52 protein-coding genes are annotated in these 57671 nt (G+C 41.6%); 28 read left to right on the top strand and 24 right to left on the bottom strand.

Annotated features, from left to right (window positions below; genetic code table 11):
* Positions 1-134: 134 nt before the first annotated feature.
* From ACFSYC_RS09865 to ACFSYC_RS09880, 4 genes are all read right to left on the bottom strand, one after another.
* Positions 135-677: a hypothetical protein gene (locus ACFSYC_RS09865; protein WP_377126490.1), complete on the bottom strand. Its 543-nt coding sequence runs from the start codon at positions 675-677 to the stop codon at positions 135-137.
* A 409-nt stretch (positions 678-1086) separates the two neighbouring features.
* Positions 1087-4254, bottom strand: a complete 3168-nt coding sequence (locus tag ACFSYC_RS09870; protein WP_377126493.1) for an efflux RND transporter permease subunit — start codon at positions 4252-4254, stop codon at positions 1087-1089.
* Positions 4255-4285: 31 nt separating this feature from the next.
* The gene (locus ACFSYC_RS09875) at positions 4286-5440 is read right to left on the bottom strand and encodes an efflux RND transporter periplasmic adaptor subunit (RefSeq protein ID WP_377126496.1); all 1155 of its coding nucleotides are present in this window, start codon (positions 5438-5440) and stop codon (positions 4286-4288) included.
* 21 nt (positions 5441-5461) lie between these two features.
* On the bottom strand, positions 5462-6802 hold the full coding sequence (locus ACFSYC_RS09880) for a TolC family protein (protein WP_377126499.1): 1341 nt from the start codon (positions 6800-6802) through the stop codon (positions 5462-5464).
* 357 nt (positions 6803-7159) lie between these two features.
* Here ACFSYC_RS09880 and spt point away from each other — a divergent pair, with 357 nt between their 5' ends.
* The 12 genes from spt to ACFSYC_RS09940 all read left to right on the top strand — a co-directional run bounded on the left by spt (position 7160) and on the right by ACFSYC_RS09940 (position 19629).
* Entirely contained in the window at positions 7160-8368 is a 1209-nt protein-coding gene (gene spt / locus ACFSYC_RS09885) for a serine palmitoyltransferase (RefSeq protein ID WP_377126502.1), read from the top strand.
* Between the two features lie 82 nt (positions 8369-8450).
* A complete protein-coding gene (locus ACFSYC_RS09890) occupies positions 8451-9569 on the top strand; it encodes a hypothetical protein (RefSeq protein ID WP_377126505.1) in 1119 nt (372 codons plus the stop codon).
* A complete protein-coding gene (locus ACFSYC_RS09895; protein WP_377126508.1) occupies positions 9566-10549 on the top strand; it encodes an NAD-dependent epimerase/dehydratase family protein in 984 nt (327 codons plus the stop codon). Before ACFSYC_RS09890 ends, ACFSYC_RS09895 begins: the two co-directional genes overlap by 4 nt.
* Before the next feature lie 34 nt (positions 10550-10583).
* Complete coding sequence (locus ACFSYC_RS09900; RefSeq protein WP_377126511.1) at positions 10584-11906, top strand: inositol-3-phosphate synthase; 1323 nt, start codon at positions 10584-10586, stop codon at positions 11904-11906.
* Positions 11907-11912: 6 nt separating this feature from the next.
* Positions 11913-12371 carry a phosphatidylglycerophosphatase A family protein gene (locus ACFSYC_RS09905; RefSeq protein WP_377126513.1) on the top strand — a complete coding sequence of 153 codons (459 nt, stop codon included), beginning with the start codon at positions 11913-11915 and terminating at the stop codon, positions 12369-12371.
* Positions 12372-12586: 215 nt separating this feature from the next.
* Positions 12587-15145, top strand: a complete 2559-nt coding sequence (locus ACFSYC_RS09910) for a DUF5686 family protein (protein ID WP_377126516.1) — start codon at positions 12587-12589, stop codon at positions 15143-15145.
* Positions 15146-15162: 17 nt separating this feature from the next.
* Positions 15163-15879: a CDP-alcohol phosphatidyltransferase family protein gene (locus ACFSYC_RS09915; protein WP_377126518.1), complete on the top strand. Its 717-nt coding sequence runs from the start codon at positions 15163-15165 to the stop codon at positions 15877-15879.
* A 12-nt stretch (positions 15880-15891) separates the two neighbouring features.
* Entirely contained in the window at positions 15892-16443 is a 552-nt protein-coding gene (locus tag ACFSYC_RS09920; protein WP_377126521.1) for a DUF4833 domain-containing protein, read from the top strand.
* A gap of 10 nt (positions 16444-16453) precedes the next feature.
* On the top strand, positions 16454-17074 hold the full coding sequence (locus ACFSYC_RS09925) for a sterol desaturase family protein (protein ID WP_377126524.1): 621 nt from the start codon (positions 16454-16456) through the stop codon (positions 17072-17074).
* A 1-nt stretch (position 17075) separates the two neighbouring features.
* Complete coding sequence (locus ACFSYC_RS09930; protein ID WP_377126527.1) at positions 17076-18014, top strand: phosphatase PAP2 family protein; 939 nt, start codon at positions 17076-17078, stop codon at positions 18012-18014.
* Positions 18015-18171: 157 nt separating this feature from the next.
* Entirely contained in the window at positions 18172-18948 is a 777-nt protein-coding gene (locus tag ACFSYC_RS09935; RefSeq protein ID WP_377126530.1) for a hypothetical protein, read from the top strand.
* 120 nt (positions 18949-19068) lie between these two features.
* Entirely contained in the window at positions 19069-19629 is a 561-nt protein-coding gene (locus ACFSYC_RS09940) for a CAP domain-containing protein (protein ID WP_377126533.1), read from the top strand.
* On the opposite strand, the gene ACFSYC_RS09945 is transcribed toward ACFSYC_RS09940, so the two are convergent.
* The 7 genes from ACFSYC_RS09945 to ACFSYC_RS09975 form a co-directional block, all read right to left on the bottom strand.
* Positions 19630-19851 carry a DUF1456 family protein gene (locus ACFSYC_RS09945; RefSeq protein ID WP_377126535.1) on the bottom strand — a complete coding sequence of 74 codons (222 nt, stop codon included), beginning with the start codon at positions 19849-19851 and terminating at the stop codon, positions 19630-19632.
* A gap of 7 nt (positions 19852-19858) precedes the next feature.
* Complete coding sequence (locus ACFSYC_RS09950; protein ID WP_377126543.1) at positions 19859-21160, bottom strand: DEAD/DEAH box helicase; 1302 nt, start codon at positions 21158-21160, stop codon at positions 19859-19861.
* 53 nt (positions 21161-21213) lie between these two features.
* On the bottom strand, positions 21214-22563 hold the full coding sequence (locus ACFSYC_RS09955) for a PhoH family protein (protein WP_377126546.1): 1350 nt from the start codon (positions 22561-22563) through the stop codon (positions 21214-21216).
* A gap of 36 nt (positions 22564-22599) precedes the next feature.
* Positions 22600-23613, bottom strand: a complete 1014-nt coding sequence (locus ACFSYC_RS09960; protein ID WP_377126548.1) for an LLM class flavin-dependent oxidoreductase — start codon at positions 23611-23613, stop codon at positions 22600-22602.
* A 161-nt stretch (positions 23614-23774) separates the two neighbouring features.
* The gene (locus ACFSYC_RS09965; protein WP_377126551.1) at positions 23775-26564 is read right to left on the bottom strand and encodes an outer membrane beta-barrel protein; all 2790 of its coding nucleotides are present in this window, start codon (positions 26562-26564) and stop codon (positions 23775-23777) included.
* Between the two features lie 918 nt (positions 26565-27482).
* Positions 27483-28241, bottom strand: coding sequence for a TIGR03915 family putative DNA repair protein (locus tag ACFSYC_RS09970; protein WP_377126554.1), 759 nt, complete (start codon positions 28239-28241; stop codon positions 27483-27485).
* Positions 28242-28250: 9 nt separating this feature from the next.
* Positions 28251-29507, bottom strand: coding sequence for a putative DNA modification/repair radical SAM protein (locus ACFSYC_RS09975; RefSeq protein WP_377126557.1), 1257 nt, complete (start codon positions 29505-29507; stop codon positions 28251-28253).
* Positions 29508-29638: 131 nt separating this feature from the next.
* Here ACFSYC_RS09975 and ACFSYC_RS09980 point away from each other — a divergent pair, with 131 nt between their 5' ends.
* Positions 29639-30052: an organic hydroperoxide resistance protein gene (locus ACFSYC_RS09980; RefSeq protein ID WP_377126560.1), complete on the top strand. Its 414-nt coding sequence runs from the start codon at positions 29639-29641 to the stop codon at positions 30050-30052.
* Positions 30053-30136: 84 nt separating this feature from the next.
* Positions 30137-30817, top strand: a complete 681-nt coding sequence (locus ACFSYC_RS09985) for a diiron oxygenase (protein ID WP_377126563.1) — start codon at positions 30137-30139, stop codon at positions 30815-30817.
* Positions 30818-30874: 57 nt separating this feature from the next.
* Here ACFSYC_RS09985 and ACFSYC_RS09990 read toward each other — a convergent pair whose 3' ends face one another.
* The 9 genes from ACFSYC_RS09990 to argS all read right to left on the bottom strand — a co-directional run bounded on the left by ACFSYC_RS09990 (position 30875) and on the right by argS (position 38328).
* Positions 30875-32248 (bottom strand): putative oxidoreductase C-terminal domain-containing protein, encoded by a 1374-nt coding sequence (locus tag ACFSYC_RS09990; RefSeq protein ID WP_377126566.1) that lies wholly within the window; start codon positions 32246-32248, stop codon positions 30875-30877.
* A 75-nt stretch (positions 32249-32323) separates the two neighbouring features.
* On the bottom strand, positions 32324-32602 hold the full coding sequence (locus ACFSYC_RS09995) for a hypothetical protein (RefSeq protein WP_377126569.1): 279 nt from the start codon (positions 32600-32602) through the stop codon (positions 32324-32326).
* A gap of 32 nt (positions 32603-32634) precedes the next feature.
* Positions 32635-33318, bottom strand: a complete 684-nt coding sequence (locus tag ACFSYC_RS10000; RefSeq protein ID WP_377126885.1) for a pseudouridine synthase — start codon at positions 33316-33318, stop codon at positions 32635-32637.
* A 3-nt stretch (positions 33319-33321) separates the two neighbouring features.
* Complete coding sequence (locus tag ACFSYC_RS10005; RefSeq protein WP_377126572.1) at positions 33322-33792, bottom strand: pyrophosphohydrolase domain-containing protein; 471 nt, start codon at positions 33790-33792, stop codon at positions 33322-33324.
* A 92-nt stretch (positions 33793-33884) separates the two neighbouring features.
* Complete coding sequence (locus tag ACFSYC_RS10010; RefSeq protein ID WP_377126575.1) at positions 33885-34127, bottom strand: hypothetical protein; 243 nt, start codon at positions 34125-34127, stop codon at positions 33885-33887.
* Positions 34128-34358: 231 nt separating this feature from the next.
* Entirely contained in the window at positions 34359-35144 is a 786-nt protein-coding gene (locus tag ACFSYC_RS10015) for a 3-keto-disaccharide hydrolase (protein WP_377126578.1), read from the bottom strand.
* Positions 35145-35252: 108 nt separating this feature from the next.
* Positions 35253-35477 (bottom strand): hypothetical protein, encoded by a 225-nt coding sequence (locus tag ACFSYC_RS10020; RefSeq protein WP_377126581.1) that lies wholly within the window; start codon positions 35475-35477, stop codon positions 35253-35255.
* Positions 35478-35573: 96 nt separating this feature from the next.
* Positions 35574-36422: an SDR family oxidoreductase gene (locus ACFSYC_RS10025; RefSeq protein WP_377126584.1), complete on the bottom strand. Its 849-nt coding sequence runs from the start codon at positions 36420-36422 to the stop codon at positions 35574-35576.
* A gap of 142 nt (positions 36423-36564) precedes the next feature.
* Positions 36565-38328: an arginine--tRNA ligase gene (gene argS / locus ACFSYC_RS10030; protein WP_377126587.1), complete on the bottom strand. Its 1764-nt coding sequence runs from the start codon at positions 38326-38328 to the stop codon at positions 36565-36567.
* A 139-nt stretch (positions 38329-38467) separates the two neighbouring features.
* On the opposite strand from argS, the gene ACFSYC_RS10035 reads away from it, so the two are divergent.
* From ACFSYC_RS10035 to ACFSYC_RS10070, 8 genes are all read left to right on the top strand, one after another.
* Positions 38468-39919 (top strand): arginine deiminase family protein, encoded by a 1452-nt coding sequence (locus tag ACFSYC_RS10035; RefSeq protein ID WP_377126590.1) that lies wholly within the window; start codon positions 38468-38470, stop codon positions 39917-39919.
* Positions 39920-39930: 11 nt separating this feature from the next.
* Positions 39931-40854, top strand: a complete 924-nt coding sequence (gene ctlX / locus ACFSYC_RS10040; RefSeq protein ID WP_377126593.1) for a citrulline utilization hydrolase CtlX — start codon at positions 39931-39933, stop codon at positions 40852-40854.
* Between the two features lie 150 nt (positions 40855-41004).
* A complete protein-coding gene (locus tag ACFSYC_RS10045) occupies positions 41005-42399 on the top strand; it encodes an arginine decarboxylase (protein ID WP_377126596.1) in 1395 nt (464 codons plus the stop codon).
* 598 nt (positions 42400-42997) lie between these two features.
* Positions 42998-44209, top strand: a complete 1212-nt coding sequence (locus tag ACFSYC_RS10050; protein WP_377126599.1) for a PKD domain-containing protein — start codon at positions 42998-43000, stop codon at positions 44207-44209.
* 86 nt (positions 44210-44295) lie between these two features.
* On the top strand, positions 44296-45369 hold the full coding sequence (locus ACFSYC_RS10055; RefSeq protein ID WP_377126602.1) for a beta-propeller domain-containing protein: 1074 nt from the start codon (positions 44296-44298) through the stop codon (positions 45367-45369).
* Positions 45370-45391: 22 nt separating this feature from the next.
* Positions 45392-46861 (top strand): glycoside hydrolase family 28 protein, encoded by a 1470-nt coding sequence (locus ACFSYC_RS10060; protein WP_377126605.1) that lies wholly within the window; start codon positions 45392-45394, stop codon positions 46859-46861.
* Between the two features lie 192 nt (positions 46862-47053).
* Positions 47054-47905 (top strand): 3-keto-disaccharide hydrolase, encoded by an 852-nt coding sequence (locus ACFSYC_RS10065; RefSeq protein ID WP_377126608.1) that lies wholly within the window; start codon positions 47054-47056, stop codon positions 47903-47905.
* Positions 47906-48170: 265 nt separating this feature from the next.
* Positions 48171-48518 carry a hypothetical protein gene (locus ACFSYC_RS10070; protein ID WP_377126611.1) on the top strand — a complete coding sequence of 116 codons (348 nt, stop codon included), beginning with the start codon at positions 48171-48173 and terminating at the stop codon, positions 48516-48518.
* Positions 48519-48529: 11 nt separating this feature from the next.
* Here ACFSYC_RS10070 and ACFSYC_RS10075 read toward each other — a convergent pair whose 3' ends face one another.
* Complete coding sequence (locus ACFSYC_RS10075; RefSeq protein WP_377126614.1) at positions 48530-48673, bottom strand: hypothetical protein; 144 nt, start codon at positions 48671-48673, stop codon at positions 48530-48532.
* Positions 48674-48953: 280 nt separating this feature from the next.
* Between ACFSYC_RS10075 and ACFSYC_RS10080 the strand changes: the two genes are divergently transcribed.
* Entirely contained in the window at positions 48954-50609 is a 1656-nt protein-coding gene (locus tag ACFSYC_RS10080; protein WP_377126616.1) for a hypothetical protein, read from the top strand.
* 47 nt (positions 50610-50656) lie between these two features.
* On the opposite strand, the gene ACFSYC_RS10085 is transcribed toward ACFSYC_RS10080, so the two are convergent.
* Entirely contained in the window at positions 50657-51667 is a 1011-nt protein-coding gene (locus tag ACFSYC_RS10085; RefSeq protein WP_377126619.1) for a cellulase family glycosylhydrolase, read from the bottom strand.
* 117 nt (positions 51668-51784) lie between these two features.
* On the opposite strand from ACFSYC_RS10085, the gene ACFSYC_RS10090 reads away from it, so the two are divergent.
* The 5 genes from ACFSYC_RS10090 (at position 51785) to ACFSYC_RS10110 (ending at position 56717) form a co-directional block, all read left to right on the top strand.
* Positions 51785-52492 (top strand): 3'-5' exonuclease, encoded by a 708-nt coding sequence (locus ACFSYC_RS10090; RefSeq protein ID WP_377126622.1) that lies wholly within the window; start codon positions 51785-51787, stop codon positions 52490-52492.
* A gap of 143 nt (positions 52493-52635) precedes the next feature.
* Positions 52636-54774 (top strand): ribonuclease R, encoded by a 2139-nt coding sequence (gene rnr, locus ACFSYC_RS10095; RefSeq protein WP_377126625.1) that lies wholly within the window; start codon positions 52636-52638, stop codon positions 54772-54774.
* 23 nt (positions 54775-54797) lie between these two features.
* Entirely contained in the window at positions 54798-55772 is a 975-nt protein-coding gene (locus ACFSYC_RS10100) for a polyprenyl synthetase family protein (protein ID WP_377126628.1), read from the top strand.
* A gap of 14 nt (positions 55773-55786) precedes the next feature.
* On the top strand, positions 55787-56245 hold the full coding sequence (locus tag ACFSYC_RS10105) for an energy transducer TonB (protein WP_377126631.1): 459 nt from the start codon (positions 55787-55789) through the stop codon (positions 56243-56245).
* Between the two features lie 64 nt (positions 56246-56309).
* On the top strand, positions 56310-56717 hold the full coding sequence (locus ACFSYC_RS10110; protein WP_377126634.1) for an energy transducer TonB: 408 nt from the start codon (positions 56310-56312) through the stop codon (positions 56715-56717).
* A 100-nt stretch (positions 56718-56817) separates the two neighbouring features.
* Here the strand turns inward: ACFSYC_RS10110 and rpmA are convergent, their stop codons facing one another.
* Positions 56818-57276, bottom strand: coding sequence for a 50S ribosomal protein L27 (gene rpmA, locus ACFSYC_RS10115; RefSeq protein WP_377126637.1), 459 nt, complete (start codon positions 57274-57276; stop codon positions 56818-56820).
* Between the two features lie 49 nt (positions 57277-57325).
* Positions 57326-57634, bottom strand: a complete 309-nt coding sequence (rplU, locus tag ACFSYC_RS10120; protein ID WP_377126640.1) for a 50S ribosomal protein L21 — start codon at positions 57632-57634, stop codon at positions 57326-57328.
* Positions 57635-57671: the final 37 nt, after the last annotated feature.

The raw sequence follows: 57671 nt of genomic DNA on the forward strand, positions 1-57671 counted from the left end.
TAGTATCTTTCTTTTGACACTTTAAGATACAAAAAAGGCGTAGAAAAATTTCTTCTTCTACGCCTTTTTTCACTATTGGACTTTTTCAGTGCCCTCGCAAATGCAACGGGGATTTTTTTGTGTGTTATGAATGATTACAATTCAAATCCATAAGCCAAACGCAAACCTACTAAACCGTAATTACTGCCTTGACCAGAGAAATCTTCGTAACGTACGCCAACATCCCATTTTTGATTAGCCCAACCTAAACCTGGTGCTAAAATTAATTTAGTGTTTTTAGCGCCTTTAGTTTCAAAACCTGCACCAGCTTCTGCAGAAAAGTACAAGTTGTCCGTAAAAAATGCTTTCATACCCGCTTTTAAAGGGACAACGCCAAAGCTTGTTGCATCATATTTTGTTGTACCCACAGTGTAATCCTTACCGAAGAAATTATAATAACCTGACGTAAGCATTAACGCAAATTTTTCTCCAACGCCATATTGTAACCGTGCTGTACCGCCTAATTCGAAATTTGATCCACCAAGTCCATTATGTATAGCGCCTGTTGGAGCACCAGCTTCAAGACCTACACCAAAACGTAATTTACTTTTAGGGGTAGTTTGAGCATTTGCAGTAGTTCCGATAAAAAGCGCAATACCTGCTAAAGTTGTTGCTGCTAATTTTGTTAAATTTTTCATTGTTGTGTTCTTGTTAGTAAATAAGTTAGATACATATTAATACTGGCCACTTAACAAATACTTTGCCACCGATGCCAATTTAAACAAGCATTTTATAATAATGACAATACTTGGACATGCCATATTAGTTCGTTATTAACAATTGTTAATAGCTTTATAAGCTGATTATGAGCGTTAAAAGTTGTTGTGGTTTGGGATGGAAAAAAGCAAGAAATGCTAATTAACAACGATGGTTGTATGCTAAAAAACACGTTTGGATCGGCGCAACATAACAATTGCTATGATCATCTAAATAGCCCAATTGTAGAAAAAACGTCTACTAAAATAGACAAAACGTGGTTTTAGCATTATAAAAAAGCCCCACTGCGGTTAACAGCAGAGGGGCACATTGGTATTTGTTAGATGTTATTTAATGTAAAACATCTTCATCTTCTTTATAATTTTTAGCCATCTCGGCCAGCTTTTTCTCACCATAAGCAAACTTGGTGATCAGGTAATACAGCACGGGCACGATAAATATAGCCAATGATGTAGCGGCTATCATACCACCAAACACTGTCCAACCAATAGTTTTACGCGCCTCGGCACCGGCACCCGATGCAAACAGCAATGGCGCAACACCCAGAATAAATGCCAGCGAGGTCATTATAATGGGGCGCAAACGCAGTTTAACAGCTTCCAGCGTAGCTTTTTCAAGGTCCATACCCTTGTCAACCCGCTCTTTAGCAAACTCAACAATCAGGATAGCGTTCTTAGCCGCTAAACCTATAAGTGTTATCAAACCAATTTGCGCATAGATATTATCGACCAAAGTTTTTTGGAACGTCAAGAATAGTATTGCGCCAAAGGCACCCAGAGGCACTGCCAATAATACCGAAAATGGTACCGACCAGCTCTCGTACAAAGCAGCCAGGAATAAGAATACGAAACCAATAGATAACGCAAAGATGTAGATCGTTTTATCTCCGGACAGCTTTTCCTCGCGGCTCAGGCCAGAAAACTCATAGCCAAAACCTTGCGGCAGCGTCTCGGCAGCAACTTCTTCTAAGGCCTTTAAAGCGTCGCCGCTACTGTAGCCAGGTGCAGGGTTACCATTAATTTCAGCCGACCTAAACAGGTTAAAGTGAGATATTAATGGCGCGTTCTCGATCATTTTATAAGATGTAAGCGTGCTTAACGGCACCATTGTACCTACTGAGTTACGTACAAAGTACTGACCAAGGTTATCTAAATTGGTACGGTAGTTTGTGTCGGCTTGTGCTACTACTCTAAAGTTACGGCCGTATAGGGTAAAGTCGTTAATGTAAGCGCTACCCATATAAGTTTGCAGCGCGTTGTTAACATCTGTCAATGACACACCTAAACGTTTAGCCTTCTCGCGGTCAATAGTTAACTGGTACGCCGGTGTTCGGGCGGTGAAGAATGAGAATGCTTTACCAATTTCTTTCCTTTTAGATAACGCAGCGGTAAAACTTCTGAGCACCGTTTCAAAGTTTTTGATATCACCACCTGCTTGCCTTTCCTCTAATATAAAAGTAAACCCTGCCGTAGTACCCAGACCCGGAATAGGCGGCGGCGGAATAACTACCACCGTAGCTTCTTTAAAAGTTTTGGTAAGTTTTGCCTGTAACATCCCTACCAACTGTAAAGAGGTTAGCTTACGCTCGTCCCACTTTTTAAGCTGGACGAAGATGGTGGCACTGTTTGATTTCGTAGCGAAACTTACTACGTTTAAACCACCTAAAGCGGCATAATGATCTATCTCCGGCACTTTGTCCAAAGTATCCATCATTTGGTGCAATGTGGCCACTGTGCGCTCTGTCGATGATGCTTCGGGTAGATCATAAGTTATAAATATCCTACCCTCATCCTCTATTGGGATAAAGCCGGTTGGCTTAGCTTTAAATAATAAAAACGTACCAACTACAATGGCCAGCAATACGGTGACAACAAATTTTGGATGCTGAATCCCCTTATCAACGCCATTACGGTATTTAAGGGTGATTTTTTCGAACCACGTATTAAACTTATAGAAAAATTTATCTAACCCGCCCGACTTCTCGTCTATCTTATGTGGTTTTAATAACAACACACAAAGCGCCGGTGTAAGTGATAAAGCCACGAAAGCCGAGATCAATACCGATATAGCAATGGTTATAGCAAACTGCTGATACAACCTGCCCACTATACCCGGAATAAACCCAACCGGTACAAACACCGCGGCCAATATCAAGGCTATGGCAATTACCGGGGCTGATATATCCCGCATGGCGTGTAGGGTGGCTTCTTTAGGGTTCATCCCCTTTTCGTCCATGTAATGCTGTACAGACTCTACTACCACAATGGCGTCATCCACCACAATACCAATAGCCAGTACGAAACCGAACAGTGTTAAAGTATTAATAGTAAAGTGCAGCGGTATAAAGAATATAAAAGTACCAATAATAGATACCGGGATAGCCAATACGGGTATAAGCGTTGTACGCCAGCTTTGAAGAAACAGAAATACTACGATGATTACCAGCACCAGGGCAATAATCAAAGTCTCGATAACCTCACGCACCGATACCTTTACCACAGTAATAGACTCAAAAGGCACCACATAATCAACACCACCCGGAAAAGACTTTTTAAGTTCTTTCATGGTAGCATACACACCTTCGGCGGTCTCGATAGCGTTACTGTTGGGTGCCTGGTAAACCAATAGGTATGATGCACGCTTGCCATCAACAAACGAGTTACCTGCATAGTTAAATTTGCCCAGTTCTATACGTGCTACATCCTTTAAATGCACCACCGCGCCGGTCCCCGGCTGCGTGCGGACGATTACATTGCCAAACTCCTCTGGCTTAGCCAAACGGCCTTTTACCAGCACAGAGTATTCAAATGTTTGTCCTTTTTGAGCAGGTGTGGCGCCTATAGTACCGGCGGCCACCTGGGCATTTTGCTCGGTAAGCGCTTGGGTAACATCAGCCGGGATCATGCCTAAAGCCGCTAACTTATCGGGTTTTAACCAGATCCGCATACTAAAGTCATCTGCCCTTGATACCACATCACCCACCCCTTTTGTACGGAGCAACGCGTCTTTGATAAAAACATTAGAGAAGTTATCAAGGAAAGTAACATTATGACTGTTATTTGGCGAAAATATTGCCACCAGCATCAATATACTTGGGTTTCTTTTACGTACCGTTAAGCCCAACCGCTGCACCTCTTGAGGCAAGGTTGGGGTGGCAATACCAACCCGGTTCTGCACATCAAGCGCAGCTATGTTTATATCAGTACCAACCTCAAAATTAACGGTCATACTTAGCGCCCCGTTGTTGGTGCTATTACTTTGCAGATAGGTCATGCCCGGGGTGCCGTTTACCTGCGTTTCTATAGGGGTAGCTACCGTTTGCTCCACCGTTTGGGCGTCGGCGCCAACGTAGTTACCTGTAACGGTTACTGTTGGTGGCGTTATCTCGGGGTACTGCCCTACCGGCAAGCTGCTGATTGCTAAAATACCTACTATAACAATTACAATAGATATTACAATTGCGGTAACAGGTCTTTTTATAAAAGTTTCTGCGATCATTCTCTAAAATTCTATTTATAAATAACCCTGACTATTTCTTTACCGGCGCCATTGGCGCTACACCAATAGCAACCTTACCGCTATCGCGCAGGCGCTGAAAACCTTCGGTGATAACCATATCGCCTGAGTTGATACCATTCATGATAACTACTTTGTCTGTAAGGCGTGGGCCCAGCGTTACTTTACGTTGCAATGCAATGGTATCGCGTTTTGAAACTCCGCCCTTGTTAAACGTGCTGTCTTTAACCACAAATACAAAAAATTCGCCCATTTGCTCAGTTACAGATTTATAGGGGATAATTACCCGGTTGCCCGATCTATCATTCAAGACTTTCAAAGCAGCGCTCATACCATCTTTCAATATATTTTTATCATTAGCAAACTGTAACCTTACTTTTATAGAGCCGGTTTGGTTATTAACGCCTCTATCAATGGCTAATATCTTTCCTATTCGGTTGTAAATGGTAGCATCAGGCAGTTGTAGTCTAAAAGTTGAATCAGTGCTTTTTCTTTGCAGATCATAAAAACGGTTAATCTCTTGCTCGTTTACCACAAAGTCAACGCCCATAGGGTTTTCGCTTGATACATTATTTAATAGCGTTGTACCTGCCCCTACCTGCGACCCTAATCTTACCTGCGATATACCAATACGCCCTGTTACCGGCGCAGTAATAGTAGCATATGAAAGATCTGTTCTTGCTGATGTTACGGCTGCTTTAGCTACTTCAACCTGGCCTTTGTTGGTCTCGTAAACTGCGTTGGCCTGATCTACCGTTTGGCGTGCTACCGCATCATTTTTCAACAACATATTGTAGCGATCAATATCTTTTTGTGCTTTCACCAGGTTGGCGTTGGCACTTGACAAATTAGCCTGGGCCTGTATTAAAGCAGCCTGGTATTTACGTTTGTCAATCTCATATAACGCCTGTCCTTTTGAAACAACTTCGCCCTCTTTAAAGAAAATACCGGTTATAAATCCAGATACCTGGGCGCGCAGCTCAACGTTATTCAATGATACTACTGTACCCTGGTATTGGTCATAGTATAAAGCGTCGCCCAGCGTGGCCTCAACGGTGTTAACCGGGGTTGCTGCCGGGGCAGCGTTTTGTGCCGATTTATTGTCTTTACATGATGCCCACGCCAGCATGGCAACCGGGGCTAAATAAAGAATGTACTTGCTTTTCATTAGTATAGTAGGGTAAGTATGTTAGTTGTTGGTTGGTTCGATAGTAAGTGTGCCAAGTGCTCTCTTCAAATCTATTTTACTTGACAGGAGCTGGAAAAGCGCGTTATAATAATTAAGCTCTGAAGTACGCAGGTCTGATTGTGAAACGATAACATCCAGGTAGGTTTTGATACCCTCGCGATATTGCAGGCTCACTACATTATATACATCTCGTGCCAGCTCCACATTTTGCTTTAGCGTTTGCCAGGTAACGTAATTACTTTTATAACTGGCCAGCGCCTGTATGTACTGGGTGTTGATAGTGTTTTGTGTATTTACAATATCCTGATCAGTACGCTGCACCTGCAATTTGGCCTTGCTTAGGTTTTGCAAACGCCTTGTACCTTGAAAGATAGGCAAGTTCATAGACAAACCAACATACCCAACCGGTATGGCATTCTTATATAAATCCTTAAACTGATTATTAAAGTAGTTAAAGTTATAGTTACCTACGGCAGATAGCGACGGTAAAAATCCCCATTTATAATAGTCAACATTAAGGTTCCTTAAATTCTTTTGAGTTTGCAGCAATTGAAATTCTACCCGGTTATTTACATTAACTACCTGATTGGTATCTATCAAAGCGTCACGTTCGTAGCTGGTAGAATCATAAGACAAAGAAACCTCAGTCCGGGGGTTAACGCCCATTATTTGCTTTAGATAGGCCAACTTGCCGTTAATAGACTCTTGTGTAGTTTTGCGGGTAGCCAGCTCGTTATTTAAGGCGATGGTGGCTTGCTTTGAATCGATTTTATCAACAACGCCGGCCTGGTATCTGCTGGTAGCGTCTTTTAAGCTGCGTTGTAAACGGGTAATATTTTGACTGATAATGTTTAATTGCTTTTGGGATAAAAGCACGCTAAAAAATGCCTTACTTACATCAGATACGACATTAATTTGGGTGCTCACCGTATTTTGCTGGTAGTATAAACGCGAGTAGTTAGCAGTCTTTGATGCCAAAAAGACATCATTATTATAAATAGTTTGGCTGGCTTGAAAACTTAAACTTGAAAATTCGTCAATGGTTGAAAACACTCCCGGCGTTGTAGCCGGCACCGGGCTACCTTTTATATAATGGTTGTAAGAACCCACCGAACCCAACTGCGGTAACCAGCCCGATAAGCCGATGCGTATATCTTTTTCATTGATCTGTTGATCAATAGCAGCCTGTTTAACGGCAGGTTGATTACGCAAGGCGTATTCAATACTTTGCTTTAATGTAATAGCGCCCGAGATAGTATCGTTACCGGTTTGGGCAAAAACACTGTTAGAAGTTAAAATTGCGACCAGGTAAATTATCAACAATCGATTGTTATTTTTCATATAGTAGTAATGATCGGCAGATCGTGTCTGAAAAATCAGGGAAGGGGATTCCTGTTTTTCTGTGCTAAAAATATAGAGCTGCAAAGGTGAGGTTATTAAAAGTAATTTTAAATATGCCACAGGAATTTTACTTAAATCCTACACTATTGGTCAGTTCGGCTTACCAAAATCAGCTGTGTTTTGAAAAAAATGCAAAATAAAGACGTCATATAAACAAAAAATTTAATTAATTTGCTTGTTGAGAATTGCACTCCGTTTAGGGAAGAAAACGTGAATGTTAAAAAAAATTTACAATCCGGATATAGGTTATAAACTTATTGATGGTATTTTTACAAAAAATTTAAGCAGGGTTAATACATGGTTAAAAAACTACATGAGAAGATTGCGCAGTTCAAAGATGCGGCAATGATCAGGGAGAAAGGACTGTATCCTTATTTCAGACCTATTGAGTCTGGACAGGATACAGAAGTAATTATTGATGGCGAACGTGTATTAATGTTTGGTTCTAACTCATACCTCGGCCTTACCAATCACCCTAAGATCAAAGAAGCATCGAAGAAAGCAATTGACAAATATGGTTCGGGATGTGCAGGTTCAAGATTTTTAAATGGCACGCTTGATATACATGTTGAATTAGAAAAAAGATTAGCAGCGTACGTAGGTAAAGAAGATGCTGTTTTATTTAGTACAGGTTTCCAGGTTAATCTTGGTGTGCTGTCATGCGTAACGGGCCGTAACGATTATTTGATATTAGACGAGTATGACCATGCGTCGTTGATTGATGGCAGCCGTCTTTCGTTTTCAAAGGTTATTAAATATGCACACAACAACATGGCTGATTTAGAGCGTAAGCTGGCGATGTTGCCCGAAGAGGCTGTAAAGGTTATTGCGGTTGATGGTATATTCAGCATGGAAGGTGACATTGTTAAATTACCAGAGATTGTTGAGCTTGCTAATAAATATGGTGTAAACATTATGGTTGATGACGCGCATAGCTTGGGTGTTATTGGTCATAAAGGCGCAGGTACGGCGTCGCACTTTGGTTTAACAGATGAGGTTGACCTTATTATGGGTACATTCAGTAAATCATTAGCATCGCTGGGTGGCTTTATTGCCGCAGACCATGCTACTATTGATTACATGAAGCACCGTGCACGCTCATTGATGTTTAGTGCAAGTATGACCCCTGGCTCTGTGGCCAGCGTTATAGCTGCTTTAGATATTATTGAGTCTGAACCAGAGCGAATTGAAAAACTTTGGGCTAATACCAACTATGCAATGAAACTATTGTTAGACGAAGGTTTTGACCTTGGCCCAACAGAAAGCCCTATCCTACCTATTTATGTTAGAGATAACGACAAAACTTTCCTGGTAACTAAACACTTGCAATCATCGGGGGTATTTGTTAACCCGGTTGTGTCGCCTGCGGTACCGTCTGACGCTTCATTACTGCGTTTCTCGTTGATGGCTACGCACACTTTTGCGCAAATTGAAGAAGCTGTAGAGAAAATCACTAAAGCGTTTAAAGACGTTGGCGTGGAACTACATGTTAAAGAGAAAATATAACCAAGCATAATACAAAATGCGGCCATTCAAAAAATGGCCGCATTTTTTGTACACCACTATCCATAAAATTCTTTCATCTACCATGAAAACGATAGTACCCGTAAATTCAAAGCAGGAGCTTGCCGCCTTTATTGATTTTCCGCATGATTTGTATAAGGCCGACGCTAACTATGTGCCCGAACTATTTATAGGCCAGCGCGACCTGCTAACCAAGCATCCTTTTCATAAACATAATACTGTACAACCGTTTTTAGCTTACGATGGCGATAAAATTGTTGGCCGCATTGCAGGTATCCTTAATAACACCCATAACGAATACAATAAAGCCAACGATGGTTTTTTTGGATTTTTTGACTGTATAGATGATAAAAGCGTTGCCACCTTGCTTTTTGAAACGGTTACTACATGGTTAAAAGAGAAACAGGTGACCGGTAAGTTGCTTGGCCCGGTAAATTTTTCAACCAACGAGCCTTGTGGTTTATTGGTAGAGGGGTTTGACAGCCCACCTGTGTTAATGCAAACCTACAACGCCCCCTATTACGCACCGCTGATAGAAAGTTTTGGTTTTGAAAAAGATGTTGACCTGATTGCCTGGCATTGGGATGGCAATAACTACGATGATAAATCTGTACGCTTACTGGATGCATTAACAGAGCGCTTAAAGCGTAATAACATTGTTATCCGTAAGGTAAACCTTAAAAACTTTAAAGAAGAAACCATAAAGCTGCGCGAGGTTTACAACTCTGCCTGGGATCAAAACACAGGTTTTGTGCCACTTAATGATGAAGAGTTTGAATATTTAGCAAAAGACCTAAAGTTGATTCTTGACCCCGATTTTGCTTTGCTTGCAGAGCAGGACGGTAAAGTTGTTGCTTTTGGTTTGGCCTTACCCAACTATAACGAGATTTTTAAAACCATTAAAAAAGGCCGTTTACTCCCTACCGGGATATTTAAACTATTGTTCGGTAAAAAGAACATAAAAAGTATACGTATCTACGCCTTAGGTGTGGTTGATGGTTACCGTAAAATGGGCATTGAGGCTGTTCTTTATGGCACGATTATCAAAAATTACACGGCCAGGGGCTTTAAATGGGCCGAAGCCGGTTGGACATTAGAGAACAACACCTTGATCAACGAAGCTATATTGGCCATCAAAGGTGACCCTTATAAAAAATATCGCTTGTACCAAAAGCAAATATGAAAGAGAAGGTTTTAATAACCGGTGCCAGCGGCTTTGTTGGCTATCATTTGCTGGTTGAAGCGTTACAAAATAACCTCGAAGTGTATGCTGCCGTACGTAAAAATAGCAAGGTTGAACATTTGCAAGGTTTGGATATTAAGTACACCTATCTAGACTATTCGGACATTGATGCGCTGACCAAAGAGATCCAGGAAAAGCAGTACGATTACATTATACATGGCGCCGGTGTAACGCGTGCGATATCAGAAGTAGAGTATGATCTGATAAACGCCAGTTATTCAGAAAACTTAGGTAAGGCAGCAGCGCAAGTAGCTTCCGTGAAAAAGTTTGTATTAGTGAGTAGCCTGGCGGCCATTGGCCCGCTTAACGATTTAAACGGCATAATAACTGAGGGCACCCGCCCTAATCCCATCACCGCTTATGGCAGAAGTAAGCTATTAGCCGAACAAAAAATTAAAGCTCTCTTCAATTTACCTTATACTATACTGAGACCAACGGCTGTTTACGGCCCGCGCGATACCGGGATTTTTATTTTCTTTAAACAGGTAAGTAAACGCTTTGAGGGTTACATAGGCCGTGGCCAGCAAAAACTGAGCTTTATATATGTGGTTGACTTAGCTAAAGCTTGTATGCAGGCATTGCATCATGGGCAACAAACAGCATACAACTTAAGCGATGGTGAATTTTACGATAAATACCAGCTGGGATATTTCACCAGAACGATTCTGGCTGTAAAAACCCTTCAGCTTCATCTTCCTGTAAATTTTGTGCGACTGATTGCAGGGATATCAGAAAAAATTAGTTCTTTTAGACGCACTGCTCCAATTTTAAATTTGGAAAAACTAGAGGAGCTGACGGCAGCTAACTGGTTTTGCAGCACAGCCTTAGCTAAACGCGACCTTGGATTCAATCCGCACTACCTGCTTGAAGATGGTTTGCGCGAAACATTGAATTGGTATCGTCAAAACAAATGGCTGTAAATTACATTATCTACTATATTTTAATTAATCATCAATGAAAAACACCATCAAGCCTGCCGAGGGCAAACTTGGCATACTGTTGCCGGGCCTTGGCGCCGTAGCAACAACCCTTATTGCTGGGGTTGAATCTGTAAAAAAAGGATTATCACAACCAATAGGTTCGCACACTCAAATGGGTACCATCCGTTTAGGGAAACGTACTGAAAACCGTCGCCCCAAAATTAAAGACTTTGTGCCATTGGCAAATCTTAATGACATTGTATGGGGTGGCTGGGACGTTTATACCGACAATGTATATGAGTCGGCCATGAATGCTAAAGTACTTGAAGCCGGTTTACTTTACACTGTAAAAGAAGAGTTGGAAAAAATTAAGCCAATGACGGCTGCTTTTGACCAAAATTATGCTAAAAACTTAACTGCCACTCACGTAAAAACAGGTACCCGTTATGAGCTTGCTCAACAGGTTATGGAGGATATCCGCAACTTTAAAGAGCAAAACGGCCTTGACCGTGTTGTTTTGGTATGGTGCGGATCTACAGAGATATATTACGAAGCATCAGACGTGCATAGCACTTTAGATAAGTTTGAAGCCGGTTTAAAAGCTGACGATCATTTGATCGCGCCAAGCATGATTTACGCGTACGCCGCCTTAAAAATGGGTATTCCATTCTCTAACGGCGCGCCTAACCTAACTGTTGATATTCCTGCTTTAATTGAATTAGCTAAGATCACTGAAACGCCGATCGCTGGTAAAGATTTTAAAACCGGTCAAACATTAATGAAAACCATTTTGGCACCGGGCCTTGCTGCGCGTTCATTAGGTGTTAGCGGTTGGTTTTCAACAAATATTTTAGGTAATCGCGACGGTTTGGTATTGGACGATCCGGATAACTTTAAAACTAAAGAGGTTTCAAAATTAGGTGTGTTAGAAGACATATTTAAACCAGAAGATAACCCTGAGCTTTACGGAGATATCTTCCATAAGATCCGTATTAACTACTACCCTCCGCATGGCGACAACAAAGAAAGCTGGGACAACATTGACATTTTTGGCTGGTTAGGCTACAAAATGCAGATCAAAATCAACTTCCTTTGCCGCGACTCTATTTTAGCAGCGCCTATCGCCTTGGATTTGGCTTTGTTTAGTGATTTTGCTAAACGCGCCGGCATGAGCGGTGTGCAAGAGTGGTTATCTTTCTACTTAAAATCGCCACAAACCGCACCAGGTTTACCTGCAGAGAACGATATTTTCAAACAGTTAATTAAACTTGAAAATACTTTGCGTTACCTAATGGGTGAAGATTTGATTACGCACTTAGGTTTAGATTATTACGAAGAATTGATTGAAGCAAAATAATATTTAATGCTGTTTCATAAACTGGCCGCTACTGTTTTTGGCATTGGTTACTTAGGTAAAGGTGTCGGAACGATGGCGGCCTTTTTTGGCTGTATTTGTTGGTACTTGATCTTCCCGGGTCAGGTTGTGCCATCGCCCATTATTGCTATATTATTAACACTGGCAGTTACTGCGCTGGGTGTGTGGAGCGGCAACAAAGTTGAGCCACTTTGGGGTAAAGATCATAGTCGTGTGGTTATCGACGAATTGGCCGGTATGTTTATAAGCCTGCTTTTTGTGCCGGTTACCATCCCCTATCTTATTGCCGGGTTTGTGTTGTTTCGCTTTTTTGACATTGTCAAGCCGTTATATATCCGAAGGCTTGAGGCACTCCCGGGTGGATGGGGTGTTATGGCCGATGACGTACTTGCAGGCGTTTACGCTAGCCTAATATTGCAGATAATTATATGCTTAGGATTGTTTTAATGTCAGAATTTAGTAAAACCAATTAGAAATTAATTACCACACCCTTTATTTGACTTTTTGACCACAGAAGTCTATACTATTTACTTACCTTTGTGCCCTGATTTATAGCGCTAACAGCAGCTTTTTAACATCATTAAACAAGGCTAATCTAAGTGCTTAAAATAAGCGTAAGTAAATATATTAAGGCGTACAAACGTTGTTTGTAGTATAGATAAATGGATTTTAGAAAAACATACCGAAAGCTGATATTGCTGGCTTTCATCCTAATTAACACCACAACTTTATTTGCGCAGGCAACCCGCGTTACCGGCGTTGTTACTGATGGCGCAACCAAAAATGGCGAACCAATGCCATTTGTTACAGTGGGTTTTGCCAATACAACCGTTGCCGGCCCTACTGACAATGATGGGCGCTATTCGCTTTCATCAAGCAAACCGTACACCCAAATAAAGGCCAGCTTTATTGGTTACAAAGACATTATCGTTAATATCGTTCCAGGTAAGTCACAGGTGGTTAATATCAGACTGATTCCATCACAAAGCGAGCTGACGGAGGTCGAGATTAAAGCCGGTAAGAAGCCGCGTTACCGTAACAAGGGCAACCCTGCTGTCGAGCTAATACAACAGGTTATAAAACACCGGGATTTAAATAGACCTGAGCGTTATAATTTCGTTGAATACAAAGAGTACGACAAAATGCAGTTCTCGCTGGCTAACGTATCTACTAAAATTGGCGAGAAGAAATTTTTCAGAAAGTACAAATTCGTTTTAGATAACCGCGACAGCACTACTGTTCCTGGCAAATCTTTGCTGCCGGTATATTTAAACGAAAAGGTATCAGAATATTATTACCGTAAAGACCCTGAAAAAGAAAGAACCAAAGTAATTGGTAAACGCACCGTTGATTATGGTGGTGCGCTTGATCAGGAAGGTATGGGCGACTTTTTTAAGTACATGTATAACAAGGTTGATATTTATGACAACAGCGTTAATATCATGACCAACAACTTTTTAAGCCCTATAGCTAATGGCGCGCCATTTTTGTATAAATACTTTATATCAGACACTGTAACTACTGAAACCAACGACAAGCTGGTTGAGCTAAGCTTTACCCCGCGCAATACGCAGGATCTGCTTTTTGAGGGTAAAATATATGTAACGCTTGATAGTAATTATGCTGTGCAAAAAGCGCAGTTAGGTATTAACAAAAACATCAACTTAAACTTTGTTAAGTCGATGACCGTTAACCTTGATTTTGAGAAAAATCCTGACGGCCGTTACCACTTGAGCAGAAGCAATACCCTTGCCGATTTCGGTCTTAATAAAAAGAAAACGGGCGGGCTATTCGGTATCCGTACCATCACCTACAAAAACTACGTAATCAACAAGTCTCGTTTAGATACTACGTATGCGGTACGAGCCGATGAGGAAGAATTATCTGACGAGATATCAAGCCGCAACGAGCAGTTTTGGCAACAAAACCGTTTGGATACCTTGACAACAGCCGAATCGAAGGTGTATGCTAACATTGATAGCTTAGGTCGCATGAAATCTTTCAAGCGTACCGTAGATATTGCTACTCTATTATTGGCAGGTTATAAAACATTTAATGGGTTTGAGATTGGCCCGTCAAACACTTTTTACAGCTTTAACCCGGTTGAGGGTTTAAAACTACGTTTGGGTGGCCGTACGACGCCAGAGTTAAGTAAGCGCTATTACTTTGAAACTTACCTGGCCTATGGTTTTAAAGACGAGAAATGGAAAGGTTTTTTAAGCGCCACTTACTCGCTTAGTAACAGAACAATTTACAAATTTCCACAGAATTATATCAGGGCTAGTTTTCAGCGCGATACCAGGATACCCGGTGCATTGTTGCAGTTTGTACAACAGGACAACTTTTTGCTGTCATTTAAGCGTGGTGTTAACGACAAGTACCTGTATAACGACTTTTACAAGTTTGAATATATGCATGAGTACGAGAGTCATTTCTCTTACCAAATGATACTCAAAAAGTGGACACAGACGCCCGCCGGATCATTATACTTTATCAACAATACCGGTAAGATCAATGATTTGACCACTGCCGAAGCTACCTTGTTGCTACGTTACGCGCCTAACGAGAAGTTTTTCCAGGGCAAGATCTATCGTCGACCGATACCAGGCCCGAATCCTATTTTTACCTTGGATTACACGAAGGGCTTTAAAAACATTGTTGGCGGTACTTATGATTATCATAACCTGCACGGCCGTATTGATAAACGTACTTATTTGTCGCAATTTGGTTACCTGGATGGTTTTGTTGAGGGTGGCAAAATTTTTGGGAAAGTGCCTTACCCGTTGCTGACTATCTTCCGCGCGAATCAGAGTTATAATTATGACCTGTACTCATATAACTTAATGAACTTTTTAGAGTTTGTGAGTGATCAGTATGTGTCTGTAAATTTAGACCAGCATTTTGTAGGTTTCTTCTTTAACAAAATACCGTTGTTAAAGGCCTTGAAGCTGCGCGAGGTTGCCTCTTTTAAAGCTATTTACGGGCGTTTGAGCGACAGGAATAACCCATCTATCCACCCTGATCTGTATCAATTCCCTGTATCGGGCGATGGTAAGCCTATCACCTACTCGTTAGGTAATACGCCGTATCTTGAGGGTAGTGTTGGTGTTGAAAATATTTTTAAATTTATACGTGTTGACGCCGTAAAGAGATTTAACTATCTCGACAACCCAAATGTGGCTGCATTTGGCATACGCGTCAGAGCTAAGTTTGATTTTTAAGCAACGGTAAATTAATAATGGAACAACAACAATCGTTACGCACAAGCCTGCAATTGGGTATTTATAAGATTATTGATCCCTTTGTAAAGGTTTTAATAAAGTTGGGACTTACGCCTAATGCGGTAACTTCTATCGGTTTTGTATTAAACATAGGTGTCGCTGCTATATTTATTTTAGGCGGCGAAGAAGGCAATCGCGGCGATTTGAGTTACGTTGGCTGGGCAGGCGGTATGATATTGTTTGCCGGCTTGTTTGATATGCTTGACGGACAGGTTGCACGTCTGGGAAATATGAAATCTACCTTCGGCGCCTTGTATGACTCTGTTTTGGACAGGTATAGTGAGCTGATCATGTTTTTCGGTATTTGCTATTACCTCGTAGCCCAGCATTATTTTTTAAGCTCAATATTTGCCTTTATGGCCTTGATAGGTTCTATGATGGTGAGCTATGTACGCGCCCGTGCCGAAGGTTTGGGTGTTGAGTGCAAAGGGGGCTTAATGCAAAGGCCTGAACGTGTAATAACCATTGGCCTGTGCGCAATTATTTGCGGTGTCGCGTCGTTACATATTGGTGGTAACTACAAGTTATACATACCGGGTGTTAAATATCACGTGTTCGAAACGATGTCGATATTAACTATCCCTATTACGTTGTTAGCTGTATTGACAAACATAACCGCATTTAACAGACTAACAGATGCAAAAAAATCACTGGATAAGCAAGAGAAGAATTAACGCTGCGGATTGATGAAATTATCATTTTTACTATTACTTACTGCCTTAAACTGGTATACGCCGTCGCCGAAGACAATGGCGCAAAAGCCTGTACTTACTGAAGATAAATATCCGGTACCGCCGCCAAGCAGCAATCGTTTATTTTACTTGCAACGTTCGTCAAATATCAACACCATTATTTATGATGTAAATATTGAAGATGGTCAAATTGACGATGCTGAACCGCTTAAAGTTTATTGGATAAGATATAACGAAAAAGGCCAAAAAGAGGATCTGAGTTATATCCAACGCAAATTTGCCTACGGCTTGACTGCCAAAAAACTGGCCGATGACAAGTTTGATGTCAGGTTTGTATCATACAAAAAATTTCCGATGGTGTTGATGAAAGCAAAAGACGGAAAATATCATATCTTCGCAACGGTTGCGCAAAAGCAAATAATACTGGAGAAATTATTTGTTAAAATTGAAGGTGGCTCGTTCTGGCTACCCAATGTTGTGTATGTAGAATTTAAGGGGAGAGATCAAAATACAGGCAAAGAAATTATAGAACGTTTTAAACCCTGATCATTTTTTTATGGCAAAGCTTTTTATATCAAATTCACAGGAATCAGTAAGAATGTTTAAAAGCGACCTTTTGGAAGCTTTATCAAAGGTTCATTACCTGGTACCCGTATTTATTTTTATACCGGTTATTTCAGTAAGCACATACTTCGCACTTTTTGTAAAGGATTTGAGCTTGCTTACCTATATCGAATTTTTCTTTATCGGTCTTTTTGTTTGGACCTTTGTAGAATACATCATGCATCGTTTTGTGTTTCATTACGTACCTAAAAATAAATTAGGTTTACGCCTGCACTTTATTTTCCATGGTGTGCATCATGATTATCCAAGCGATGCTAAGCGTTTGGTACTACCGCCATCAATGAGCATCCCGCTGTCAACAGGTTTTTACTTTTTGTTTGATGCTATCTTGCCGGCTGATCATGCCCTGGCTCTTTTCCCGGGCTTTATTTTAGGATACCTGTTTTATGATATATCGCACTACGCCATACATCACTTTAATTTTAAGGGTAACATCTGGAAAAGGATAAAACAACACCACATGCTGCACCATTATCAAGATCCGGACAAAGGCTATGGTGTAAGCTCGCCTTTGTGGGATAAAATCTTCCGTTCAGACTTTATAAAGCGGTAGAATGAACGGTATTGCTTCTCATACCCCTGCAATTACCGCCAGATCTATCATAACGGTTACACTTCTTTCAATCGCTTATTTACTACTATCATCATGGGTAGTAGGCTTTAAATCAGACCAGGTAGTATTGGTGGTGATATTTAACACCACATTTTACGCATCGGCAATAACGCGCAAGTTTATTTTAGGCTTCAGCGTGTTTATAGTCTATTGGATGATTTTTGACTACATGAAGGCCTTTCCTAACTACCTGGTAAGCCACGTTCATATTGCCGATCTGTATAACTTTGAGAAACACCTTTTCGGTATAAACTACAACGGACAAATACTCACCCCAAACGAATACTGGAAGATCAACTCATTAACCAGCCTTGACATCATCGCAGGCTTATTCTATATCTGCTGGATACCGGTACCGCTAGGCTTCGCAGCTTTTATGTTCTTTAAAAACAGGCGCCAGTTCCTTGGCTTTGCAATAACATTTTTATTGGTAAACCTATTGGGATTTGTTATCTACTATTCTTTTCCTGCCGCACCACCATGGTACATACAAACGCACGGCTTTGTGTTTCATCCGCATACGCCGGGCAACACTGGGGGTTTATCACGTTTCGACGATTATTTTAACGTGCACGTTTTTCAGTCGATATATCAAAAAGGCTCCAATGTTTTTGCCGCTATGCCTTCATTACATTCGGCCTACCCCATCATTGTGGTTTACTATGCTTTTAAAAACAGGCTTGGCTTTGCTAAATATATTCTGGCTATGGTAATGGTTGGGATATGGCTTACTGCCGTTTACACCAGTCACCATTATATCCTGGATGTATTGGTAGGCATCCTGACCGCCATTGCAGGTATAAACCTTTTTAACCTGCTATTTACCAAAGTGCCCGCACTTGTAAAATTTTTAGACCGCTACGAAGCCTATATAAGCTAACGCACTGTGTACTAATTTGTATACTTAAATTTCATTCCCGGGTTTATTGTAAGTACATTTAATTTCCCTTTCGCAACAGGAAACTCTTTATAGCAGCTAAATTTAAAACAGGCATGCTATTTGAATACTGCATAGTAGCTGTAGAGGCGGATTTTATATGAAGAGACTTTCCATACTTATCACCATTCTATTAATCGGATTTAAATCATCCGCTTCCGTCTTCTATACAGATAGCGTACGCGTAAAAGCTGTGAGAACTACCGGCGAGATATTAGATAGCTTAAGGACCCAATTAGATACCACTACTAACGATACCGTTAAGGCATCACTTTACAACCAAATGGTATCAAGGTATTTAGACTACGACAAACTGGATTTAAAGACAAAAAAATATTATCAATCGCAAGCTTTAAGCTATACCTACCTGGCGTTGCATTTATATTCGGGTTTGGCCGACACCGTTGGTTTACGCGATTGTTTCAATAGCTTATCTAAGGTATATCGCTCTCAAAAAAAATACCCGCAGGCCAAATGGTTTATTTTACAGTCTAATAGCCTTTCAAGGGCAAAAAAAGACACCACCAACATCATGGCTTCGCTTTTGATACTGGCAAACATAAAAATGGAAATAAAGGACTACAGCCTGGCCATGCGCGATTTGAACGAAGTTTATAAAATTTCGCAACGCATTAAATCGCCAAAAGATGAGTCAAACGTACAACAAAGCTACGTGCTGCTTTATACTCACATGAAGAATTATAAAAAAGCTGACATAGCTGCCAAGCGACATGACTTTATAGAAGACAGTTTGCTTAACGTAGAAAAAATAGCTTTAGTTAAAACGCAAGACACGTTGCAAGTCAAAAAAAAAGCATTACCTATCAACAAAAAACTTACAAAAGCCAGCTTAAACAAAAAGATAGCCTCATTGTAATGTTGATTTGCGCCGTTGGCGTGTTATGTATAGCGGTGTTCGTTTATTTTGTATTTAAACGTAAGAAACGCAAAAAATAGCCGTTAAACTTTGTGACCAAATCATGGTCAAACTAAGTATATGAAGTATTACATTTTAGGATTGTTTTTATTCTTTACGCTGAGCCAAAATACCTTTTCTCAATCGGTTGGCAGCGGCAAATTCAAAGCAGAGTTTTTAGAACAGATAAATAAATTGCGTCAAAAGGGATGTAACTGTGGAACTACAAAAATGCCGCCTGTTGCTCCCCTAAAATGGAATGATGACCTTGAAAAGGCCGCCAAAGGACATGCTCAAGAAATGGCTAAAAAGAAATATTTTAGCCATAGCAGTAAAGATGGCCGCTCGGCAATGACCCGCGCCGAGGATGCCGGTTATACACATAAAGGTTTTAGAAGCTTTACCGTTGGCGAAAATATAGCGCAAGGACAACCAACAATTGATGAGGTAATGGACGGTTGGTTTAAAAGCCCAAGCCATTGTATGAACCTGATGAACCCGGATTTTAAAGAAGTTGGTGTATGGCTGCACAATACCTATTGGGTGCAGGATTTCGGTGGACGCGAAGAATTTTCGTCCCAGCTGAAAGAAATGCTAAAAAGCGGCAAGGCTAGGATCCTCCCCCAGCCCGTTAAAAACTAGCTATGCCCTTGGGCCGCGTTGGTGAATGATCAGTCCGTTTAAAAAGTTGCGAAGTATTTGATCGCCACAGGGCTTAAAATTGGGGTGATCGTCTGCACGAAAAATTGCCCCCAGCTCCGTCTTTGTTATCCTGAAATCCACTAACGCCAATACTTTTACAATATCGTCGTCGGTAAACTTCATAGCTACCCTTAGCTTTTTCATAATATCATTATTGCTCATATACTGCTTATTTTGATACTTCGATCTTTACTTTTTTATTCTTTATCTTTTCGCCTTTAAGGCGGCTTACCACTTTGTCAATGTGCTTGCGTTTAACTGCCGCGTACGATGTGTTATCTAACACCTCAATTAGGCCCAAATCCTCTTTGGCCAGACCTCCCTTTTGAAGCAATAAACCAACAACATCTACTTTGTTGATCTTATCTTTTTTGCCGGCAGCGATGTATAATGTAGCCCAGGGAGTAATTTCGGGCAAGGTTAGGTTTTCCGGTAACTCTTCCACCTCTTGTTTGCCCTTCAAATAATCAAGCTTTTCACCCTCGCTTAAAATTAAATAGGCAGTACCTTTGGCGTGCATACGGGCGGTACGGCCGTTACGGTGCGTATAAGCCTCTTCATTATGGGGTAACTGGTAATGTACAATATATTCAATCTCTGGTATATCCAGCCCGCGCGAGGCGAGGTCTGTGGTTATTAATAACTGGTGGGTCCCGTTCCTGAATTTAAGTAAAGCGCGTTCCCTGTCTTCCTGCTCCATACCGCCATGGAAAACATCGTGAATAATGCCGCGGTTCCATAGTAGCTCACCTATCCTGTCAACCGCTTCACGGTGGTTACAAAAAACTAAGGTTGCTTTATTGCCTATTTTGCATATAAGCGAAAACAGGGTGTCAAGCTTGTCGGCAGCTGGCGAGTTAACAATTTTGAGTTTGATATCGGGCGTACTGCTCACATTTTTCAGAAAATCTAGCGTGATCGGATCTTTTACCCCGGTAAAACCGGGGATCTCGTTCATCCGCGTAGCCGACGTTAAAATTCGGCGGGCAAGGTTTTCTAACTGGCGAATGATGATGGACATATCCGTTTGGAAACCAAACTCAAGCGACTTATCAAATTCATCTAATACCAGGGTATGTACCGCGTCTATACTAAAGTTTTCTTCGCGAACGTGATGAGCTATCCGGCCCGGGGTACCTATTAATACCGCCGGAGGTTGTGATAAGTTGTTTTTTTCTATTTTGGTTGAGTGGCCGCCATAACAGCAATTAACTTTAAAACCGCTACCAATAGCACGAAACACCTGCTCAATCTGTAAAGCCAATTCGCGCGAGGGAACCAAAATTACTACCTGAACCAAATTAATATCAGCATGTAAAGATTTCAATATCGGCAATAAAAAGCCCAGCGTTTTGCCAGAACCGGTTGGCGAAAGCAGGATAAGATCTCGTTTTGTATCTGCGGCAATAGCCGCATTTTGCATTTCATTTAATGCAGTTATTTTGAGATTATCCAGCGCTTTATGTATCATGGCGCAAAGATACAGCTAATAAGCACATTGTTACTCATAACTATTAATTTGGCTTACAACAGATCTGTAGCCAAATTAGCCAACTCACTACGCTCCCCTTTTTGCAGGGTGATATGAGCGTAAAGCGGATGCCCTTTCGCCCTGTCTATCAAATATGATAATCCATTACTTTCAGCATCAAGGTAGGGTGTATCTATCTGGTAAATATCGCCGGTGAAAACAAACTTACTATTCTCGCCAGCACGGGATATGATCGTTTTCACTTCATGTGGTGTAAGGTTTTGGGCCTCATCAACAATGAAGAAAATTTTGCTCAATGTACGGCCGCGAATAAATGCCAAAGGCGCTATAGATATTTTGTCGTTAGCAACCAACTCGTCAAGCTTAGCCTGCATTTTGGGGTCATCTGCAAACTGATCTCTTATAAATTTAAGATTGTCCCAAATGGGTGCCATGTAAGGGTCTATTTTCGCCTTTGCGTCGCCGGGTAAAAAGCCGATATCTTTATTACTCAAAGGCACAACGGGCCGCGTAACAAATATCTGGCGGTAGTATTTCCGCTGCTCTATGGCGCCGGCTAAAGCAAGCAAAGTTTTACCGGTGCCGGCATTACCTTGTATGGTTACCAACTTAATATCAGGGTTCAACAAAGCGTGTATGGCAAAAGCCTGCTCTAAGTTTCTGGGTTGGATATTGGATATAGGCTGCTCGGTTACGCGCTCTAACTTTCCTGTTTGATTATTATAAAAAGCCGAGGCGTTTAGTTTTTTACCGTTAAGAATGTAGAACTGGTTGTTAGTCCCTATGTTTAATTCTGATTCTTCTGCGGATAACGATTGCTTTTTATTAAGCTGATTAATTTGTTTATCAGCAACTTCCAGTACGCTTTTGCCGCTATACAGCTCCTCAAGGTTTTTAACCTTGCCCGTCTCATAATCTTCAGCATTTAGACTTAAGGCTTTAGCTTTTAAGCGCAGGCAAATATCTTTTGATACCAACACTACGCTTTTATCCGGATACTGCTGCTTAAGGCCCAGCGCGGCGTTTAATATGCGGTGGTCTACCTTGTCTGACCCGAATATAGCCTCGGCATCAGTACCGGTTGTTTTAATATCAATAACTACCTTGAAGTTTCCCTTGTCTTTGCCGGCTAGCGGGTGCCAATCATTCACCAGGTTTTTGCGGGAGATGTCGTCAATTAAGCGAATAAAGCTGCGGGCCTCAAAGTTGCGGGTATCGTTGCCGCTCTTCATGTTATCAAGCTCCTCTAACACCTGTATAGGTATAGCTACGTCGTGTTCCTGAAAATTTTCAAAAGCATTGTGATCGTACAAAATCACAGAGGTGTCTAAAACAAAGATCTTTCTATTCCCAACCGGCTTGCTTTTATCATCCTTTTGCATAATGCCTAATTTAGATAATATAACTGTAGCGCAAAACTATTTGTTTACCAATGGCGCAACCTTTGTGCCTAATAACGTTATGGCATTAAGTAGCTGAGCGTGCGACAAGCCGGCATTATCCATCTGAAAAGTTATGCGCGACAGGCCTCCCAGAGCCTCACTGTGGTGCAAGATTTTCTCAGCTATTTCTTGGGGTCCACCCACCAGATAAGCCCCTGTTTTACCGTTCTGTGAATCAAAGTGCGGCTGGGTAACGGGTGCCCAGCCACGCTCTCTGCCTATGCGGGTGAATGTTTCGGCATAGCCAGGATAAAACTCTTCTACCGCTTTCTCTGTAGTTTCGGCAATATAACCTAGCGAGTGTAACCCAACCTTAAGTTTATCAGGTGCATGCCCCGCCTTTTCCCCGGCTTCGCGATACAAATCAACTAAGGGACGGAAACGATGGGTCTCACCGCCAATAACGGCAACCATTAAAGGTAAACCAAGCGTGCCGGCGCGGGCGAATGAAGCCGGCGTACCACCAACACCAAGCCACACCGGCAATTGCGGCTGCAAAGGGCGCGGATAAATAGCCTGATTATTCAAAGCCGCCCTAAATTTACCCGACCAGGTTACGGTTTCATTATCGCGAATATGAAGCAAGAGGTCTAATTTTTCAGTAAATAGTTCATCGTAGTGATGCAGGTTATGGCCGAAAAGTGGGAAAGCCTCGGTAAATGAGCCACGTCCTACTACCATTTCAGCACGGCCCTTTGAAATCAAATCCAACGTAGCAAAGTTTTGAAATATCCGTACCGGATCTGCAGCGCTTAACACTGTCACCGCGCTGGTTAAAATAATGCGCTTGGTTCTTGAGGCTGCAGCAGCCAATATCATAGCCGGTGCAGAATCTAAAAACTCTTTACGGTGATGCTCACCGATACCAAAAACATCCAGGCCAACTTTGTCTGCATGTTCTATGCGGTCTAATAACTGTATCAGCGCATCGCTATAATTGATGGTGTTTTTTACGTTTGCCGCCGCAAAGCTGTCTATGCCTATCTCCATGGTGTTTTCGTGTACGCCAATAATCAGCAAAGTTTAGGTCGTTGGCAAGCCTTTGGGAAAATATTACATTTTGATTGTAAGGGCGCGCACCCAATAAAACCCTGAAAATCGTTGGTTTTACTATGCTTCCGCTGGGGACTTACCGGGGTTTTACATTGGTTTTAGTCGGCATCTACCCTGAAATTTTTGCCTCCAAACTGTGATAAATTGTAACCGACGTTGATTGAAAAAACCCGCGTTGGCTGTACATTGCGGCTGTCGATAATAGTGTTTCCTGACACCATACGCGAGATATTGTTACCTTGTCCAAGCAAATCATTGCCCCTGATACTTACGTTCAGAGCCTTATCCTTCATAAAGGTTTTCCCCAATCCCATATTAATAAGCAGCGGACTGGGAGTTGCCAGGGCATAACCATAATTAACCCGTTTAGTAACGCCAAAATCAGCAAAATAAGTCTTCAGGACGGTTACTTGGCCACCCAAGTTCATACTTAGATCACTGTTGTTTTGAACAACAAGTTCAGCGGCGGCATCATTATGGCTGGTACTGTACATTATACTGGCATTAAGTCTCAACTTTTCTAATCTTAAATTACTCTGCACAGATGCGGCAATACTTGTTGTCCTAAAAAAGGTCGGGGCACTAATTTGGCCAATTCCAATCGGTTGATATCCAAAAGATCCCAACCGAGAGCCCGAACTGTTATTATTTGTAATCGAATAACTGAATTGAGTATTTACAGTAACCTTTTTAAACGTTAAATTACCCGCAACCTGTTGATATAAATTAAAACCTTTTCCAGAGGTTTTATTGTGATTAAATAGTATTGCTCGGTTTGAAAATCCTAACCGCCCCATGTAGCTTAACGAATATTTATTTTGTTTAATAGGAACGTGCACCTGGTAATTACTACTAACCTGGTAATTACCATTGATATTTTCATACCGGGTTATTTGCTTTAAGCTATTCAATGTATCGGGCAGTAAAATCACATCATCTACAATCTCGTTTTGTGTTACCGAAGCATTGGCACCAACTTGCAAGGAACGGCCAGACTTATGAGCGTAATTAAAGTTAACGCCAAGGCTGTGGCTAAATGCCACCTTTAAATCAGGGTTACCCACTACAATATTCTGCAAACTTTGCGCGTTTTTTACCGGTTGTAACTGATTGATGGTGGGGCTACGGGTGCTGCCTTGATAATTCACTGAAAGTATTTTGCCTAAAGCAAGCGTCCGGCTCAAGTTAAAGCTGGGCGAGTAGTTAATGGCATTGTTAACGTTGGTTTGTTTAAGTTTTAAATCATGGTTATTAATCATGTTGGCATTAACGTTAAATCCCAGATTATAGCGCGCTTTACGCGAATTGTAATTATAATTCATGGCTAAAGACTGATTAAACGAAACCGTATTAAAAGAGGTGCTAAGAGAGTCGATGACAGAAGTTTTATTACTCACGTTATCAAAAACCACCGTGGTGACATCGTTCTTAGACGAGCCGATTGAGCCATTGTACCCAAAATTAAGGCTTTGTCGGGCGAGTGTGTCTTTTGGCTTTTTTAAACCGACACTATAATTTAAACCGAAACCCAATTGTTGGTCGTTCAATTTGCTATTTACATCTCTGTTTAAAAGCGAATCTTTTAGAAGGGCCTCTGTATCTTTATTGTAGTATAGCGTATTGGTCTTTATGTGCTGACCATTGCTACTGCTGTTGAGGGAGAAAGACGCAGTGGCTGAAAGTACGTCTTTTAGGTTTTTAGACTTTTTAGACAGGGATAAATTGCCGTTAACTGATGGAGAAGTGCTTACGAGGCTGTTATCATTATTTAGATCCTGACGGATAATGCCGTATTGACGAATCAGCGATGTACTTTGATTATTTGATTTATTGTAGCCACCGTTTATACCTAGCTGCAGAAAAAACTTGTCGTTACTGTGATTCAGATTCAACCTTATGGTATTATTGGATCCTTTATTATATCCATCGCTTTTGTTTTTAGTAATAAAATTCCCCTGGGGGTTTAGCGACTCGGTGACTTGTTCCCGGTTAAAGGCTGCATTATTTTGTCCCGTATTATAGCCAAACCCACCAGTGCTATTTGGTCCCAGCTTGTCTCTATGATTCAATCCAATATTTAACTGCTGGCTACGCCCTGCACCATTGTTAGCTGTATTTACATTAATATTTGCTGAGCTTTGCCGGCTATCATTCCACAAATTTACTTGGGCATTGCCGCCAATCATATCATTGGTTCCGCCACTTCCCGAAATATTTCCAAACGCGCCTTTATTTCTACCCGGCTTTGTAACTATGTTCAACATTTTCACCGGCTCGCCTGCTTTTATTCCGGTAAAATTTGCAAGATCACCAAAGTCGTCAATAACTTGAATCTTGGATACTATGCCCGCCGGTAGCCTCGCGATAAAATCCTTGACATTATTAGTAAAAAAGTCTTTACCATTTACACGAAGCTTGGTCATTGGCTGGTCCCCTACTTTGACATCGTACCCTTCGTTAACCTCCATCCCGGGAAACTGTTTAAGCAAATCTGCTACGTTGTCACCATCTTGTACCCTAAAGGCTCGGACGTCATATTCAACAGTATCCTGCATAAACCTGATTGGGACAGGCTTAGCTCTTACAACAACCTCTTTAAGCATTTGCGCTGATATTTTTAACCGGATGGCGTCCAGTCGCATATGCTTTTCTTTTTCCGAAAAAGTATAGTTTGACTTAAAATTTTCTAAACCAGCATCAATTACCTGTAATGAAAATTGAGTAATACTGATATTCGAGTATCGAAAATTTCCATTATCGTCTGTGAGTAGAGACAAGGTATCTTTCCCCGCTACTAATATTACTTTAATACCAGGCAAACCAACATCTGTAGTATCAGTTATTCTGCCTGAAATTCTCCGATTGGTTTGTGCTGATGATACGAACACACTACAAAAAACTAAGAAAAGAGTTACGATAAATACTTTTGCTGAACATGAAAGCCATAACTGTGTATATATCATATGCCTTGGTACATTAATAATTGTACCTGCACTGAAACAGTTGCCCAGTATCTATTACTTTGTGATCTTATTTTCACGGTTTAGGTTGTCCTGCTTAAACATCTACAGGGGAGCTAAAATAATTTTTTTTTGCGAGTTTTTTTGCGTGAAATGATAAAGCCGGGAAACTTGCAAATTAAATTTTAACCGAGGTCTATTGTAGGCGCGGATATACCGAAAGTTTGCCCCCTGCCTTATTAGGATTTTTGTTTTGAGGACCTGATTACAAAGTTTTATAAAACAAAAACGGGAGCCGCCTCTTTCGATTTGATCTCCCGTTTTCAACTCTATCTCGTTCCGTAGACCGCTATAAAGCATCAAGTTTTGTGTATGTTGACCGATTTGTTTAGCTCCCATCCGCCTTGCGGCTTTCGTTTGCTTCAAAATCATTATTTTCTGCTACTTATCTCCGTAAAAACTTGCAGTTTCTAATAACACCCCGTTTAATTACCACCGCGTTTCTGTTGCTTGCGCTGTTTCTGTATGGTATAATTCAGGCTTTCCCTTGATCTTTAGCTTGTCCGAAAACTCCCCCGATTCAATTTCTGTTATTCCTGTAAGGCTGTCAAAGTACGTCGTTCTTGATGATTTCAATATCGGGAGATAATCATCATTTGCCAAATATTTATTATATAACTTTTAAACAGATTACTAACAGGAAAAGGGAGTTATTAACATACATAAATGCTTAATAAACAATGATTTGTCAGGTCTTTTCAAACTTACTTAACATTTATATTATTCACATGTGCCACCAAAAATTCAGGATTTTGGTTTTTTTAAAAAGCGTGAAATTCAATATTCTTATATTTTTTCCGTCAAATGTTTCCAATAGCGTTTGGGAATATGGCGTACATGTAGCCTGGTATTTTTTCTGGCTGCAATGTTCACACTTTGAAAATAGTTTTTCCATAAGTGCTGATAAATAGCTTCTTCTTCGGTATAGGCAGCTATCGTATCGGTGGGTTTGGCTACATTAGAAAAATCAAGATTAATAAACTCCGTATCGTGCAGATCATAGTAAATACCATAATTACGTTTTATATCATAAATAATAAATTTTTGATCGGTATACCTGTTTCTGAAATGCTTGATTAATAACGGTAATACGTTAAAATCAGGCTCAATCACGGCATAATAAGTTTCGTCTTGCAATTTTTGAAAACGGATAAAAGCCTCCATTCTATGCCGCTCACGCCACATCATTCTTATTACTTCAGATAACCTTATTACGTAACGATTGCCATAATCGTCTTCAATATTCTCGGTATTATCAAACACGTATCTGATGTAACCTACAATATTATTGTCCTCGTTAACCATTTCGGCCATGTGCGCTATGTAAATACGCTGAACGCTATTAGGAGACAGCTTTTTACGCAAGCCCTTCAATACGCGCGATGCATAATCCGGGCTGGTAGTTACTTTGAGAGTATCTTCAAACATACCGGCAGTCTGCACATCTCCTTTCTGCACATTCACCAACCCAAGTTTTCTATCGTAAATTTCAAAAACAGCGGTTAGCAGCCCCTCAAATGTCCCATCGTAAAACAGGTTAGTCATAAATCAATGCTAAAATAGATTGAGCTGATTGGGTTTGTTTTTTAGGTACTTACTTTGCGACTCGGCCAGTATAAACTGCTTGATGTTATTGCCGGTCAAATCGCGGCGCTCAAATTCATTACTGTTGCAGATTATGAAATACCTGGCACGATTTACCGAGATGCCAATTTTCTTTAACTGATCCCAATTAAGTTTGCCGTGTTTACGTGCGCTAACAATTTTTTGTGCCGACATAACGCCAATGCCGGGAACACGCAGTATCACTTGCAAATCGGCTTTATTAATATCTATCGGGAAAGCCTGCATATTACGTATGGCCCAGCTTAGTTTGGGGTCGATATCCAAATCAAGCAAGGGTTGACCATCATTAACAATCTCATTAACATGAAAACCGTAAAAGCGCATCAACCAATCGGCTTGATATAAACGGTTCTCCCGCACCATAGGGACTGTTGTATTTAAAGCAGGCAAACGTTTATCTGCTAAAACAGGCACATAGCCTGAGTAGTAAACCCGCTTTAAATTAAAGTTTTTGTAAAAATGGTTAGCTGATTGTAATACCTGCTGATCTGTCTCCGGAGTTGCGCCAATAATCACTTGGGTGCTCTGTCCGGCGGGGGCAAACATTGGCGCTTTTTTAAACAATTTCTTCTCTTCCTTGCGTAATATTATTTCGTTCTTTAAAAACCGCATTGGGTCAATCATATCCTGGCGGTTTTTATCCGGGGCCAACAATTTCAAACCTGCTTCAGTAGGCATTTCTAAATTAACGCTTAGCCGGTCGGCATACAGCCCCGCCTCGCGCATCAATTCGTCACTGGCACCAGGGATAGATTTAAGGTGTATATAGCCGTTAAACTTATGTTCGGTACGTAGTTTCTTTGCCACACGCACCAACCGCGCCATGGTAAAATCAGCGTCTTTAAAAATACCCGAGCTTAAAAATAGGCCTTCGATATAATTTCGGCGATAAAAATTGATGGTAAGATCAACCACCTCTTGTACAGTAAAGGCCGCACGTTGTATGTCATTGTTTTTGCGCGACACACAATAAGCACAATCAAAAATGCAGTGATTGGTCAGCAATATTTTTAATAGCGATACGCAACGCCCATCCTCTGTATAACTATGACATATGCCATTACTGGCATTACCCAAGCCCTTATTATCGTTTTTACGTTTGCTACCGCTCGATGAGCAGGAGACATCGTACTTGGCGGCGTCAGCCAAAATATTCAACTTCTCTGTAATCCGTTCTGCATTCATATCAAAAGCTAAATTACTAATACTTTTAGTATTTCATACTTGTAAACAAAGAAAAAGCTATTCCTTATAAGACTAAAAATGACTCTTTAGTCATCACCAAAACTTTATGCTAACCCACAGGTTATTCAACTATGGAAAAACTATATACTGCCATAGTAACCGCAAAGGGCGGTCGCGATGGCCACATTAAATCGTCTGACGGGGTAATCGATCTTGACTTAAAAGCGCCAAAAGCTATGGGCGGCGAGGATGGCTACGCTAATCCTGAATTACTTTTTGCAGGTGCCTGGGGCTCTTGTTACCTTGGTGCACTTGGTTCTGTGGGTAAACGCGACGGGGTTGATGTTAGCGAAGCGACGGTTGATGTACACATCAGCTTTAACCAGGAAGGCGCAACCAGCTATGCCTTATCGGCAGAACTGCATGTGCATGTGCCGGGCATTAATGTAGCACAGGCGCAAAAACTGGCGGACGCAGCACACAAGGGTTGCCCGTACTCTAAAGCTACCCGTAACAACATAGATGTTAAAGTAATAGCTGAGTAAAATATTATACAGTAGAGACGCAAAACTCGCGTCTCTATATTTTCTTAGACAACGCGATACCGGTTTAGCACGTATATTTATTTAATGGATGTTAAAGAAATAGAGCGATTAATAAAAATCAGCCGCGAGCGCCCTTTAATGCCGGACGCCTACATCCCCTGGCAACTGGAGCCTGAACCGGATGATATTTTTCTGCCCGAAGTTTTAACATCATTACAAGGGCTTGATATTTATGAGGGCTTAACCGCTACTCAAAAATTAGAATTAGGCCGCCATGAACTGGTTCAGGTAATTGCATCATACGCTTGGGGCGAATGTCTGTTTTGTGTTTTTATGACACGGCATCTTATTACGCTCCAGCCTGATAGTGTAGAACATCAGTTTTTGATACGCGAACTGATAGAAGAGTTTCGCCATCAGGAGATGTTTGATCTGCACAATATTGAAGAGAGTCGACATATTTTATTTACCAAAGCTTTACTTAAAAATTATTCTTCTAAGGCAGGATATATTAAGCGCACGCTGTATAGCTATGTAATTTTATTCAACATACTGTTTGTACGTACTATGTATGTTAAGCGCGAAATATACCAACGTATTGGGATGCCTAATCCGGACCACGCGTATAAGCTGGCCTCAATAAATTTCAAACAAAAATTTGCTACAATATGCCTTGATGATATTATTGATTTTGTTGATAGTTGGAAAGGCTTTAATACCCTCACACGCTTTGCCTGGCGATGGGTGCTAGGAGCAAAAGTATGAGCATAATAAAGAGCCATATAGAATTTTTACCTGGCTCTTTATATAGTTGGTGGTATCTTATTTACTTTTTATAGCCAGTGCTAAGGCAGTAGTGGTGGTGTAATACTTAGCAATCATATTTGGCACCTCCCACTTAGGGATATTGCCGTTACGCAAGTAGCCCAGGTATTTCTCTGTAACACGGCCAAAATGTGCTTCGTGGCCATCTTTATATTTTTCGGGAACTATGACCTCCCAACCTCCTGCATCTTTCTTAAGCTCGACACCCGTATATTTCGCTTGTATGATTTTTAGTTTCTTCATCAGCAATTTCTCATAAGCAGCGTCATTTTTTAATGGCTTTATATACAGTGCCGGTTGATACTTTTCTTCAACACCTTGATGAATTACTAAATCAGCTTTGGTACCATGAAGCAACGAGTAATGGCTATCGGCACTACCAGGAGGCGCAGAATAAGCCCATTTAGCTGTAAGTTTCATGTTTACACCGAACAATTTGTAATTAACTGTACCGTTAGCATAAACCTGTAGTATAGTATCTTTAATAACGTTCTTTCTTAAAAACTCGGGGAAACCGTCTAATTTAGTAATTGCTTTAAATTGGCTCTGCGTAATTTCTGATGGCCATCTTTTTGCATTATTAAATTTTATGTCCGTTTTATAATTGATGGTTCGATTAGGAAAGCATTGCCATTGTGCCAGATCAACTAAATGCACGCCGACATCCTGCAAACCCTCACCTTGTTGCTTTACATCAAAAAACCAGGCGGGGCGGCTCAAAACCGCTCCGGATACATACTTATAAAAATAATGCACACTTTCCATTTCTACCGCCGGATTCTGCACCGTACCTTTTTTTAGTTGACCAAACACCTCTGTGATCATAGCAAATTCGCGCTGCAGGTTATTTGTTATTTCATAACGCTCGGTCATTATATCGTACAATACCAACTTTTTTTGTGCAGCGTTTGCAAAAGCGCTTTTCAACATCTCAAAATGTTGATTGTCAATCGCCATAGGCTTATCGCCCAGAACGTTGAAGCCCGCATCTATTGATCGCTTTACGTATTCCGTTTTCTTTAGATTATTGCCGGCCATCACAACAACATTGCCTTTCTTTTCGGCAATCATTTTGTTAAAAAAATCGGTTCCGGTATAAACTACTTCGTTCCAGTTGGTTGCATCCTGACCGCGCTTGTTATAGCCGTTGATCTTATCTAAATGCGATTGCAGATCAGGCCCGGCAGGTGCATAGACCTGTACACGAGCATCAACACCCTTCAGCATCGTTTTTTGCACCAGCGCCGCATGAAAATGCCCCGGATCAAGCGTGATCAATTTTATCTTATCGCCGTTTTTAACTTGTGCTAGCACGGTTAAACTTAATAGCGATGCCGCTAACACGGCGCCGTTAGATATAATTTTTTTCATTCATGTATAGCAATTGATTGTGGTAAAGGTAAAACTAGAAACGCTTAACTGCAATAGTGCGGCGCTTAAATGAGGTTATAGCGCCACGTTTTGGGCTGTAATATGATTAACCTGTATAAAACCGGCTATTTCGGCCGCATCTGTATGGTTAAGGTAACTCCCTACACCAGTGTGCTCCCATTGCCGCATCTCATCATCAAAAACAATATCTCCCATACCTACCTCGCCTTCCATTAATTTATAAACTCCGGTAATGTACATAACGTCTCCGGGACGGCGTTGAATTTCCGGCGTTATCGTAATTACATGTTCTTCGTCGTCTTTAAAAATTGTGTAGTTTAATGGCTGTGTCATAGTAACAACTACAAACCCGATAGGAGTTTGTTTTATAATTCCCAATCCATCAATTCCATCGAACGGCTAAATTCGGAGTTTGCGGGAGCATGTATCACAACATCCTGACCGCTAACCGGTTGAATAAATGATAACGTTGCCGCATGAAGCATCAAAGTATTCATTTCCCAACGCTCGCGAAAGAGTTTATTTTGCTTATTACAGCCGTGGGTGGTATCGCCTATAATAGGGTGATTCACATGGCTCAAGTGCTTCCTGATCTGATGCATGCGCCCAGTTGTCGGTTTTACCTCTATCAGCGAATATCGGGATGTGGCATGCTTGCCAAATGGTATGGGCAACTCAGCACGCCTCAATGTAGCGTAATGAGTAAAAGCTTCCTGCAAGGTGCCGTTTTCTTTTCGCAGGGGATAATCAATGTCTTCAGTGTCTGGTGCGTAGCCACGCACAATGGCCAGATAGCTTTTTTTGATCAGATCATCGGCGAACTGCTTTTGCATAGCTATCTCGATGTCTTTGCTCAACGCAAACAATAGCACACCCCCGGTAGCCCTGTCTAAGCGATGAACAGGATTAACTTTTTGGCCTATCTGATCTCGTAACAACTGCAAAGCAAACACCTCAGCATCAGCTGCAATCGTTGAGCGATGCACCAATAAACCATGTGGTTTATTAATAGCTATTAAATACTCGTCGCGATAAACGATATCGAGTATCAATTAACCCAAAATTTTACCTAAGTCGGCAGGCGAGTAATTAATGGATTTTAGCGTCTTATCGTCCATTGTACGATAAACTAAGAACAAGCCATCAATTTCTTTGTGGTATGAATCTGTACCGTGTTTACCTTTATAGTGACTTATAGTGCTTTCGGCTTCTTCGATCGTTTTACACGCCTTACTCATGTTTGAGCGGTGGACCTCATCAAATAACTCCTTAAATTTTTCGCCAAGTCCAAATTCCAAGATCGCGCCGGAGAGTACATATTGCAGATCGCAAAGCGCGTCGGCAATTTCAACGATATCTTTATCATCGATTGCCTGCTGTAGTTCCCTAAGCTCTTCGGCTAAGAGTTCAACGCGTAATTTGCAACGTTCTGGCGACGGGATAACAGGCGCGGTTAATATTGGATGCTTAAAAGTAGCATGAAACTCTGCAACCTGATTTAATGACTTAGTATCTTTAATCATAAAGGATTATTAAATTTAGCGACCTATCGGATGTTATACCGCAGGACGTCGCTAAGTTATAAATAACCTAAAACCTGACAATATAAAGATTGTTAATTCGAAGGGACGTACACGTCACCTTTTTTGATCGCGTTGTTTGAGTTAGCTTTTACCGTGAAATATTTATCATCCGCATCTATCAGGGTATATACTGAGAATTGCGTATTCCATTTTCCAACAGCATAAACATGGTAAGGTTGCTGGTATTGATTAAAAGTGCTTACATTGTTCACCAGCTGTTTTTCTGTAGCGCAGGCGCAAAATAGCAAGCAAAAAACTAGGGGAAGTCTTTTCATTTTGATTGGGTTTAAATAGTAGTTTAATTAACGCCATAAATATAATATTATTTATCGCAAGTAAGGCAGTGTTGTTTACAACTATTTTACTAAACTGAACCTAACGCTACAATTTATATCATACTAAAGTGGGATTAATTATTAATATCGTAACATTTCTTTAACTTATAATATAAAAAGCGCGAATTATCACAATATTGATAACCCACGCTTATTTATATTATACTTGAACTATTTAATTTCTCTTACCCAAATATTGCGGAAACTTAAAGGTTCACTTGGATCTCCATGCGACTGTAGCTTAATCGGGGCGGCGCCAAATTTGGCATTTTTGTATGATGCCTGGCCAATATATTGCGTAGGGCCCAATAATGTAATGTTATTTTGCACTAAAACTCCGTTATGTATAACGGTAACTCTGGCAGGAGTTTTCACATCGCCGTTTTCTTCAAATGTCGGGGCTGTCCAAATCACATCGTAAGTCTGCCATTCGCCAGGTGCTTTGGTAGCATTGGCTAAGGGGATAAATTGCTTATAAATACTGCTTGCCTGTCCGTTAACGTACGTTGGGTTATTATAGGAGTCAAGTACCTGTAACTCGTAACCAGCATCTCCTTTACCTAATGACGCTAAAAATATACCGCTATTACCACGTGCCTGGCCTTTACCTGTAATATTCGCTGGTACGCGCCATTCAATGTGTAACTGATAATTACCAAAAGATTTTATGGTTTCTATATTCCCACTACGCTTATTCACGGTGAGTGCGCCGTCAGCAACGGTCCAGGCTGCGGCCGTACCACGGTTGTTTGTCATTGTCCATTGATCCAGATTTTTTCCGTCGAATAATATAATAGCATCTGACGGAGCATCTGCACTTGTTTTCCCCGGGGTAACAACAGGCGGTACAGGCTGGTAAAATTCGGTGTCCTCTGGTTTGGGTTTATTTTGCGCATTCGCAAACATCGCACTGCCTACAAGTAAAGCAGGCAGCAAAAAGGTATATTTTCTGTTCATATTTTAAAGAATGTTGTTTACCAAACATAGCAAAAAAATCCTCCTTCAATAGTAACAAATTACAGGATAATTGAGATTTTACCTTACAATACCCTAAAAATAGGTGACTTACTTGGTTTGGGGCGTGTCGATTTTGGTACCGCCGGCGCCACTATTATCTACATTGGGTACGCTGCCTGTTGTGGTAGTAGTTTTAGAAGTGTCTACACTTTTAACAGTATCAACTACATTCCCATTTGTGTCAGGCGGATTTTTTGCGGTATGGTTGCCGGTACAACTGCCTAATACGGTTATGAAGCTTATTGCTACAACTATAAAAACTTTGCTTTTCATGTTTTTCATTTTGAGAACAACAACGTTTGGTTTGACTGGTTTTTAAATATTTTAATGAGGGATAAGAAACTTCCATGTATGTAAACCATAAACAATTTAGCCGTTCACAACCTCGCCACCGTTTACATGTATAACTTGCCCGGTGATAAATGACGCATCATCGGAAGCAAGGAAAACATACGCGGGCCCAAGCTCTGAAGGCTGCCCTGCCCTACCCATGGCAGTTTCTGAGCCAAATTTCTTTATTTTTTCTTCATCGAAAGTTGACACTATAAGTGGAGTCCATACCGGCCCGGGAGCTACGGCGTTTACACGAATTTTTTTTTCAACAAGGTTTGTAGCCAACGATCGTGTAAATGACGTAATAGCCCCTTTAGTTGAAGAATAATCTATCAAATGGGGAGATGAGCGATAGGCTGTCACTGAAGTTGTGTTTATGATAGAATCCCCCTCCTGCAGATGCTTCAATGCTTCATCAACAAAATAAAAATAGGCGAAGATATTGGTGCGGAAGGTCTCCTCCATCTGCTTCTCATCAACGTCTTTAGCATCCTTCTCAGGGATTTGCATGGCCGCATTGTTAACCAGTATATTGAGATTACCCAATTCTTTTACCGTTTGTATTACAGCCTTTTTACAAAATGAGCTTTTTTTCACGTCCCCTTTTATTAGCAGGCATTTTTGTCCATAAGATTGTATGATCTCTTGGGTTTCTTGAGCATCTATATCCTCGTCCAGATAAACAATTGCAATGTCTGCTCCCTCTCGGGCATAATGCACGCTTACTGCCCGGCCAATGCCGCTGTCACCACCAGTTACGAGGGCAACCTTTCCTGCTAGTTTGCCCGACGCTTTATAGGTTGATTTTATGTACTCCGGTCTTGGGTCCATTTCGGCCTCTATGCCGGGTTGTTTATTTTGTTTTTTGGGTGTCTTTTTTGCCATAGCTTATTTCCATTGTCTATTTTACAACCCATAGTTTTTACGGAATGTTTTTGATAATTTAAATAAGCAGGATCCGGAAACGAAAGAGACGCGAAGTATCGCGTCTCTACATCAATAAAATTACCACCTTCAGAGTTAGGCTTTACATTCTTTCAGGCACTTCAATACCAAGCAGGTTCATACCTTTGGCTATAACCTTAGCAGCACCAGCTGATAATTGTAGCCTAAATTGTTTAACCAATTCTTCGTCGGCTTGTAGTATAGAGTGCTCATGGTAAAACTTGTTATAAGCTTTTGCCACATCATAAACATAATTAGCGACAGCTGCAGGGTTATGGCCCGCAGCAGCTTGCTGAATAACCGTAGGGAACTGGCTCAACACCACAATCAAATCACGCTCCTCTGCCGCAATTTCGGTTGGCAGGCTATCTTGATGGTTAACATTGCTACGTCCCAATACCGATTTAATACGAGCGTGGGTATATTGTATAAACGGCCCCGTATGACCTTGAAAATCTACCGACTCGTTAGGGTCAAACAATAAGCGTTTTTTAGGATCAACTTTTAGCAGGAAGTATTTCAGTGCACCCATACCGATAGTATGATATAATGCTTGCTTTTCATCATCGCCGAAATCATTAATCTTGCCCAGCTCTTCGGTAACCTGTTTGGCAGTACTTTCCATTTCTGCTATAAGGTCGTCGGCATCAACCACCGTACCTTCGCGGGATTTCATTTTGCCTGATGGCAGATCAACCATCCCATAAGATAAATGGTATAAGCCCTTTGCCCAAGTTTTGCCCAACTTTTCAAGGATCAGGAACAGCACCTTAAAGTGATAATCCTGCTCATTGCCCACAACGTAAATAGATTCATCCATTCCGTAGTCATCAAACTTTAGCTGTGCAGTGCCCATATCCTGGGTAATATATACCGATGTACCGTCTGACCGTAAAACCAATTTCTGGTCAAGGCCATCTGCGGTCAAGTCTATCCATACAGAACCATCATCCTTTTTAAAGAAAACGCCACTTGCCAAACCTTCTTCAACAATGTCTTTGCCTAACAGGTAGGTGTTGCTCTCGTAATAGTATTTATCAAAGGCTACACCCAATTTGTGATAGGTTTTTCCAAAACCCTCATAAACCCAACCATTCATTTTTTGCCAAAGGTCAATAACCGCATCTTCGCCGGCTTCCCATTGTAAAAGCATCTCCTGCGCTTCTTTAATTAGCGTCGCGCTCTTTTTAGCCTCTTCTTCGGTTTGGCCCGCTAGCTTTAGCTCTTCTATTTGTTTCTTATATTCCTTATCAAAAATCACATAGTATTTACCCACTAAATGATCGCCCTTTTCTCCTGTTGTTTCAGGCGTTTCGCCAATGCCCCATTTTTGCCAGGCCAGCATTGATTTACAGATGTGTATCCCGCGGTCATTTACTAGGTTGGTTTTAACCACATCATACCCGGCAGTAGCTAATATCTGCGCTACAGCATAACCCAATAGGTTGTTACGCACGTGGCCTAAGTGCAATGGTTTATTAGTATTTGGTGATGAATATTCAACCATCACTTTTTTGCCGTTTGGCTTCGCGATTGCAAAATCATCAGCACTGATAACCGTTTTCAGTTGCTCAACCCAGTAAGCGTTGGAGATAGAGATATTTAAAAATCCTTTTATTACGTTAAATGCCGATACCTCGTTTAATTCGCTTTTTAAATACTCGCCTATATCGGCGCCGGTTTGCTCCGGCGATTTACGCGAAAACCGCGTAAACGGAAAAGTAACTATGGTAACCTGGCCCTCAAACTCCTTCCGGGTTTCTTGCCAACTCACATCAGCACCTGTTATGTCTGTTTGATATAGATGTTTAACGGCCTTTATGGTGGCATCAATAATAAAATTCATGAGGCAAAATTAGTAAAAATGTTGACAGCAGCTAAACACTCGGCAAGGAAGTTAGGCAGCTTGAAATCAAAGGCTGTTAACAATTGTTTAATACTGTAAACAAATATTTCTGAATAGCTTTACAGCCTGCAAAACACGTATGAAACTAGCTGATATTAAGTTTGAGTTAAACGTAAGCTCTGAGATTGGCGACCTGAAAGCCGTACTGATACACAGCCCCGATAGTGGGCTCGGTCGTGTGGTGCCTTCAAAAGCGCAAGACTGGCTTTTTGAGGACATTGTGCATTTGGACAGTTTGCGCAAAAACGAGTATGATTATTATATCAAACTACTATTGTATTTCCTTGATCCCGCCAAGATAAAAGGTAGGCTTAAAGAAATTGATGCCAAAGAAAATAAACGCAACTTTTATAAGCCGGACCATCAAGAGTTTTATGCATCGGACAAAGTAATTGAAATACAAAGTTTGTTGGCCGATATTTTGGGAGATGAAGGCATTCGAAATAAACTCACAGCGTCTGTTTGCGCTATTGAAAGCTGCAATTATCGTGTGCAGCAATCGCTGATAGAAACCAGTCCGGTTGAGTTAGCTAAAATATTGATATCGGGCTCGTTAGATAACAACGACATGATCTTTGCCCCCATCCCTAACCTGATATTTTCAAGGGATATCGGCATTGCTATTAATAATCATATACTGCTTAACAAACCGGCTAAAAAAGCCCGCTCGCGCGAAACTTTATTAGCAAGGTATATTTTCTTTAATCACCCCATGTTTGCCCGCTATAGGGGTAATATTTTGGAAATACCAGACACGGTGCAGCACTTTCTGCGCCCCGGCGAAGATCAGGACGAAAAAACTACGCTGGAAGGCGGTGATGTCATGATTATCAGTCCGGAGCATTTGATCATTGGCTGCAGCGAGCGCACATCGGCTAGCGGGGCTAATGAAGCGATCAAACTACTTCTCAGTAACGACGTAGTGCAGAAGATCACTATCGTTAAAATACCGCAGCGCCGCGACTACATGCATATTGACACCGTGTTTACTCAAGTTAAACGCAATGTGTGGGTGCTACTGCAAACATTAGGAGCTAAGCAGACATCTAATCAAGACAACGAACCTATTGCCTGGTTTACAGACAAAAAGGTAAAAGATAAAGACCGCACCGAGATTATACAATTTGAAAAGGGCCGCAAAAAGCCACGTACTTTTGCTTGCCTGGAGGATTTACTGACAGATATTAGCATAAACGACTTGAAAAGCACCGAGCCTATAAAGTTCATTTACTCGGGTAATGGCGATTTCCCCTACGACGCGCGCGAACAGTGGACGGATTCGTGTAACCTTTTGGCTTTGAAGGAAGGTGTGGTAGTTGGGTATGATCGGAATGATAAAACCATTGCAGCTTTTAAAAAACAAGGTTTTAGCACCATTAGAGTAAAAGACCTGCTTAAAAAATTCGAGAACGATGAGCTAAATCCGCAGGCGGTGAACGACACCCTGATACTGATGCCGTCGGCCGAACTTTCAAGGGCGCGGGGTGGTTTTCATTGTATGAGTATGCCGCTGCGACGAGACATTATTTAACCAGTGAATTCATGAGTCAATCAACTTCAAACCTGTTAATGATACGCCCGGTAAACTTTGGGTTTAATGACCAAACTGTCCAAAGCAATGCTTTTCAGACCCGTAGCGATAACCAGCATAAAGTGCAAAACAAAGCGCTGGCCGAATTTGACGGGTTGGTAAAAGTTTTGAGGGATAATAAGGTTAATGTGACCGTTATCGAAGATACTGCGCAACCCTATACCCCCGACTCTATCTTCCCTAATAATTGGGTATCATTTCACGCTAACGGCGATGTGTTTTTATACCCCATGCAGGCAACCAATCGCCGCTTGGAGCGCCGCGAGGATATCATCCACAAACTGCGGGACAACTTCAAGGTAAGCAAAGTAATAGATCTGAGCAGGTTTGAGCTTGAAAGTAAGTTTCTGGAAGGTACAGGTAGTATGGTGCTTGATAGAAATAACAAGATAGCTTATGCGTGTCTGTCGCCCCGTACAAATGAAACGGTATTAGCTACTTTCTGCAAGCAGGCCGGCTATAGCCCTGTCAGCTTTAATGCGATAGACGAACGAGGCATCGCTATCTATCATACCAATGTGTTGATGGCTTTAGGCAGTTCTTTTGCCGTTATATGTTTAGATAGCATCTGTGATAACGCTGAAAAAGAACGGATTGTTGAATCACTGGTAAACACCCACAAACAGATCATCGATATATCATTTAACCAGATAACCCACTTTGCAGGCAATATGCTTGAAGTTAAAAATACTGATGGCGAGACACTAATCGTCATGTCGCAGAGCGCTTATGATGTTTTGAAAGAAGCGCAACAAGATTTGTTATCATCTTTCGGCAAATTTATTTATGCGGACATTAATACTATCGAAACCACCGGTGGCGGCAGTGTAAGGTGTATGATTGCAGAAGTGCATTTGCCTTTAGTTGATAGTTAATAGCTCATGGTTCATAGTTATTGCAAGCTTATTGTCTACGAACTATGAGCTATTATCAAACAAAATAAATTACATTCACACTATAAAAATTTACTATAACATTTGGCCATTAATAATGTTAAAAAATTACATTTGCCAAAATTTTAATAAATGCAGAGTTACCAGGAATTTCTTGACTTAAGCGTTGGCTTCCCGCAGGATGGCTTCCAGATCATTGATGATGAATTATATTTTCATGATCTGAATTTAATGGAAATGATTGAAACGTACGGTACTCCCCTGCGCTTCACTTACTTGCCTATGGTTACCAAGAAGATACAGCAGGCAAAGCTTTTGTTTCAACAAGCTATTATTAAAAACAACTATCGCGGTAGCTATAAGTACTGCTATTGCACTAAAAGCTCACACTTTAAGCATATTGTAGAAGAAGCTTTAAAAAATGAGATCCACCTGGAGACTTCATCAGCTTTCGACATGCCGATGATTGACGCCTTGGAAAAGAAAGGGGTTATCACCAAGGATATGACCGTTATCTGTAACGGTTTTAAAACTTTTCAATACAAGCAGTACATTATTGATATGCTGCACGACGGTTTCAAAAACATCATCCCTGTTTTAGATAATAAAGAGGAGTTTAACCTTTACGACGACGAGATCGAAATGTCAAGCCCATGCAACCTGGGTATCCGCATAGCGGCGGAAGAGCAGCCCGACTCGCAATTCTATACCTCGCGGTTGGGTATCCGTATGGAGGATATTATCGATTTCTACTACAACAAGATAGAGAATAACCCTAACTTCCAGGTTAAGCTGTTGCACTTCTTCATCAACTCGGGTATCTCTGACACGCCTTATTACTGGAACGAGCTTGAGAAGTACGTAACCTTATACTGCAAGTTCAAGAAGATCAACCCTGCTTTAGACACCCTGGACATTGGCGGCGGTATGCCGTTCAAAGACTCGTTGGTGTTTGATTTTGATTATGAGTACATGATCAATGAGATTGTTAAGCGTATAAAAGAGATCTGTGCCGAAAACGATACTGTTGAACCCGATATCATTACCGAGTTTGGCAAGTATACCTGTGCGGAAGCTTCCGGCATCCTTTACAAAGTTCTGGGCCGCAAGCAACAGAATGACCGCGAACGCTGGTTAATGCTCGACGGATCTTTCATTACCAACCTGCCAGATGTTTGGGCACTGAATCAAAAGTACATCCTGTTGCCTATAAACAATTGGGATAGCGAATATGAGCGTGTCAACCTTGGGGGCATTACCTGCGATGGTCAGGATTACTATAACCAGGAAGCGCATATGAACAGTGTGTTTATGCCTAAGACGCGTAAAGTACAATACCTGGGCTTTTTCAACACCGGCGCCTATCAAGAGGTACTGAGCGGCTACGGCGGTATCCACCACTGTTTGCTACCATCACCCAAACACGTACTCATTCGCCGCAATCGCGATGAGACCTTTAACTTCGAGGTGTTTGGTGAGGAGCAAAACAGCAAGCAAGTGTTAAAGATATTAGGTTATACTACCTAAGGTTCGATAACCTCGATATTGCAAAGCCTTCCGGTTTCCGGGAGGCTTTTTTGTTTGTGCTGTTTCAATAAAAATATGAAACAGTGTTTTATGTTAATAACCTTATTACTAACCTATTATGTATTGAAGTGAAACAGTTTGAAACAGTATCAATACTTTAATAAAATCGCTTTATATATTTGATTATTAACTACTTAAACGTTTTTTATAGATTTAATAAAAATCAAGTGAATCAGTCAAGGTGAATCACCTTATTGGTGACCCTTGAAGAAATTATTTACAAATGCCGCACGATGTCTTATGCGCCAACGCCATCGACCACTCCCCTTTTCGGTTTCTCCTTTTAAGGCCCACCTGTCGGCAACGTTTGCGGTTAAAATCGGTAACGATTGCGTGAATTTTCCCGGCCATTTGTATCGTGAAGCTCTCAAAGATTAGTAATATAGACTACCAATTAAGCCAGAAAGGCATTTTATTAATCTTTAATCAACCATGAGAATGAGTAAAACAACCCTGTTGCCTGACATTTAACACCCTGCGGTTACGCCGCAGCATTTGCAAAGCCTTTTAAATACCCCTTAAACATGCCCGTAATGCCATGCATAGCATTCTATTGCCCGTTTTTGGCCATAGTGCCGCATGCTTTGATACCTATAACCCTACAACTTTTGCTACAAATGGCGCTAACTGCGCTGCCAAAATAAAAACCAAAACCATGAAAAATCAAATTGTAAACCTAAAACAATGGCTAAAACCAATGACCCTATTAGCTTGTATGAGCGTAATGATATCATGTAAAAAATTGGCCGAAGAAACTACGGTAGACCTACCAGTCATCAACCCAATTTCGAACTTTGAATTTAAGGCTGACTCGCTTAATGCCTTCAAATTTCATTTTAAAGATCGCTCATCAAAATACAAAAAGATAGAGTGGCGTTTCGGCGACGACTCTTTATCTACCCAGGTTAGTCCAACGCACACATTTGCTACTACCGGTAAATTTTTGGTGGAGCTTAAAACAGTTTCAAACACCGGAAACACGTCAAAAAAAGTGATCGAAATTTTTATCAACCCGGATAGCGTGATAAAAATCGGCATAGAAAAAACCGGCATACCTAATGAGGTTAAGTACAGCATAAAGGCTAAAGCAAATATTGCCTCTATTTTATGGACCTTTGCAGAGGTTACACCTGCCGCCACCAGCAATTTGTTAGCCCCTGTCAGAACTTATGTTCCCGGATCTTTCAATACTGTTTCGGCCAAAATAACTACTAACGATGGCTCAACTGCAACAGTATCTCGCAATACCGCGACAACCGAAGGTTTTCTGCTAGACATAACTCAGGCCCGGGATAGTTACACTGTCTCTGCTGACAACGCTCTTAATATTGCCGAAAGCTCAAAAAACCTGTTGGATAACAATGTAGAAACCAAATTCACTATGGGCGGTAAAGACGGCAGGCTCTTTACCTATCCCTTAATGACTACTTTAATTTATCGTGATAAACAAGCAGTTAAAACTTATGCTGTTAGTAACTCAAATGACCTGCCGGCCCGCGACCCAAAATCATGGAATCTCCAGGGATCTGATGATGGGGTAACATGGGAAATTTTGGACACCCGGGTTATGACTAAAAATTTTTATGACCAAATGACCGCGCTTGGCGCAACTACTGATTTACAACGCTTTAAAAAGCTGTTTTACTACGCCATAGCCAACCCAAAACCATTTAAAATGTACCGGTGGGCAATAACTTCAAATTGGGGCGACGCTGCACTACAAACCAACGATTTTAGATTATATAAATAATGCTTGCTAGATAAGATCCTGATATTGCAATATAAGGATTGCTACATACTATTTGCTAAATTTACAAACCATATAAAAACTAGATAATGAAAGCCACTAAAATTACTATTGCCGCTGCGCTATTGTTAACAGCGTCTGCCACCTATGTATCGGCCCAGAAAAAAAGCGCAACACCTTGCATGGATGTGCTTAACCTATTTACAGCCGCAAACGTGCCCGCTATGGCACCGCAGGAAGAGCCATCGGCAATGATAACACCCGGTGAAGAGCAGCCGGCAAACCTCCCCGGAAAGGGCCTGGCGCAACACACTATGTTGTATGTGGGCGAAAACAATACCCGTATGTCCTTAATAAACGACGGTAAAGTGATATGGACCTACCAAACCGGCAAGGGTTATGAATATGATGATGTATGGATGATATCAAACGGTAACATCCTATTTACCCGCATGAAATACGTTGCCGTTATGACGCCCGACAAAAAAGTACTGTGGAAAATGGACTTTAAAGAAACCGGCCCTGAGCATGCCGAAGTACACGCCTGCCAGCCCATTGGCCTGGATAGGATAATGTTTGTGGTAAACGCTGACACCCCAAAGTTTTACATAGTAAACTATAAAACCGGCAAAATTGAAGTTGAACGGGATATACCGTTTAACTACACAGATCGCGGCGTGCATGGACAGTTTAGACGTGCCCGGGTTACTGCTCAAGGCACTTACCTGATATCATACATGGGTAAAGGCAAGGTGGTTGAATTTGACAAAGATTTTAAAGAGATATGGAGCTATACCACGCCGCAGCCATGGGCAGCCATAAGACTAAAAAATGGCAACACACTAATAACCGACGAAAGAGAATGGCGCACGTTTGAAGTTAATGCCAAAAAAGACATTCTTTGGGAGTTTAACTGCAAAACAGATTTGCCTGCGCAATACCAATTTGCATCGGCACCGCAAACCTGCACAAGGCTGGCAAACGGCAACACCATCTTTACATCGCGCGGTCAAAATGGCAAGGGTCCGCAAATGATCGAAGTCACCAAAGATAAAAAAGTTGTTTGGGTACTGCACGACTGGAAAACCGTTGGCGATGGCACCGCAGTACAGGTGTTGGATGATCCGGGCGTGCCAGAGATACCGGGACAATCTGAGCACTAATTTATATACATTCAACATACACATGATCAAATCTATAACACAATCGTTCATTATATGGCTTACAGCTATTTTCTTAACGATAAATTCGCTTACTGCAACAGCTAAAGACTATCCGGCAGCATATTTTGGTATTAAGGCCGATGGTATAAGCCTTAACACACGGTCAATACAATACGGTATTGACCACATCAGTCAAAACGGCGGTGGGGTTTTGATATTTCCCGCAGGTAAATACCTTACCGGCTGCATTCATATCAAATCTGGCGTAACTTTACATCTCGAAGAAGGCACTGTGTTACTGGGATCAGTAAATCCGCTCGACTATGATCGGCAAAACACAGCATTTGATCATAATTTTAACACATCGCTGGCTTTAATATTAGGGCTTAATCAAAAGGATGTAGCTATTACGGGCAAAGGCATTATAGACGGGCAGGGAAAAGAGCTTGCAGCAAATGTGGGCGAAATGCTAAAAAAGGGCTTGGTTAAGGGGGGCTCAGTTAATCGCCCTAACGAGGATAACCGCCCTATGATCATTAACTTGTTTGGTTGCGAAAACGTGACGGTGAAAAACATAACCTTGAAAAATTCGGCCTGCTGGACAGAGTGCTACAACCAATGCAAAAACGTGGTGATTGACAGCATTAAGGTAGAGAGCCGGGCGTTTTGGAATAACGATGGGATTGATATAGTCGACTGTACCAATTTCAAACTAAGCAACTCCTATTTCAATAGCAGCGACGATGGCATCTGTTTAAAATCATTACAACCTGATGTACTAAACCAGGATATCTTGATCCAAAACAACACTATGACTACCGATGCCAGCGGCATTAAATTTGGCACAGCGTCATTAGGTGGTTTTAAGAACATCCGTATTATTAATAATAGGGTATTCGATACTAACCGGTCGGCCATTGCTTTAGAAGCTGTAGACGGCGCAGTGATTGAAAATATAGTAGTTGACGGCTTACAGGGAGTAAATATAGGTAATGCCATATTTTTAAGAGCCGGCGCCCGCAAGGGTACGCGCAAGGGTAAGGTACATAATATTCAGATCCAAAACGTCGATGTGGAAATAAGGACCGAGAAAAATCCGCTTAAAGCCCTGCCGGGGATTGTAATTGCAGGAATGCCAGATCAAATAATCAACAATATCAGGCTTAAAAACATCAGCATTAAACAAGCGGGGGGTGCAGAGAAAGCTTTGGCAAAGATATCTATTGATAATATGGCCGGCATACCCGAAAAGCCGGATAGCTATCCAGAGTATTCTATGTTTGGCGAACTACCGGCATGGGGTGCCTACATCCGCCACGCACAGGACCTGCAGATAATAGGACTGAAAATAACTACCGCCAAAGCCGACTTTAGGACGGCCATCGCTTTAGACGATGTCCACCAAATTACTTTTAAAACGCTAACGGTAAAAGAACCAAAAAGCAAAAATAAAATATTCAGCATCAACTCTTCGCAAATTAAAACTAATTAAGCGGACGCCCCCAGCATTCGCTACCTGCGGGTCGGTTATGAGGAAACAAGCCGGATGTGTTGCAAAGTACATCTGGCTTGTCTGCTTTTAGCGCAAAGGTTTAATGTCACCATCACTCATAGTTCATCAGGTGCACATAACACTTGGTAAGATTAATTTTATATATTAGTTTAACCAATTTCTGCTCATGTTATGAAACCCACCTACGTTTTTTTATTACTGGCCTGTAGCTTGTTTTTTTGTTTTGTCAACCCTGCTCCCAAAAGCAAATGGCAGGTAATATTCAACGGCAAAAACCTGAAAGGCTGGGATACCTACCTTGGCCGCGAGACTGATGAAAACGGCAGGGCCGCTAACAATACACCGGTAGGTTTCAACATCGATCCGCGAGGAGTTTATACCGTTGTCAAAGAAGATGGCAAACCCGCCATCCGGATCTCGGGCGAAACCTGGGGTGCGCTGATTACTAAACAACAGTTTCAGAACTATCACTTGCGCCTGCAATTTAAATGGGGCAAAGTTTTATGGGGCCAAAAAAAGAAAGCCAACGTTAGGGGCAGCGGTGTGCTGTACCACTCGGTAGGTGCACTTGGGGCCGATGCTGGTTTTTGGATGCGATCGCAGGAGTTTCAGGTTGAAGAAGGCCGTTGCGGCGACTATTGGGGCTGTGCCGGCGGATCTGCCGAGATCCCCGTGGTAAAAAAAGATGGTAACAATTACTTTTACAGTCCGCAAGGTAATATGACCGCTTTTAGCGACGGTAATGCCCAGGGCCGTCATTGTAAAAAACAAGGCACCGGCAACGAAAAACCGGTTGGCGAGTGGAACACGCTCGACCTATATTGCCACGGGGATACCAGTATACACGTGGTAAATGGCAAGGTAGCCATGGTGTTATACCATAATAGTCAAAGTGATAAAGGTGAATTTACACCGTTGATTAAAGGTAAAATACAATTAGAAAGTGAAGGCGCCGAGTTGTTTTACAGGGAGATAATGGTGCAGGGAATTGAAGGTTTGCCTGCGGCTTTGTTAAAGGAGTAGAGGAACCATTACGTTAGTCATGAAAACATACCTCATACGTTATAGCAACCGTGCTAACAGTTGTAGTTATTTATGGTGATGTATGTACAATACCAAGTTATACTTTTAACTGATTAGCTGGCTATGCCAAACACATTTATGAGTATCTATTCAAGCGAGACGCTTGCGGTAGCGGGGCGGGGGTAAACCGTAGAAAATAAATGAATGGAATAAAATGCAGGAAGCTAAGCCAGCTGGTCCTTTCCAGAGAAAAAAAATAACGATAATGAGAAAGACGATCTATGTAGCACTTAACCTAATCTTTCAGCTGGTTGTGTTCTTTTGCTTAATGTATGCAAACACTTATATAAATAACAATGCTGTGCCAGAAAGTCTCTTGTGGAAAGGTAATCAGCCAAGGACAGATTTTCACGGAATGTTAGATTTTGCCGCCATCAAAACGCTATTGTTGATCATAGAAGGTAGTTTCTTTGTGGGGGCTGTATATTTAATTAATCGATCAACTTTAAACAGTCAAAGCATGGTGAAGCGTACCTTGACAGTCCATATTACTTTGACAACATGCTTTATCGCGATATTGATTTGGGGAAGTTTTAAGGGTTATCTCTGGTAGAAGATTACATTTTAATAATTATTAATACCTAAAGCACAAGCCCAACCACGCAGTTGGGCTTTGCTATTCTTAGCCTTCGCGTCTCTGAACAGAGCATCTATAACAGCGTAGAATTGCTTCAAATCACCATCGGACAGGTTGGCAATCTCTTTCATACGGTTAAGCAGGTCGCTATCACTCCTCGCCTTTGTTGGTGTTCGACACGCCGCAGTTGTTGTGTCTTATGACCAACAACTGAATGGCTTAGCGAGAAACGTATTGCGCCAGCCCTGGCGAATAGACTATAGTTAGCCCGCATTCTTTAATTTTAAACAAAACCACATACATATAACTGTTTGTATTGTATCCAATTTTTACATACCTTAATCAATAAGATGTCGGTTAAGCGGCGGTCTTAATACCAAATTTTTCAGTTAATGATATTAAACCCATCCCATGATAAAATACATACTGCTAACGTTCCTGCTCTTAAACTGTGTATCACTAACGCAGGCACAGAACAGCACGCTGCTTGAAAATAATGTAGTGTTTACATCACTGGATAAGGAAACACGGGTACATGATAATGGTAAGGGGGAACTACAAGTTAACATATCGACAAAGGATGTTCTAAAGTTTAAAGCCGCAAGATCGGTTTATTACAGCGATTTCGGCGCCAAAGGAGATGTTAAAACCGATGATATAGATGCTATTGCTGCAACCCACGCTTTTGCCAATATGCACGGTCTCACCGTGAAAGCCAACCCCACGGCAACGTATTATATTGGGGGAAAGAGGCGCACAGTAATCATCCGGACGGACACTGACTTTGGCACCGCGGCCTTTATTATTGATGATACCGATGTAGAAAATCGCAATGCAGATGTCTTCATGGTCAGTTCAAACCAAAAACCGTTTAAACTGACAAGCATTTCGTCAGTTAAAAGGAACCAACGAAAAATCGAGCTTACACAAGGGCCCTGTTTGGTTACGGTCACAAATTCAAACGTAAAACAATATATTAGGTTAGGGCTAAATCAAAACAATGGTTCTTCGCAGACCGATATTTTTGTTGTCGATAAAAACGGGAACGTGGATATGGATGCACCCATCATCTGGGATTTTGAACAAATCACGAATATTACCGCGCTGCCGATTGATCAGGACCTGCTAAAAATCACTGGAGGGCGTTTTACCACGATTGCCAATAAAGCCGAATCAAACTATACCTATTATAGCCGGGGCATAGCTGTTAGGCGGTCGCATGTGCTTATTGAAGGCCTGCGACACGACATCAAGGATGAAGGAGACCACGGGGCGCCTTATGGAGGCTTTATCAATATTGGTGAGTGCGCCTACGTAACCGTAAGGAACACCATCCTGACCGGACATCAGACTTACAGTACTATTGGCGCGGCGGGCAAGCCGGTTACAATGGGCACCTATGACCTTTCTGTAAATCATGCGGTTAATGTATCCTTTATAAATTGCAGCCAGACAAATAATATCGACGACACCCGCTACTGGGGTATTTTAGGATCAAACTTTTGCAAAAACCTTCTTTATGATAGCTGCACCCTATCGCGATTTGATGCCCATCAAGGTGTCGCCAACGCTACCATACGCAATTCGACCCTTGGACACATGGGGATCAACGCAATTGGTAGTGGTCTCTTGAAAATCGAAAATTCCACCGTTCGGGCAAAAAGCTTTGTTAACCTGCGTTCCGACTATGGCAGCACCTGGCAGGGCGAGGTATTGATCCGCAACTGTGTATTTATACCCGCAGGTGGTAAGCCTATCGGCAGCGCCGCGCTAATCAGCGGATCAAATTCAGGTCAGCACAATTTCGGTTACACGTGTTATATGCCTGAACGGATCACCATTGAAAAGCTCCGAATTGACGATTCCAAACATCAGAACAATTACAATGGGCCTGCAATTTTCAGTAATTTCAATCCGGAGATGAAAGACGAAACCTACCAGGAAAAATTCCCCTATGTGTTAACGAACAAGGTTATGCTCAGAGGCGTTACCACTGCAAGTGGAAAAGCCCTGAGGATTAGTGACAATCGCTTCATGTTTAAAAATGTGAAGGTCGAAGTTAACTAACCAGGTTACTTTACCAACCTAGCCAATATGATTATTCGCAAGGCGGATTAATGCAACTCTTTCGCTATAGTCTTAATAGCCAGCAACTCTTCCGCATCAAGCTGATCAAACAAGCGCTTTTGGCTCAGATCAAATGAACGGGCTGGTTGATGTGCCGCATCCCCTCGTTGATCGCCGTTATGGAAGCACCAGCCTGCCGCGCCGGCTTGCTTAGCGCCAAAAAGGTCTGCTATATAGTCTTTGGTAAGCGGTTGCCAATCTGTATATCCCCGCCTAAACGGTTCTTGATAATGTATCGGTACCCGCTTACCTATAACAGCCATTTGGGTAAGATATTCTGTTGTCTTTCCGGCAGTTTGCATAGCCGATTTCGCCGTTCGTGGCCGGTGTGGGCTCACAAAATCAACCTTTACCTGGGTAAGATACTCTTTCAAATCATCCGGGCTAATATCATTACCGGCAGATGCCGTGATAAGCAAACCCGGATAGATCTGTTTAGCGACGTCGCGCATCATTGCTAAATCTTTAAAACTTACAAACCGGGCATCGCCAACATCGCGCTCATTTGCCAGGTCAAGGTACCAGTTTTTGTAGCCCTTTAGCGCTGTGACAATAGAACGCAATGCCCGCTCATGTCCCTCAATTGTTTTTAACGACCGGCCATTGGTGTTGTTACTGTGCGCAAGGCTTACATCAACAACAATCCCTAATTTATCGCATTGCTGTACCAGCCATTTTAGTTTATTCATGTAGGCGGCTACAGCATTGCCGTTATCGTCTACGGCGCTAATGTCTGTAGTTTGCCCCGGCCAGTTTGCCCATATCCTGATCCAGTTTAATTTATACTTTTTAATATCGGCAAGGTCCTTTTTTATAAACCCTTCGGGCGCTCCCAATGCACCGTAATAGCTTATTCCATAAAGAAAGGTGGGTTTATTAGCTATCGTAAATGCCGTACCATCAATACCAAGTTTCGTTCGCTGAGCATACAATGGCGCTGATGGCGATAGAAAGCAAAACAACGCAATAAAAATTGTCAGGTAAGAGATCTGTTTCATAATGTCACGATAGTTTATAGAAGTAAACTTAATGATTTATGATATGTAAATTAATTTATGGCCGTATTTTATTAGGTATGCAATCCTTACCTTAGCGTACTAACAAAAACCTACTGCATGCTTGAACAGTACGACCTAAGCAACATGATGGTATTGGACATTGAAACCGTGCCCCAATACGCTACTTACGACGAAGTGCCCGATCAGTTTAAAAGACTTTGGGACCTGAAAACCACCCGCCAGCGTGCAGACAAAACCGCCGAAGAATTTTATGGCAGCGCGGGCATCTGGGCCGAATTTGGCAAGATCATTTGTATATCGGTCGGTATATTTTCCGGCGGATCCGTACGCGGGTTGCGTCTGAAATCATTTGCCGGGCATGACGAGAAGCTGTTGCTACAAAATTTTTCGAACCTGCTTAACGGCCAACCGCCCAGCCTTATACTGGTGGCGCACAATGGTAAAGAATTTGATTTTCCGTACATATGCCGCCGGATGTTGGTCAATGGCCTGCCCCTACCCAAACAGCTTGAGATCGCCGGGCGCAAGCCCTGGGAGATAAACCACCTGGACACCATGGAACTTTGGAAATTTGGCGATTACAAAAGCTATACCTCATTAAGCCTGCTCACCGCGATATTTGACATACCCACCCCTAAAGATGATATAGATGGCAGCATGGTAGGCACGGTATACTGGGTTGATAATGAGCTGGAGCGCATTTGCACCTATTGCCAAAAAGATGTGGTAGCTACAGCGCAATTGTTAAGGCGATACCGTGGTGAGGAACTGATTGAGGAGGAGAATATTATGTACGTGGGGTGAAATTCTGTCACTTAGCCGCGACGAGAAATGCAAACTGTCGTTTTTAAAACCTGTGCTTGTTATCAGTGTTAAGAAGTAGATCACGGTCGAAGATGGCAAATTAGTCATTAATCCCCTATCTTCGCGTAAATACATATTTACCTATGTCTAAAAATAAGAATAAAAGCTCGTCAATTAACCAGGTATTAACCAAATTGGTGCTTGATGTTTTTGAGCAAAACGGCAATCAACCGTTAAATTACAGACAGGTGTCGGCCACTCTGAACGTGCGCGATCCTGAAGATAGAAATACCATCCTCGATATATTAGAAGAAGAAGCTTTTAAACAGGTTTTAAAAGAGGTTTCGCCCGGCAAGTTTCAGCTGCTGGAGCTTAAAACGTTTGTAGAGGGTAAGGTAGACCTTACTGCCGATGGATCGGCATTTATAATTACCGACGACCCGGACGAGGGCGACATTTTTGTAGCGCCACGTAAACTAAGAAATGCCCTGCACGGCGACCGTGTTAAAGTATACGTATACGCAAAAAGCAAGGGCCGACGCAAAGAGGGCGAGATCATAGAAATATTGCAACGCGTAAAGACCGAGTTTACCGGTATTGTCAAGCTATCAGAACGTTACGCTTTCTTTATTCCCGATGACCGTAAGATGATGCATGACATCTTTATCCCGATGGGCGAGCTTAACGGGGCTAAAAATGGCATCAAGGCCGTAGCCGAGATCACCGATTGGCCCACACAGGCTAAAAACCCCATAGGGCGTATTAAACACATTTTAGGCGAACAAGGCGAGAATGATACGGAAATGAACGCCATCTTGGCGGAGTATGGTTTCCCGCTATCGTTTCCGAAAGAAGTTGAGCATGATGCTGAGCAGATCCCTGCCGATATCAGCGCCGAAGAAATAGCTAAGCGTCGCGATTTCAGAGACGTGATTACCTTCACCATTGATCCATTTGATGCCAAGGATTTTGACGATGCTATATCATACAAAAAACTTGACAACGGAAATTATGAGGTTGGTGTACATATTGCTGATGTCTCGCACTATATCATTCCGGATTCGGCTTTGGATAAAGAAGCCTTTGATCGTGGAACCTCTGTTTACCTGGTCGACAGGGTTATTCCCATGCTTCCTGAGCGACTTTCAAACGGATTATGCTCATTGCGCCCCGACGAAGAAAAACTTTGCTTCGCGGCGGTATTTGAGCTTGATGACAATGCAAACATTGTTACCGAGTGGTTCGGCAAAACGGTGATTAACTCTAACCGTCGTTTCACGTATGAGGAAGCGCAAGAAGTTATTGAAACCAAACAGGGCGATTATGCTGCTGAAATAGAGAAACTAAATGAGCTGGCCTACATCCTGCGCGACCGTAAGTTTAAAAATGGTGCTATCAGCTTTGAAACAACCGAGGTTAAATTTCATCTTGACGAAAAGGGCAAACCAACCGGCGTGTATGTTAAAGAGCGCAAAGACGCCCATAAATTGATTGAAGACTTTATGCTGCTGGCCAACCGCAAAGTGGCAGAGTTTATCAGCAAAAAAGGGAAGGGCAAACATAAATACACCTTTGTTTACCGTGCGCACGATTCGCCAAAACCTGATGCCCTGGCAAGTTTTGCAACATTTGCAGCCCGTTTTGGATATAAGATAAACACTAAAACAGATAAAGAAACCGCCAAATCGCTTAACTACTTAATGGCGGATGTTGAGGGTAAAAAAGAACAGAATGTGCTAACCCATTTAGCTATCCGCTCTATGGCCAAAGCAATTTATACCACCAAAAGCAGTAGCCACTATGGTTTGGCATTTGATCATTACACGCACTTTACCTCGCCTATCCGCAGGTATCCGGATGTGATGGTGCATCGCTTGCTGCAGCATTATTTAGACGGAGGACAATCTGTAAGCGCCGAGCATTACGAGGTAATGTGCCAGCATGCATCAGCTATGGAAAAGAAAGCTGCCGATGCCGAGCGCTCATCGGTTAAATACAAACAGGCAGAATTTCTTAAAGATCAGGTTGGTGAGGTTTATGCCGGCGTTATATCTGGCGTTACCGAGTGGGGCATGTATGTAGAGATCATTGAAAATAAGTGCGAGGGCATGATAAGGTTGCGCGATATCTCTGATGATTTTTATACCTTAGACGAGAAAAATTACGCCATAATTGGCCAGCGTAAAAAGAAGACCTATCAGCTGGGCGACGAGGTTAAAATACGTGTAAAAAACGTTGATTTGGCTAAAAAACAAATTGATTTTTCATTGGTGCAGGACTAAATATTTGACTGCAAGGAATAAGCATGAGAGAACTACAAGATCTGCAATTACTGATTGACAAAGCGGTTACTGAATTAAAATACCCGGATTATCCGGCCGAGTTATACGACCCAATATTTTATATATTAAGCATGGGCGGAAAACGCATGCGCCCTGCCCTGCTATTAATGGCTTGCGACCTGTTTGGTGGTAATGTTGAAAAAGCCATGCCACCTGCATTGGCGATAGAAGTGTTTCATAACTTCACGTTGATGCATGATGACATTATGGACAAAGCCCCGCTTCGCCGCGGCCGTACAACCGTGCATGAAAAGTGGAACCAAAATGCTGCTATCCTATCCGGCGATGTAATGTTGATTGAGGGTTACAAGCTCATGATGCAGGTCGAAGATAGATTTCTGCGGGTTATCCTTGATATATTTAACAATACGGCTGTAGGTGTTTGCGAGGGCCAACAGCTGGATATGGATTTTGAGGTGCGTGACGATGTAAAGATTGATGAATACATTTACATGATACGCCTCAAAACTGCTGTAGTATTAGGCGGCGCTTTAAAAATAGGCTCTATTTTGGGTGGCGCCGATATGAAAGACGCTGATCTGGTAGCCGAGTTTGGTGAAAACCTCGGTCTGGCTTTTCAGCTACAGGATGATATGCTTGACGTTTATGGCTCGCCAGAGAAATTTGGCAAGCAGGTTGGTGGCGATATCATAGCTAATAAAAAGACATACTTACTTATTAAAGCTTTAGAACTGGCCGACGCTACGCAAAAAACCGAACTAAACAAATGGATAGCCATTACCGAATTTGATAATCAGAAAAAAGTAGAAGCAGTTACCGGTATTTACAATGCTGTACAGGTAAAGCAGTACGCCGAAACTACTATGCACCAATATGCGGATAAAGCATTTGATGCCCTTGAAAAAATTAACCTTCCCGAAGAAAACAAGCAATACCTGCGCGATTTTGCGGATAGTTTGATGGTGAGAGAATATTAAGGTAGCTTTAGGTTATGAAAAACCTAAAAATCTTCATCATATTGGTAGCATGTAATTATGCTGCCCAAAGCTTTGCGCAGGCAAAGTCTGAAGTCCCGGTTATTGTAGAACAACCTCAAAAATCTGTCGTTAAAAACCTTCTTTATGTAGCGCCAAATGATATTTATGACAAGGTTGATAAGTACCCAGAATATGCCGGTGGCCATAGTGCTATGGAAGCTTTTTTTAAGAAAAACTTAAAAAAAGGCAGCAAAATCGGCCGCGTTATTGCAGTTTTTGTAATTGAAAGAGACGGCAGTGTAACTAATGTCGATATTGTACGTAGCTTTTCAGATAGCGCTAAATCTGAAGCTTTAAGAGTTATAAAGTTGATGCCTAAATGGAAGCCGGGTTTTAACGACGGCAAGATAGTTAGAACGCGATGTGCTATCCCTATTTCCTTTCAAAAATTGGCTAAGGAGTCAGTAAATTAGCAATGGGATGAACCAAAGCGGCCCATTTTTTGTAGTTATCTGTAAGACATCTATAAAAACGACAATGAAAAATTATCTGCTATTACTATTTGTTTTGATCGCTCCGTTTGGCTTAAAAGCACAAACCAAGGTTACCCTATCAAAAGACACCACTACTTACGACGCCTCAAACATTGAAAGGCAACCAGCTTTCCCTGGTGGTAAAGACAAGTTCATTAAGTTTGTTTCTGTGACACAAAAATACCCGGCGACCTCTCGCCAAAACAACATACAAGGCGATGTGGAATTAAGTTTTTTGGTTAATACCGACGGAACACTATCTGACATTAAGGTTGCCAAAAGCCTGGCAGAAGATTTAGACCAGGAAGCTATCAGAATTTTAAAACGTAGCGCTAAATGGGTTCCCGCTAAAAAGAATGGAAAGCTGATTGACTGCGCTGCTACAGCTACTATAAGTTTTAAGTCAAAATAGTTATAAGTAGTAGATTCATAACAAACTACCCTAATTCTAACTAAACAAAAAAGCCGTTCCGGAATATCCGGAACGGCTTTTTATTTAGTTATTTTTAAGATTACTCAGCTGCAGGAGCTTCTGCTTCTTCAGCATCAGCAGCTTTCTTTTTTGGAGCAGCAGCTTTCTTTGCTTTAGGTGCTTCTTCTTCAGCCGGAGCTGCAGTTTCTGCTACAACCTCAGGAGCAACTTCAGCAACCGGTGCGGGTTTAGCCGCAGCCTTAGCTTTAGGTGCCGGTGCAGCATCTTCTGCTACAGGTGCAGTTGCAAAAGGAATTACAGAAACGTATGAACGGTTGTCTGCTTTCTTTTTGAAAACCACCTCGCCTGCTGCTAAAGCAAATAAAGTATGATCTTTACCTAAACCTACGTTTAGGCCTGGGTTGTGTTTGGTACCACGTTGACGTACAATGATGTTACCTGCAATTGCCGGTTGACCACCAAATATTTTGATACCTAAACGCTTGCTATGTGATTCGCGGCCGTTTCTTGAACTACCGGCCCCTTTTTTGTGTGCCATTTCTTATATTTTTATGATCCGGATAAACCAAATCGTTTTAAAAAACTGATTATAAAACTATACCAGTGATCTGGATCTTGGTGAATTGCTGACGGTGACCGTTTTTCTTTTTGTAACCTTTTCTTCTTTTCTTTTTGAAAACGATTACTTTATCACCTTTTAAATGAGACAAGATCTTAGCTGATACTTTAGCGCCACTCAAATCAGAACCTAATTTGAAGCTACCTTCGTTTTCTGCTAACAACACACTGTCAAATTCAATACTAGCGCCCTCTTCTCCTTGTAATCTGTGTACAAAGATCTGCTGGTCTTTAGCAACTTTAAATTGCTGTCCTGCTATACTTACTATTGCGTACATGGTTTGTTAATTATTGTTTTTTATTAATTTTTCGAGG

The organism is Mucilaginibacter antarcticus, assembly GCF_042686155.1.
Lineage (GTDB): Bacteria > Bacteroidota > Bacteroidia > Sphingobacteriales > Sphingobacteriaceae > Mucilaginibacter > Mucilaginibacter antarcticus.

Bases quoted from the DNA above. Each gene is read 5' to 3' on its own strand.
- ACFSYC_RS09865 (WP_377126490.1), bottom strand. From the start codon at position 677: ATGAAAAATTTAACAAAATTAGCAGCAACAACTTTAGCAGGTATTGCG.
- ACFSYC_RS09870 (WP_377126493.1), bottom strand. From the start codon at position 4,254: ATGATCGCAGAAACTTTTATAAAAAGACCTGTTACCGCAATTGTAATA.
- ACFSYC_RS09875 (WP_377126496.1), bottom strand. From the start codon at position 5,440: ATGAAAAGCAAGTACATTCTTTATTTAGCCCCGGTTGCCATGCTGGCG.
- ACFSYC_RS09880 (WP_377126499.1), bottom strand. From the start codon at position 6,802: ATGAAAAATAACAATCGATTGTTGATAATTTACCTGGTCGCAATTTTA.
- spt (WP_377126502.1), top strand. From the start codon at position 7,160: ATGGTTAAAAAACTACATGAGAAGATTGCGCAGTTCAAAGATGCGGCA.
- ACFSYC_RS09890 (WP_377126505.1), top strand. From the start codon at position 8,451: ATGAAAACGATAGTACCCGTAAATTCAAAGCAGGAGCTTGCCGCCTTT.
- ACFSYC_RS09895 (WP_377126508.1), top strand. From the start codon at position 9,566: ATGAAAGAGAAGGTTTTAATAACCGGTGCCAGCGGCTTTGTTGGCTAT.
- ACFSYC_RS09900 (WP_377126511.1), top strand. From the start codon at position 10,584: ATGAAAAACACCATCAAGCCTGCCGAGGGCAAACTTGGCATACTGTTG.
- ACFSYC_RS09905 (WP_377126513.1), top strand. From the start codon at position 11,913: ATGCTGTTTCATAAACTGGCCGCTACTGTTTTTGGCATTGGTTACTTA.
- ACFSYC_RS09910 (WP_377126516.1), top strand. From the start codon at position 12,587: ATGGATTTTAGAAAAACATACCGAAAGCTGATATTGCTGGCTTTCATC.
- ACFSYC_RS09915 (WP_377126518.1), top strand. From the start codon at position 15,163: ATGGAACAACAACAATCGTTACGCACAAGCCTGCAATTGGGTATTTAT.
- ACFSYC_RS09920 (WP_377126521.1), top strand. From the start codon at position 15,892: ATGAAATTATCATTTTTACTATTACTTACTGCCTTAAACTGGTATACG.
- ACFSYC_RS09925 (WP_377126524.1), top strand. From the start codon at position 16,454: ATGGCAAAGCTTTTTATATCAAATTCACAGGAATCAGTAAGAATGTTT.
- ACFSYC_RS09930 (WP_377126527.1), top strand. From the start codon at position 17,076: ATGAACGGTATTGCTTCTCATACCCCTGCAATTACCGCCAGATCTATC.
- ACFSYC_RS09935 (WP_377126530.1), top strand. From the start codon at position 18,172: ATGAAGAGACTTTCCATACTTATCACCATTCTATTAATCGGATTTAAA.
- ACFSYC_RS09940 (WP_377126533.1), top strand. From the start codon at position 19,069: ATGAAGTATTACATTTTAGGATTGTTTTTATTCTTTACGCTGAGCCAA.
- ACFSYC_RS09945 (WP_377126535.1), bottom strand. From the start codon at position 19,851: ATGAGCAATAATGATATTATGAAAAAGCTAAGGGTAGCTATGAAGTTT.
- ACFSYC_RS09950 (WP_377126543.1), bottom strand. From the start codon at position 21,160: ATGATACATAAAGCGCTGGATAATCTCAAAATAACTGCATTAAATGAA.
- ACFSYC_RS09955 (WP_377126546.1), bottom strand. From the start codon at position 22,563: ATGCAAAAGGATGATAAAAGCAAGCCGGTTGGGAATAGAAAGATCTTT.
- ACFSYC_RS09960 (WP_377126548.1), bottom strand. From the start codon at position 23,613: ATGGAGATAGGCATAGACAGCTTTGCGGCGGCAAACGTAAAAAACACC.
- ACFSYC_RS09970 (WP_377126554.1), bottom strand. From the start codon at position 28,241: ATGACTAACCTGTTTTACGATGGGACATTTGAGGGGCTGCTAACCGCT.
- ACFSYC_RS09975 (WP_377126557.1), bottom strand. From the start codon at position 29,507: ATGAATGCAGAACGGATTACAGAGAAGTTGAATATTTTGGCTGACGCC.
- ACFSYC_RS09980 (WP_377126560.1), top strand. From the start codon at position 29,639: ATGGAAAAACTATATACTGCCATAGTAACCGCAAAGGGCGGTCGCGAT.
- ACFSYC_RS09985 (WP_377126563.1), top strand. From the start codon at position 30,137: ATGGATGTTAAAGAAATAGAGCGATTAATAAAAATCAGCCGCGAGCGC.
- ACFSYC_RS09990 (WP_377126566.1), bottom strand. From the start codon at position 32,248: ATGAAAAAAATTATATCTAACGGCGCCGTGTTAGCGGCATCGCTATTA.
- ACFSYC_RS09995 (WP_377126569.1), bottom strand. From the start codon at position 32,602: ATGACACAGCCATTAAACTACACAATTTTTAAAGACGACGAAGAACAT.
- ACFSYC_RS10005 (WP_377126572.1), bottom strand. From the start codon at position 33,792: ATGATTAAAGATACTAAGTCATTAAATCAGGTTGCAGAGTTTCATGCT.
- ACFSYC_RS10010 (WP_377126575.1), bottom strand. From the start codon at position 34,127: ATGAAAAGACTTCCCCTAGTTTTTTGCTTGCTATTTTGCGCCTGCGCT.
- ACFSYC_RS10015 (WP_377126578.1), bottom strand. From the start codon at position 35,144: ATGAACAGAAAATATACCTTTTTGCTGCCTGCTTTACTTGTAGGCAGT.
- ACFSYC_RS10020 (WP_377126581.1), bottom strand. From the start codon at position 35,477: ATGAAAAGCAAAGTTTTTATAGTTGTAGCAATAAGCTTCATAACCGTA.
- ACFSYC_RS10025 (WP_377126584.1), bottom strand. From the start codon at position 36,422: ATGGCAAAAAAGACACCCAAAAAACAAAATAAACAACCCGGCATAGAG.
- argS (WP_377126587.1), bottom strand. From the start codon at position 38,328: ATGAATTTTATTATTGATGCCACCATAAAGGCCGTTAAACATCTATAT.
- ACFSYC_RS10035 (WP_377126590.1), top strand. From the start codon at position 38,468: ATGAAACTAGCTGATATTAAGTTTGAGTTAAACGTAAGCTCTGAGATT.
- ctlX (WP_377126593.1), top strand. From the start codon at position 39,931: ATGAGTCAATCAACTTCAAACCTGTTAATGATACGCCCGGTAAACTTT.
- ACFSYC_RS10045 (WP_377126596.1), top strand. From the start codon at position 41,005: ATGCAGAGTTACCAGGAATTTCTTGACTTAAGCGTTGGCTTCCCGCAG.
- ACFSYC_RS10050 (WP_377126599.1), top strand. From the start codon at position 42,998: ATGCATAGCATTCTATTGCCCGTTTTTGGCCATAGTGCCGCATGCTTT.
- ACFSYC_RS10055 (WP_377126602.1), top strand. From the start codon at position 44,296: ATGAAAGCCACTAAAATTACTATTGCCGCTGCGCTATTGTTAACAGCG.
- ACFSYC_RS10060 (WP_377126605.1), top strand. From the start codon at position 45,392: ATGATCAAATCTATAACACAATCGTTCATTATATGGCTTACAGCTATT.
- ACFSYC_RS10065 (WP_377126608.1), top strand. From the start codon at position 47,054: ATGAAACCCACCTACGTTTTTTTATTACTGGCCTGTAGCTTGTTTTTT.
- ACFSYC_RS10070 (WP_377126611.1), top strand. From the start codon at position 48,171: ATGAGAAAGACGATCTATGTAGCACTTAACCTAATCTTTCAGCTGGTT.
- ACFSYC_RS10075 (WP_377126614.1), bottom strand. From the start codon at position 48,673: ATGAAAGAGATTGCCAACCTGTCCGATGGTGATTTGAAGCAATTCTAC.
- ACFSYC_RS10080 (WP_377126616.1), top strand. From the start codon at position 48,954: ATGATAAAATACATACTGCTAACGTTCCTGCTCTTAAACTGTGTATCA.
- ACFSYC_RS10085 (WP_377126619.1), bottom strand. From the start codon at position 51,667: ATGAAACAGATCTCTTACCTGACAATTTTTATTGCGTTGTTTTGCTTT.
- ACFSYC_RS10090 (WP_377126622.1), top strand. From the start codon at position 51,785: ATGCTTGAACAGTACGACCTAAGCAACATGATGGTATTGGACATTGAA.
- rnr (WP_377126625.1), top strand. From the start codon at position 52,636: ATGTCTAAAAATAAGAATAAAAGCTCGTCAATTAACCAGGTATTAACC.
- ACFSYC_RS10100 (WP_377126628.1), top strand. From the start codon at position 54,798: ATGAGAGAACTACAAGATCTGCAATTACTGATTGACAAAGCGGTTACT.
- ACFSYC_RS10105 (WP_377126631.1), top strand. From the start codon at position 55,787: ATGAAAAACCTAAAAATCTTCATCATATTGGTAGCATGTAATTATGCT.
- ACFSYC_RS10110 (WP_377126634.1), top strand. From the start codon at position 56,310: ATGAAAAATTATCTGCTATTACTATTTGTTTTGATCGCTCCGTTTGGC.
- rpmA (WP_377126637.1), bottom strand. From the start codon at position 57,276: ATGGCACACAAAAAAGGGGCCGGTAGTTCAAGAAACGGCCGCGAATCA.
- rplU (WP_377126640.1), bottom strand. From the start codon at position 57,634: ATGTACGCAATAGTAAGTATAGCAGGACAGCAATTTAAAGTTGCTAAA.